This is a genomic window from Stenotrophomonas sp. GD04024 (assembly GCF_029837545.1).
Taxonomy (GTDB): Bacteria; Pseudomonadota; Gammaproteobacteria; order Xanthomonadales; family Xanthomonadaceae; genus Stenotrophomonas; species Stenotrophomonas forensis.
Genome location: NZ_JAOEDV010000022.1, coordinates 1 through 56,669 on the forward strand (window position 1 = coordinate 1; position 56,669 = coordinate 56,669).

At 67.1% G+C, this 56,669-nt stretch carries 48 protein-coding genes, 1 tRNA gene and 2 pseudogenes (1 of these 51 running past the window's edge); 31 read left to right on the plus strand and 20 right to left on the minus strand.

All coding sequences use genetic code 11. The features are described from left to right. The 6 genes and pseudogenes from N7590_RS09565 to N7590_RS09590 form a co-directional block, all read left to right on the plus strand. Positions 1-553: pseudogene (locus N7590_RS09565) on the plus strand (alkane 1-monooxygenase); the annotation flags it as partial. Positions 554-571: 18 nt separating this feature from the next. After that, complete coding sequence (locus tag N7590_RS09570) at positions 572-1,915, plus strand: LLM class flavin-dependent oxidoreductase (RefSeq protein ID WP_164241075.1); 1,344 nt, start codon at positions 572-574, stop codon at positions 1,913-1,915. 4 nt (positions 1,916-1,919) lie between these two features. Beyond that, on the plus strand, positions 1,920-3,140 hold the full coding sequence (locus N7590_RS09575; protein ID WP_164241076.1) for a M20 aminoacylase family protein: 1,221 nt from the start codon (positions 1,920-1,922) through the stop codon (positions 3,138-3,140). After that, positions 3,137-3,688, plus strand: a complete 552-nt coding sequence (locus tag N7590_RS09580) for a GNAT family N-acetyltransferase (protein WP_053508896.1) — start codon at positions 3,137-3,139, stop codon at positions 3,686-3,688. The genes N7590_RS09575 and N7590_RS09580 overlap by 4 nt, the downstream gene beginning before the upstream one ends. Next, on the plus strand, positions 3,685-5,436 hold the full coding sequence (locus N7590_RS09585) for an amino acid ABC transporter permease/ATP-binding protein (RefSeq protein WP_164241077.1): 1,752 nt from the start codon (positions 3,685-3,687) through the stop codon (positions 5,434-5,436). The genes N7590_RS09580 and N7590_RS09585 overlap by 4 nt, the downstream gene beginning before the upstream one ends. Before the next feature lie 16 nt (positions 5,437-5,452). Continuing rightward, on the plus strand, positions 5,453-6,427 hold the full coding sequence (locus tag N7590_RS09590) for an ABC transporter substrate-binding protein (protein ID WP_164241078.1): 975 nt from the start codon (positions 5,453-5,455) through the stop codon (positions 6,425-6,427). Between the two features lie 88 nt (positions 6,428-6,515). On the opposite strand, the gene N7590_RS09595 is transcribed toward N7590_RS09590, so the two are convergent. Next, complete coding sequence (locus tag N7590_RS09595; protein ID WP_279935383.1) at positions 6,516-9,632, minus strand: discoidin domain-containing protein; 3,117 nt, start codon at positions 9,630-9,632, stop codon at positions 6,516-6,518. 221 nt (positions 9,633-9,853) lie between these two features. Between N7590_RS09595 and N7590_RS09600 the strand changes: the two genes are divergently transcribed. Both N7590_RS09600 and N7590_RS09605 read left to right on the plus strand, forming a co-directional pair. Beyond that, on the plus strand, positions 9,854-10,096 hold the full coding sequence (locus N7590_RS09600) for a hypothetical protein (protein ID WP_006435629.1): 243 nt from the start codon (positions 9,854-9,856) through the stop codon (positions 10,094-10,096). 33 nt (positions 10,097-10,129) lie between these two features. Then, positions 10,130-10,627, plus strand: a complete 498-nt coding sequence (locus tag N7590_RS09605) for a DNA-binding protein (protein ID WP_164241116.1) — start codon at positions 10,130-10,132, stop codon at positions 10,625-10,627. 94 nt (positions 10,628-10,721) lie between these two features. Here the strand turns inward: N7590_RS09605 and N7590_RS09610 are convergent, their stop codons facing one another. The 4 genes from N7590_RS09610 to N7590_RS09625 all read right to left on the minus strand — a co-directional run bounded on the left by N7590_RS09610 (position 10,722) and on the right by N7590_RS09625 (position 14,196). Next, complete coding sequence (locus N7590_RS09610; protein ID WP_164241080.1) at positions 10,722-11,615, minus strand: SDR family oxidoreductase; 894 nt, start codon at positions 11,613-11,615, stop codon at positions 10,722-10,724. 23 nt (positions 11,616-11,638) lie between these two features. Continuing rightward, complete coding sequence (locus N7590_RS09615; protein ID WP_049457237.1) at positions 11,639-12,136, minus strand: DUF1097 domain-containing protein; 498 nt, start codon at positions 12,134-12,136, stop codon at positions 11,639-11,641. 16 nt (positions 12,137-12,152) lie between these two features. Next, the gene (locus tag N7590_RS09620; protein ID WP_164241081.1) at positions 12,153-12,896 is read right to left on the minus strand and encodes an SDR family oxidoreductase; all 744 of its coding nucleotides are present in this window, start codon (positions 12,894-12,896) and stop codon (positions 12,153-12,155) included. Between the two features lie 223 nt (positions 12,897-13,119). Further along, complete coding sequence (locus tag N7590_RS09625; RefSeq protein WP_164241082.1) at positions 13,120-14,196, minus strand: MBL fold metallo-hydrolase; 1,077 nt, start codon at positions 14,194-14,196, stop codon at positions 13,120-13,122. A 104-nt stretch (positions 14,197-14,300) separates the two neighbouring features. Between N7590_RS09625 and N7590_RS09630 the strand changes: the two genes are divergently transcribed. After that, a complete protein-coding gene (locus tag N7590_RS09630) occupies positions 14,301-14,912 on the plus strand; it encodes a TetR/AcrR family transcriptional regulator (protein ID WP_053449559.1) in 612 nt (203 codons plus the stop codon). On the opposite strand, the gene N7590_RS09635 is transcribed toward N7590_RS09630, so the two are convergent. Both N7590_RS09635 and N7590_RS09640 read right to left on the minus strand, forming a co-directional pair. Further along, positions 14,909-16,855, minus strand: a complete 1,947-nt coding sequence (locus N7590_RS09635) for an EAL domain-containing protein (RefSeq protein WP_164241083.1) — start codon at positions 16,853-16,855, stop codon at positions 14,909-14,911. The genes N7590_RS09630 and N7590_RS09635 overlap by 4 nt on opposite strands. Before the next feature lie 96 nt (positions 16,856-16,951). Beyond that, on the minus strand, positions 16,952-17,668 hold the full coding sequence (locus tag N7590_RS09640; protein ID WP_164241084.1) for an SDR family oxidoreductase: 717 nt from the start codon (positions 17,666-17,668) through the stop codon (positions 16,952-16,954). 184 nt (positions 17,669-17,852) lie between these two features. Between N7590_RS09640 and N7590_RS09645 the strand changes: the two genes are divergently transcribed. The 4 genes from N7590_RS09645 (at position 17,853) to N7590_RS09660 (ending at position 21,463) form a co-directional block, all read left to right on the plus strand. After that, positions 17,853-18,656: an APH(3')-II family aminoglycoside O-phosphotransferase gene (locus N7590_RS09645; protein WP_279935386.1), complete on the plus strand. Its 804-nt coding sequence runs from the start codon at positions 17,853-17,855 to the stop codon at positions 18,654-18,656. 82 nt (positions 18,657-18,738) lie between these two features. Continuing rightward, complete coding sequence (locus N7590_RS09650) at positions 18,739-19,329, plus strand: TetR/AcrR family transcriptional regulator (RefSeq protein WP_164241086.1); 591 nt, start codon at positions 18,739-18,741, stop codon at positions 19,327-19,329. Next, positions 19,326-20,360: a heparan-alpha-glucosaminide N-acetyltransferase domain-containing protein gene (locus tag N7590_RS09655; protein ID WP_164241087.1), complete on the plus strand. Its 1,035-nt coding sequence runs from the start codon at positions 19,326-19,328 to the stop codon at positions 20,358-20,360. Before N7590_RS09650 ends, N7590_RS09655 begins: the two co-directional genes overlap by 4 nt. Positions 20,361-20,458: 98 nt before the next feature. After that, complete coding sequence (locus tag N7590_RS09660; RefSeq protein WP_164241088.1) at positions 20,459-21,463, plus strand: aminoglycoside phosphotransferase family protein; 1,005 nt, start codon at positions 20,459-20,461, stop codon at positions 21,461-21,463. Positions 21,464-21,539: 76 nt separating this feature from the next. On the opposite strand, the gene N7590_RS09665 is transcribed toward N7590_RS09660, so the two are convergent. The 7 genes from N7590_RS09665 to N7590_RS09695 form a co-directional block, all read right to left on the minus strand. After that, positions 21,540-22,427 (minus strand): DMT family transporter, encoded by an 888-nt coding sequence (locus tag N7590_RS09665; protein WP_053449565.1) that lies wholly within the window; start codon positions 22,425-22,427, stop codon positions 21,540-21,542. A 32-nt stretch (positions 22,428-22,459) separates the two neighbouring features. Further along, positions 22,460-23,521 (minus strand): UDP-N-acetylmuramate dehydrogenase, encoded by a 1,062-nt coding sequence (murB, locus tag N7590_RS09670; protein ID WP_164241089.1) that lies wholly within the window; start codon positions 23,519-23,521, stop codon positions 22,460-22,462. An 8-nt stretch (positions 23,522-23,529) separates the two neighbouring features. Then, positions 23,530-24,585, minus strand: coding sequence for a quinone-dependent dihydroorotate dehydrogenase (locus N7590_RS09675; RefSeq protein ID WP_006435836.1), 1,056 nt, complete (start codon positions 24,583-24,585; stop codon positions 23,530-23,532). 8 nt (positions 24,586-24,593) lie between these two features. Then, positions 24,594-25,364: a class I SAM-dependent methyltransferase gene (locus tag N7590_RS09680; RefSeq protein ID WP_164241090.1), complete on the minus strand. Its 771-nt coding sequence runs from the start codon at positions 25,362-25,364 to the stop codon at positions 24,594-24,596. A 5-nt stretch (positions 25,365-25,369) separates the two neighbouring features. Next, positions 25,370-25,654 carry a DUF4190 domain-containing protein gene (locus N7590_RS09685; protein ID WP_006435840.1) on the minus strand — a complete coding sequence of 95 codons (285 nt, stop codon included), beginning with the start codon at positions 25,652-25,654 and terminating at the stop codon, positions 25,370-25,372. A gap of 243 nt (positions 25,655-25,897) precedes the next feature. Then, a complete protein-coding gene (locus N7590_RS09690) occupies positions 25,898-26,701 on the minus strand; it encodes an SDR family oxidoreductase (protein WP_204275096.1) in 804 nt (267 codons plus the stop codon). Next, on the minus strand, positions 26,701-28,233 hold the full coding sequence (locus N7590_RS09695; protein ID WP_049457223.1) for an aldehyde dehydrogenase family protein: 1,533 nt from the start codon (positions 28,231-28,233) through the stop codon (positions 26,701-26,703). The genes N7590_RS09690 and N7590_RS09695 overlap by 1 nt, the downstream gene beginning before the upstream one ends. A gap of 183 nt (positions 28,234-28,416) precedes the next feature. Here N7590_RS09695 and N7590_RS09700 point away from each other — a divergent pair. Further along, positions 28,417-28,493, plus strand: a tRNA-Arg gene (locus N7590_RS09700). A gap of 96 nt (positions 28,494-28,589) precedes the next feature. Beyond that, positions 28,590-29,438 (plus strand): DUF2971 domain-containing protein, encoded by an 849-nt coding sequence (locus N7590_RS09705; RefSeq protein ID WP_053510058.1) that lies wholly within the window; start codon positions 28,590-28,592, stop codon positions 29,436-29,438. Positions 29,439-29,523: 85 nt separating this feature from the next. Here the strand turns inward: N7590_RS09705 and N7590_RS09710 are convergent, their stop codons facing one another. Next, entirely contained in the window at positions 29,524-30,414 is an 891-nt protein-coding gene (locus N7590_RS09710) for a dihydrodipicolinate synthase family protein (protein WP_164241091.1), read from the minus strand. A gap of 169 nt (positions 30,415-30,583) precedes the next feature. Here N7590_RS09710 and N7590_RS09715 point away from each other — a divergent pair, with 169 nt between their 5' ends. Further along, entirely contained in the window at positions 30,584-31,042 is a 459-nt protein-coding gene (locus tag N7590_RS09715) for a GNAT family N-acetyltransferase (RefSeq protein ID WP_164241092.1), read from the plus strand. A gap of 178 nt (positions 31,043-31,220) precedes the next feature. Further along, positions 31,221-31,493, plus strand: a pseudogene (locus N7590_RS09720) (helix-turn-helix domain-containing protein); the annotation flags it as partial. Here the strand turns inward: N7590_RS09720 and N7590_RS09725 are convergent. Continuing rightward, on the minus strand, positions 31,441-32,271 hold the full coding sequence (locus N7590_RS09725; protein ID WP_053510067.1) for a universal stress protein: 831 nt from the start codon (positions 32,269-32,271) through the stop codon (positions 31,441-31,443). The pseudogene N7590_RS09720 and the gene N7590_RS09725 overlap by 53 nt on opposite strands. Before the next feature lie 168 nt (positions 32,272-32,439). On the opposite strand from N7590_RS09725, the gene N7590_RS09730 reads away from it, so the two are divergent. The 3 genes from N7590_RS09730 to N7590_RS09740 all read left to right on the plus strand — a co-directional run bounded on the left by N7590_RS09730 (position 32,440) and on the right by N7590_RS09740 (position 43,202). After that, positions 32,440-33,003, plus strand: coding sequence for a TetR/AcrR family transcriptional regulator (locus tag N7590_RS09730; protein ID WP_164241093.1), 564 nt, complete (start codon positions 32,440-32,442; stop codon positions 33,001-33,003). A 453-nt stretch (positions 33,004-33,456) separates the two neighbouring features. Further along, a complete protein-coding gene (locus tag N7590_RS09735; protein WP_279935397.1) occupies positions 33,457-39,516 on the plus strand; it encodes a CshA/CshB family fibrillar adhesin-related protein in 6,060 nt (2,019 codons plus the stop codon). Next, positions 39,513-43,202, plus strand: a complete 3,690-nt coding sequence (locus tag N7590_RS09740) for a hypothetical protein (protein ID WP_164241094.1) — start codon at positions 39,513-39,515, stop codon at positions 43,200-43,202. Before N7590_RS09735 ends, N7590_RS09740 begins: the two co-directional genes overlap by 4 nt. Positions 43,203-43,268: 66 nt before the next feature. On the opposite strand, the gene N7590_RS09745 is transcribed toward N7590_RS09740, so the two are convergent. Together N7590_RS09745 and N7590_RS09750 are read right to left on the minus strand one after the other, a co-directional pair. Further along, positions 43,269-43,628 (minus strand): response regulator, encoded by a 360-nt coding sequence (locus N7590_RS09745; protein WP_053449578.1) that lies wholly within the window; start codon positions 43,626-43,628, stop codon positions 43,269-43,271. After that, positions 43,618-44,781, minus strand: a complete 1,164-nt coding sequence (locus N7590_RS09750) for a PAS domain-containing sensor histidine kinase (RefSeq protein WP_271260393.1) — start codon at positions 44,779-44,781, stop codon at positions 43,618-43,620. The genes N7590_RS09745 and N7590_RS09750 overlap by 11 nt, the downstream gene beginning before the upstream one ends. A gap of 151 nt (positions 44,782-44,932) precedes the next feature. Between N7590_RS09750 and N7590_RS09755 the strand changes: the two genes are divergently transcribed. From N7590_RS09755 to N7590_RS09775, 5 genes are all read left to right on the plus strand, one after another. Next, positions 44,933-48,046, plus strand: coding sequence for a response regulator (locus N7590_RS09755; RefSeq protein ID WP_164241096.1), 3,114 nt, complete (start codon positions 44,933-44,935; stop codon positions 48,044-48,046). After that, a complete protein-coding gene (locus N7590_RS09760) occupies positions 48,043-48,867 on the plus strand; it encodes a CheR family methyltransferase (protein WP_164241097.1) in 825 nt (274 codons plus the stop codon). The genes N7590_RS09755 and N7590_RS09760 overlap by 4 nt, the downstream gene beginning before the upstream one ends. Next, on the plus strand, positions 48,867-49,442 hold the full coding sequence (locus N7590_RS09765) for a chemotaxis protein CheB (protein ID WP_164241098.1): 576 nt from the start codon (positions 48,867-48,869) through the stop codon (positions 49,440-49,442). The genes N7590_RS09760 and N7590_RS09765 overlap by 1 nt, the downstream gene beginning before the upstream one ends. Further along, positions 49,439-50,572 carry a hybrid sensor histidine kinase/response regulator gene (locus N7590_RS09770; RefSeq protein ID WP_053510080.1) on the plus strand — a complete coding sequence of 378 codons (1,134 nt, stop codon included), beginning with the start codon at positions 49,439-49,441 and terminating at the stop codon, positions 50,570-50,572. The genes N7590_RS09765 and N7590_RS09770 overlap by 4 nt, the downstream gene beginning before the upstream one ends. Before the next feature lie 83 nt (positions 50,573-50,655). Further along, positions 50,656-51,084, plus strand: a complete 429-nt coding sequence (locus N7590_RS09775; protein ID WP_053510081.1) for a BLUF domain-containing protein — start codon at positions 50,656-50,658, stop codon at positions 51,082-51,084. Between the two features lie 3 nt (positions 51,085-51,087). On the opposite strand, the gene N7590_RS09780 is transcribed toward N7590_RS09775, so the two are convergent. After that, positions 51,088-51,408: a metalloregulator ArsR/SmtB family transcription factor gene (locus N7590_RS09780; protein ID WP_053449584.1), complete on the minus strand. Its 321-nt coding sequence runs from the start codon at positions 51,406-51,408 to the stop codon at positions 51,088-51,090. An 85-nt stretch (positions 51,409-51,493) separates the two neighbouring features. On the opposite strand from N7590_RS09780, the gene N7590_RS09785 reads away from it, so the two are divergent. The 3 genes from N7590_RS09785 (at position 51,494) to N7590_RS09795 (ending at position 53,461) form a co-directional block, all read left to right on the plus strand. Further along, on the plus strand, positions 51,494-51,931 hold the full coding sequence (locus tag N7590_RS09785) for a hypothetical protein (protein ID WP_006436205.1): 438 nt from the start codon (positions 51,494-51,496) through the stop codon (positions 51,929-51,931). After that, complete coding sequence (locus N7590_RS09790) at positions 51,928-52,341, plus strand: DUF6691 family protein (RefSeq protein WP_164241099.1); 414 nt, start codon at positions 51,928-51,930, stop codon at positions 52,339-52,341. The genes N7590_RS09785 and N7590_RS09790 overlap by 4 nt, the downstream gene beginning before the upstream one ends. Before the next feature lie 67 nt (positions 52,342-52,408). Next, complete coding sequence (locus tag N7590_RS09795; protein WP_053449587.1) at positions 52,409-53,461, plus strand: linear amide C-N hydrolase; 1,053 nt, start codon at positions 52,409-52,411, stop codon at positions 53,459-53,461. Here N7590_RS09795 and N7590_RS09800 read toward each other — a convergent pair. Next, complete coding sequence (locus N7590_RS09800; protein WP_164241100.1) at positions 53,458-54,240, minus strand: DUF6491 family protein; 783 nt, start codon at positions 54,238-54,240, stop codon at positions 53,458-53,460. The two genes, N7590_RS09795 and N7590_RS09800, sit on opposite strands and share 4 nt — an antisense overlap. An 81-nt stretch (positions 54,241-54,321) precedes the next feature. On the opposite strand from N7590_RS09800, the gene N7590_RS09805 reads away from it, so the two are divergent. The 3 genes from N7590_RS09805 to thrA all read left to right on the plus strand — a co-directional run. Next, positions 54,322-55,020 (plus strand): AraC family transcriptional regulator, encoded by a 699-nt coding sequence (locus tag N7590_RS09805; protein ID WP_164241101.1) that lies wholly within the window; start codon positions 54,322-54,324, stop codon positions 55,018-55,020. A 158-nt stretch (positions 55,021-55,178) separates the two neighbouring features. Further along, positions 55,179-56,129, plus strand: coding sequence for a DMT family transporter (locus N7590_RS09810; RefSeq protein WP_053510093.1), 951 nt, complete (start codon positions 55,179-55,181; stop codon positions 56,127-56,129). 357 nt (positions 56,130-56,486) lie between these two features. Further along, positions 56,487-56,669, plus strand: the 5' portion of a protein-coding gene (thrA, locus tag N7590_RS09815; protein WP_164241102.1) for a bifunctional aspartate kinase/homoserine dehydrogenase I. The gene runs 2,322 nt beyond the window's last position; only the first 183 of its 2,505 coding nucleotides appear in the window; it begins with the start codon at positions 56,487-56,489; its stop codon lies off the right edge, out of view.

Here is a 56,669-nt window from a genome sequence, read left to right on the forward strand (position 1 = left end):
GTCTGGCGCCGAGGGCGAAGCACTGGCCCGGCCCCTTCCGCAGCAGGCACCGGAACGCTTCCTGCTGGGGGCCAGCCCGCAGAGTGCGAAGCAGGCGGCCGAACTCGGGTGGCGTTTTGTCTACGCCGCGCACTTCGACGGTGATCCAAAGCATATCGAGGCGGCCTTTGAGGCTTACCGAAGTGCGTCGACGCAACCACCGCTGCTGGCCACGGTGGCTTTCGCTGCGCCGACCACCGAGGCTGCCGCGCGCCATATCGGTGCGCTACGGGTCTACAAGCTGCACCTCGGTCCCCGGCAGACGGTGAATCTGCCCAGTCCGGAAGCCGCAGCTGAGTACGCGCGCCAGGTAGGCGTGGCCGACTTCCGCATCGAAGAAACACGCCCGAGCGTGCTGTCCGGCGATGCGCAGCATGTGCGAGACGAACTGGACGCGCTGCATCGGCGTTTCGGCGTGGGCGAGTTCATCCTCGACGCGCCGGTGGCCGACCTCGACGCACGCCTGACATCCCTTGAGCTGCTGTCGCCCGCGCCACGCGCGGCGGTAGCCTGACCTGCAGGAGCGATTCCCATGAGCACGACCCCGCGCCACATTCCGTTCGGCATCATGCTGCAGGGCCCCGGCAGCCACATGCATGCCTGGAAGCATCCGTCCAATCCGGCCGACGCCAGCGTCAACCTGCAGTTCTACATCGACATCGCACGTACTGCCGAGGACAACGGCATCGCCTTCGGCTTCGTGGCTGATGGCCTGTACATCAACGAGAAGTCGATCCCGCACTTCCTCAACCGCTTCGAGCCGATCTCGCTGCTGTCGGCGCTGGCGACGGCAACGAAGAAGATCGGCTTGGCGGGCACGCTGTCGACCTCGTACAGCGACCCGTTCACGGTGGCGCGCCAGTTCGCTTCGCTGGACCTGCTCAGCGGCGGTCGCGCCGGCTGGAACGTGGTGACCTCGCCGCTGGAAGGTTCGGGGCGCAACTACGGGCGGCCACACCCCGAACATGCGCTGCGCTACCAGATTGCCGACGAGTACCTGGAGGTGGTGCAGGGGCTGTGGGATTCGTGGGATGACGGTGCCTTCGTGCGCGAGCGCGACACTGGCACGTTCTTCGCGCCGGACACGTTCCGTCGGCTCGACCACAAGGGCCGCTTTTTCCAGGTGGAAGGGCCGCTCAACATCCAGCGCTCGCCACAGGGCCAGCCGGTGATTTTCCAGGCCGGTTCGTCCGATGATGGCATCGCGCTGGCCGGCAAATATGCCGATGCGGTGTTCACCCATTCGCCGTCGCTGGAAGAAACCCGTGCATTCACCCAGAAGGTGAAGAACTCGGCGATCGCGCACGGCCGCAGCGGCAATGACGTGAAGATCTTCCCGGGCATCGGCCCGATCGTCGGCCGTACTGCCGAAGAGGCCGAAGCCAAGTACCAGGCGATTGCCGCGCTGGCCACGCTTGAGGACGCGCTGGCCTATCTCGGCCGCTTCTTCGACCACCATGACTTCAGCCAGTACGACCCGGATGCGGCGTTCCCGGAACTGGGCGGTATCGGCAGCAACTCGTTCCGCTCCACCACCGACCGCATCAAGCAGGACGCGCGCGAAAAGGGCCTGAGCCTGCGCCAGGTGGCATTGGAAGCGGTGAGCCCGCGGCCAAACTTCATCGGTACGCCGGAGCATGTGGCCGAAGAACTGATCCGCTGGTTCGATGCCGGTGCCAGTGACGGTTTCATACTCGGTTTCGCTGCACAGCGCGAAGGCCTGGACGATTTCGTGACCCAGGTGCTGCCGATCCTGCAGGCGCGCGGCTATCACCAGCGCGAGCTGGAGGGGCAGACCCTGCGTGAACATCTGGGCCTGCCATACAAGGCCAGCCGGTATGCAACCGACGCCGAACCGGCGCGGAAGGCGGGGTAGGGCGATGAGCGGAGAAACCGCGGTAGCGCCGGGGCATACCCGGCGGAGTTCCCCAACGACTGGCGTACTGCCTGAAATCGCGGCACGCGCCGACGCAGCCATCGCCATCCGCCATGACCTGCACCGCCACCCGGAGCTGGCCTTCGAGGAACACCGCACCAGTGCCCGCGTGGCCGAGCTGCTGCAGCAGTGGGGTTACGAGGTCACCACTGGTCTCGGCGGCACCGGCGTGGTCGGCACGCTGCAGCGCGGGCAGGGCAGCCGCCGCCTCGGCCTGCGCGCCGACATCGATGCACTGCCGATCCACGAGGATTCCGGACTGGCCTATGCCAGCCAGACCGACGGCCTGATGCACGCCTGCGGCCACGATGGCCATACCGCCATCCTGCTGTCGGCCGCGCATTACCTGGCTCACCATGGCAGTATCGATGGCACGCTGCAGCTGGTGTTCCAGCCGGCCGAGGAAACCGGCTCGGGCGCGACGAAGATGATTGACGATGGCCTGTTCGAGCGTTTCCCGGTGGATGCGATCTATGGGCTGCACAACTGGCCGGGCGTACCCGTGGGCCACTTCGGCTTCGTCGACGGTCCTGCGATGGCGTCGGTGGACTGGGCACGGCTGAAGGTGATCGGCAAGGGCGGTCATGGTGCCGAGCCGCAAGGCAGTGTCGATCCGGTCCTGGTGGCGGCGCACATCATCACCGCGCTGCAGAGCGTGGTATCGCGCAATGTCGATCCGCGGCAGATGGGCGTGGTCACGGTGGGATCGATCCATGGCGGGCAGGCCGCCAATGTGATTCCGGACGTGGTCGAACTGACCTTGACCGTGCGCGCCTATCTGCCCGAGGTGCGCGACACCCTGCGCCGTCGGACCATCGAGATTGCCGAGCAGACCGCCGCCGCCTTCGGTGCGCGGGCCGAGATTGCGTTCCCGCGTGGCTTCCCCAGCGTGATCAACCATCCGCAGCAGACCGCCTATATCCGTGGCGTGGCGGAAGCGGGCTTCGGCGCCGAACAGGTGGTGCCCGGCTTCGCGCCGCGCACGGCCAGCGAGGATTTCGCCTTCCTGCTGCAGGCGCGCCCGGGAAGTTTCGTGTTCGTCGGCAACGGCGACAGCGCACCGCTGCACAGCCCGCGCTATGTGTTCAACGACGCCGCCATCGCGCCGGCCGCCAGCCTGTGGGCGCGGCTGGCCGAAGACTATCTGGTGAAGGACGTGGCATGAGCAGCAACGAACGCTTCTTCTATACCTCGGTGGATGATCCGCTGGCGCGGCCCCTGTTCGATGGCCTGGAACAGGAGTACGACAGCCGCTATGCGGATGTGCGCCGACGCATCGGTGGCAGTGCCCGCGAGGAGCTGCTCCGCTACCCCGCGCAGGCATTCGCCTCACCGGTAGGCGCGTTCGTACTGTTGCTGCGCGACGGCGTTGCGATCTCCGGGGGTGCCTTCATGCCGCACCGTGATCCGGAGACCGCCGAGTTCAAGCGGATCTGGACGCTGCCCGGGCTGCGTCGGCAGGGGATCGCGCGGCGCGTGCTGCAGGAACTTGAAGACCAGGCCGCGCGCCAGGGCTATCGGCGGGTGTTCCTGACCACCGGCTTCCGCCAGCCCGAAGCGGTCGGCCTGTACCTCAGCCATGGGTACACCGCGCTGTTCGATCTGCAGGCGGATCCGGAGACCATCGCCCACCTGCCGTTCGAGAAATATCTTCAGGCGCCTGCGTCGCGGGTCGCGCAGACGCAGGCTGTGCTGCACGGAGCCCACGCATGAGTACGCCGTCGACTGCACTGGATGGAATCGCCGCACGCCCTGCACAGGCGCCGGCACCCGCGTTGAAGATCGTGCCGGCCCGGCATCCGTTGCAGGTGTTCGGCACCGTGCTGGCGTTGGCGCTGATCCTGATCGCGCTGCAATCGGTGCTGGGCAATCCGCGCTGGGGCTGGGGTACGTTCGCCGAGTGGTTCTTCGCGCGCCCGGTGCTGGAAGGCCTGGGCCGCACGCTGCTGCTGACTGCACTGGGTACCGGCCTGGGCTTCGCGCTGGGCACCCTGCTTGCGCTGGCGCGCGTCTCCGGCTCGGCACTGCTGTCGGCGGTGTCGTGGGGCTACGTCTGGTTGTTCCGTTCGATTCCGCTGCTGGTGCTGTTGTTGCTGCTGAACAACCTGGGCTACCTGTACAGCACCATCGAACTGGGTGTGCCGTTCACCGGCATCAGCCTGTTCTCGTACCCGACCACCCAGCTGATCGGTGTGTTCACCGCGGCGGTGCTGGGCCTTACGTTGAACCAGGCTGCGTTCTCGGCGGAAGTGATCCGTGGTGGCATTCTCTCGGTCGATCACGGCCAGTACGAGGCCGCAGCCGCGCTCGGCCTGCCACGTGGCCGCCAGGTGCGCCGCATCATCCTGCCACAGGCAATGCGCTCGATCCTGCCGGCGGCGTTCAACGATGTGATCGGCCTGGCCAAGAGCACGTCGGTGGTCTACGTGCTGGCGCTGCCGGAGCTGTTCTACACCGTGCAGGTGATCTACCGCCGCAACCTGGAGGTGGTGCCGCTGCTGATGGTGGCCACGGTCTGGTACCTGGTGATCCTGACCGTGCTTTCGCTGTTGCAGCGACGGGTGGAGCAGCGCTTTGCGCGCGGCCAGCTGCAGCGCGAGCGCTCGGTATCGCGTGTCTCGTCGCCGACGCGTGCACAGCACGATGCCACGCCGCGTGCCACCAACCGCCCGCGCATCGCCGCGCAGGTCGAGGCGGGCGAGGGTGCATCGGTGTCGCTGCATGGCGTCGGCAAGTTATTCGGCGACCAGCCGGTGCTGGAGGACGTGAACCTGGACCTGCGCGCCGGCAGCGTGACCGTGCTGATTGGGCCGTCCGGTGCCGGCAAGTCCACGCTGCTGCGGCTGATCAACCACCTGGAACGCGCCGACAGCGGCTACGTGACCGTCGGCGGCCAGCTGATCGGCTACCGCCGTGACGGTGACACCCTGTACGAGCTGCCGGAGCGCGAGATCCGCCGTCGCCGCGCCGAGGTGGGCATGGTGTTCCAGGGCTTCAACCTGTTCCCGCACCTGACCGCGCTGGAGAACATCATCGAGGCGCCCATCGCCGTGCGCGGCGTATCGCGTGCCGAGGCCGAGCAGCAGGCACGCACGCTGCTGGAGCGGGTGGGCCTGGCCGACAAGGCCGATGCCTTCCCGCGCCAACTGTCGGGCGGCCAGCAGCAGCGCGTGGCGATTGCCCGCGCGCTGGCCCTGCAACCGAAAGTGCTGTTGTTCGACGAGCCGACCTCGGCGCTGGACCCGGAACTGGTGGCCGAGGTGCTCAGCGTGATCGAGGAACTGGCCCGCTCCGGCACCACGCTGGTGATCGTGACCCATGAGTTGAGCTTCGCCCGTCGCGTGGCCGACCACGTGGTGATGATGGACCAGGGGCGGGTGATCGAGCAGGGCACGCCCGAGGCTCTGTTCCAGCGCCCGCGCCAGCAACGCACCGCCGATTTCCTGGCCAAGACTCCGTAACCCTGAAAGGAACGCCATGAGCCCTGCAGCACCGCGTCGGCCTTCGCGCAGCACCCTGTTGATCGTGGGCGTGCTGGTCATCGGCATCGCTGGCATCGTCTATTCGCGCGTGCGCCAGGCACCAGATGCTGGCAACGTGGCCGCGGCCAGCCTGGCCGGCGCGAACACCGCCGTGCTGAAAGGCACGCTCGATCCGAAGGCGCAGGCGTTGATTCCCGCTGGCTACCGCTTCGTCACGCCCGGCACGTTCACCGTGGCCACCCACCCGGGGCAGCTGCCACTGGCCGACTATGGTGCCGACAGCAAGGAGGTGGTCGGCATCGAGCCGGACATCGCGCGGCTGATTGCCGATGCATTGGGCCTGAAGCTGGTGATCGTGCCGGTGGCCTGGGCCGACTGGCCGCTGGGGCTGGAATCAGGCAAGTACGATGCGGTGCTGTCGAACGTTACGGTCACCGAGGAGCGCAAGAAGAAGTTCGATTTCTCCAGTTACCGCTACGACCTGCTGGGCATCTATACGCGCAGCGATGGGCCGATCCGGAAGATCGACAAACCGGCCGATGTGGCCGGGCTGAAGGTGGTGGTCGGTGCGGCCACCAATCAGGACCAGATCCTGCGGCAGTGGGACCAGCAGAACATTGCGGCCGGGCTGAAGCCGGTGGAATACCAGTATTTCGATGATGCGGTGGTGGGGCGGCTTGCGGTGATCACCGGCCGTGCCGACGTCTCGTTCGAACCCAATGCCACCGGCGCCTATTCGGCGCGCGACGGCAAGGTTCGGCGCGTGGGCCTGTTCCCGGGTGGGTGGCCAAACGCTGCGGCGATCTCGGTGACGACCCGCAAGGGCAGCGGCCTGGCCGACGCGGTGACACAGGCGCTGAACACCCAGATCGGCAGCGGCACGTATGCGCAGGCGCTGGCGCGCTGGAACGTGGCCGAGGAAGCGGTGCCGCAGTCGCAGACGAACCCGCCGGGGTTGCCTGCACTCTGACGCCGGGCGTGGCCCGGCGCGGCCCTGTAGCGTCGAGCCTGCTCTACTGGGGTAGGGGGCGGCGAAGTGCAGTCGAGCAAGCTCGACTCTACCAACGCGCTTCCAGCGTCCGGAACGGTTTCGCCAGGCGCACGCTCTCGGCGTCGAAGTCGGCAACTGGCCGCCCATCCACACGCACCGATTTCGGTATCGTGCGCTGGGGCCACCAGACCTTCACCGCCGTGCCTCTGCGCAGCCCATCGCCCAGCGTGAGCGTCAGCGCGCCGTCGCGCTGCCGCGCCTGCATCTGCAAAGTGCCATACGCAGTGGGCAGCCGTTCCACCGCCAGCCCATCGCCGGCCACCCAGGACGGCGGAGTGCCCGGCAGCAATGACAGCGCGTCATCGTCTTCGCGCATCAGCATGCCGAACAGCGTGCGGCCATACTCGGCGCCAATCCAGGTGTGTGGCATGTCACCCAGATAGCGCGGGAAACGCAGCCGCGAATGCACGACCTCGGCCAGCACCTGCCACTCCAGTGGGCGCCGGTCATGCAGCAGGCCCTGCAGCAGTTCATCGGCGGCCTCGGGCTGGCCCAGGTGCACGTAGCTCAGTACATTGCGGATCTCATACGGCGTGTAGGCATACAGCGCACCGGGCTGGTTGCGCTTGCGCACGTCCTCCAGATAGCGGGCGAAGGTGGTCCGCAATGCATCGGCAGGCAACACGCTCTGCGCGCCGGTCGGGTCCAGGGCGATCGATACGCCCGTGGGATCGCCATCGCCCAGATCCGCCGAGGACGGGATGAAGTCGATGCCCTTCCACGCCATCGTCGCCCGGATCGAGGCGTGCAGCGCGTCGTACAGGGCCTTGTACTGCTGGCGCGCCCACACCGCGGTTTGGTGATCGCCCAGTGCGTCGGCCAGCCACGCGCCATCGTGCCAGCCCTTCAGGCCCCAGTAGTCATCCCAGTAGCTGTGGGTGGGCGAGGGGTAGCCCTCATGACTGATCGATGGCGCAAGGATGCCCGCGAAGCGTTCCGGCGCCGGCTGGCCGGCCATGTAACCCGCTACCAGCGTGCGCTCGCGTAGTTCCTGCAGGAAGCGCAGCGCCGCCTTCACTTTCGGCAGGTACGCGCGCACCGACTCTGGCCCGCCATCGAGCCGGGCGACATCGGCAACCAGCGCCACGTATTGACCCTGGCTGTCGTACTCGATGTCCGAACCGAAACCGGTGTTGACGCTGCCATCGTCGTTGAGGATCGGCGAAACCAGCCCGTTGGCGTGCACGCCGTGCTCGCTGTACCACGCCAGGTAGTCGCGCGCGACCTTGGCTTCGCCCATGCGCAGCAGCACCGCCGACGTGGCCATGCCGTCGCGGATGAAGGAACGGTTGTAGTTGCGTGGCCCCGGCTGCATGGCCGGCCCGGTCTGGTTGATCAGCATGTACGCCGCCTGCGCGCGCAGCATGTCGACCAGCGAGGGATCGGGCAGGCGCAGCCCCACCTGGCCCAGCCGTGCCTGCCAATCCGCCGAGGCCTGCGCGGCCAGCGTGTCGAACGCGGCATCGGCGTCGTGCGGCAGCGAGGACAGATCGAGCGGTGGCGCTTCTGGCAGCGCACCGTTGGCATCGGCGGCGGCGGTACCCAACGGGAAGGCGGCCACGATGGCCTCGCTGGCGCCGGGCGCCAGCGAAACGCGATAGCTCAGGGCCGCTGCGGCAAGGCCCTGGTCGTCCTGCGCCAGTTGCGTGTCGGGCAGCGTGCCGGCGGCGATTGCAGCAGTGATTTCCGTTGTGCCTTCCGCACCGAAAGGCGCGGTGCCCGACGCCGTGACCGGGGTGAGTGAATGCAGCAGGGTACGGCCATTGATGCGCACCGCCTGACCTTCGACGGACACATCGCGGATGGGTGACAGGCCACCGTTCTGCCACGGCGGGTTCATCTGCATCGGGCGTACAACCAGGGTCAGCGTGCCGTTGATCGTGGTCGTGCCGCTGTTGTGCAGCCGGTGGCGAAGCAGGGTGACCGGCTGCCCGTCGCGCTCGATGGCGAAGACCTCGCTGCGCAGCTCCAGTCCGGGCTGCGGCGCCCAGGTGGCCGACGGCATCGGCTTCCAGCCATCGCGCAGTGCATGCTGCACCGTCTGCCCGGCGGCACCTGCAGCGTGCCCGTCGGCATTGCGCCAGATCGGCTGCACCAGCGGTGCGCCCTTGAAGGCTTCGAGGTTGCCGTACTCGTCGAAGATCGATTTCTGCCGGCCCGCGTGCACACCCACGGCAGTCCAGTAGGTCTGCTGCATCTGCAGCGAGGCGGGGAACAAGGCTCGTTGCGCACCGCTGGCGGCAATCTGGTAACGCTTCATCGGCGTCATCACCGCCTTCGGGCCCAGCAGGCGGATGCGGGCGATCTGCGCAGCGTCGCCGTGCACCGTCAGCCGCAGAGCCTGGATGTCGAGCGGCGCGCTGGCGGCCAGCCAGCTCTGCTGCCGGGTCGCGGCCTGCGCATCCTTTGCCAGCTCGTGCCAGCGCCCTTTGCCATCCTGGGCCTGCAAGACTGCGGCATCGTGCACGCTGGCCCAGTCCACCGCCAGCCCGGTGCTCGGCTGTGGGCGTGGCAAGGTGATGTCGAGCGTATGGACACCGCCCTTGCCAGCGGGAATGGCTACCGCACTGCCGCCTTGCCACAGCGCCGCGGACTGCGTGGCATCGAGTCCGAGCACGCGCGCACTGAGCGACGTATCGAGCGGTTCCATTTCGAAGATCGACACGCCCCAGTCGGAGGTGCGCTGCGGACTGGCCAGGCGCAGGTAGCGGGCCTGGCGTGGCGCGAAGTACAGCGTTTCGACGCCGCCGAGTGAATCGCCCATGGTGTAGGCGGTCTGCCACTGCGCCCCGTCCAGCGAGGTCTGCAACGTGTAGCCCTCGGGATTGGAGACATCCCAAGTCAGGCGCACGCCAGCGAGCGTGGCCGGCGCGCCGAGGTCGATCTGGAACCAGTGGCCGGGGCTGAACGCGCCGCCGGTCACCGTGCTCGGATCGTTGTCGATCAGGTGGCTGATGGCCATGGCCGGGACCTGCTGCGATGAAGCACTTGCCCGCCACTGGTCGCGGGCCGGCAGGTTCTGGGCCTGCGCGGAAAATGCCAGCCCGACAAACAGCAGGGCTGCGGTAGGACGGAAAGAGGAGGGCAGCTTCAGGACCGTTGAGCGTTCAACGCGAAATGCCATTACAGACAACCTCGCAGGTTCGGCCGGGATCGGGCGAGCGCTACGCTAGCAAGGGTTGTAACCGTTTACATGACGCGCTGCGGTAGGCGATGCAGCGAGCGCTGACGGATGTGGCTCTGGACGCGTGGCCAGGATCGCCTAGGGTCATTGCTCAAGGTTGAGTGTCCGGGTTGTCATTTGACAACCAGGGCCTGTCATGTGCAGACTGGGGAGAACAAGGAATGTCTCGTGCTCGTCATCCCGACAAGGACATCGAATCGGTGCTGCGGTTCGCGGAAGCTCGAGGCTGGAGTCTCCGTGTAGGTGGGAGCCACGCGTGGGGCCGGATGTATTGCCCTTACAACGACACCGACTGCCGATGCGGAGAATTCTGTGTCGTGAGCATCTGGAGCACGCCGCGCAGTCCTGGCAACCACGCGCGCGCCTTGCGCCGCGTGGTCGAGAACTGCAGTCGTGAGCAATGAAATCAGGTTTCGATGGAAGCGAGGTGGCAGATGATGGAATTCAATTTCACCCTGAAGTACCGCTTGCCCGAACGCTACGATGACGTCGGAATGCTCGAGCGGCGGCTGGCAGAGGCGGGGTGTGACGACGCGCTTCTGGGCAGCGGCTTGCCGGGAAGGATGGCGCTGGCCTTCTGCCGTGACGCCGACAGCGCGGTGGTCGCGCTGTGCTCGGCAGTGGATGATGTGCAGCGGGCCGTGCCAGGTGCCGAGCTGGTGGAGGTGAGCCCCGATCTGGTGGGGCTTACCGATGTGGCCGATCTGCTCGGGATGTCGCGACAGAACATGCGGAAGCTGATGCTGGCCAACCCGCAGTCGTTTCCGTCCCCGGTGCATGACGGCTCAACCTCCATCTGGCACCTGGCCGACATTCTGGGTTGGTTGCGCGCGCGTGGCAGCGAGAAGGTCACCACGGAAATGGCCGAACTGGCCGCGGCCGCATTGCAGTTGAATCTGGCCCGGGAAAGGCGCAGGTTGCAGCCGAAGGCTTAGTGCCAGGCTGCCGGATCAGCGCTGTCACCCGCGCGCTGGGGTCCTGCAGAAAGGGCGCCCGAAGGCGCCCCGCAGGTGCATTGATTTTCCCGGCTCAGCCTCGTGGCGAGAGCAGGTCTGCAAGACCGATGGAGGCGTACATTTCGCGTCGCATGCGATCGGCAACGTCATTGACCACTTCGGCGCCGTCCTGTGAGGGGTCTACATGTACCCGGAACGGCCGATGTCCGTGTGGCAGGCCCACCACCCGCACGATCTGCCGCGCGACCTCCTCGGGATCGGCATCTGCAGGCTCCAACCCTGCCAGGCCCTTCAGTGCCTGGTCGGCGACACCGGCGTAGGGACCGTTCTCATAGTCGGCCACGATGGCGCTATCGGCGGGCGTGCCCGAATGCAGGAAATGGTTGGTGCCCTTGGTGAATGCACCCGGCACCATGATGGTGGTCTCGATGCCCCACCGCGACAGTTCGGTTGAATAGGACACGGCCAGTGCATCCATTGCTGCCTTGGCGGCGAAGTAGGGCGCAAGGAACGGTGGAGTGCCACCGCGTGTGGAGGACGAGCCGATCCAGACGAGCAGGCCGTTGCCACGGCGGCGCAGGTGCGGAAGCGCGGCGCGGTTCACCCGCTGTGTGCCCAGCACATTGACGTCGTACTGCTGCATCAGCTGTTCCGGGGTGAATGCTTCAGCCGGTCCGAACACCATGTGCCCGGCGTTGTGCACGATGACGTCGAGGGCGCCTGCGTCGGCCAGCACCTGTTCGACCGCCGCCTGGCTGGACGCGTCCGACTGTACGTCCAGTTCGACGCTACGAAGGTCGGCGTGATGCGCGTCTGCCCACTGTGCGATGTCGGCCACGCGGGTTGCATTGCGCCCGCGTGTTTCGCGCATCGAGGCGTAGACGACGTGGCCGGCAAGGGCCAGTGCCTTGGCGGTCATCAGGCCGAAGCCGGAGGATGCGCCGGTGATGAGGATAGTGTGTGACATGGGAGCTCCGGAAGAAGAAAGGGTCATGGCCGGGCGCGGGCCAACAGGCGCTGCGGCACGGTGTGCGCGGTCCAGGCGGCCAGTGAACCGAGGGCGCTGGCCGCGGCCAGTTCGGAGAGGTGGGCCAGCGAGGGCTCAAGGTGGGCCGCGAACCAGCTGACCAGTCCGAGGAAGTACCCCAGCAGGTTGTTCAATACCGGCAGGCCACGCAGGGCGACCACGCACAGCGCTACGACCAGTACAACGACGGGCACGGCCAGCGAGGGACCCAGTGAGGGAGAGAGCAGGCCCACTGCAAGTGTTGCCAATGCGCCGATGCCCAGCCCGAACCAGACGCAGGCCAGGTTTTCGATCGTGGAGCGCGTGCCCTGCAGCCGCGTGAAAAAGGCAATCCAACCGATGAACATCGTCCACACCGGCCAGCCGGCATGCAGCGCACCGGCAGCGGCGAAGGCCGCGGTGAGCGCCGCAGTCACCGTGACGAGGGCGTAAGCGCTGCGGGAAACGGGAATCGGATTCATGGCATCTCTCCGTGGTTCAGACCGCGCCGCCGTTGGCACGCAGAACCTGACCGTTGATCCACCCGCCGTCGGCACCGGCCAGGAAGGCCACAGCAGCGGCGATGTCATCCGGGGTGCCCAGGCGTTCAAGCGGGCTCATCTTTGCCAGCCGCTCGATCAGTTCGGCTGATTTGCCTTCCAGGAACAGGCTCGTGGCCGTCGGCCCCGGTGCGACGGCGTTCACGGTGATGCCGCGGCCGCGCAGTTCCTTGCTGAGGATGGCGCTCATGGTTTCCACCGCCGCCTTGCTTGCGGCATAGACGCCGTAGCGCTCGAGCTTGAATCCGACCACGCTGGTGGACAGGGTGACGATGCGGCCGCCGTCGCGGACACGGCGTGCGCTCTCACGCAGCACATTGAACGCGCCCTTCAGGTTGATGGCGATGAGGCGGTCGAACAGGGTGTCTTCGCTTTCGGCCAGCGAAGCGAGTTCCAGTACCCCGGCACTGTTCACGACCACATCGACACCGCCGAAGCGTGCCTCGATCGCATCGAACAGGGACTGCACGGATTGCGGGTTGGCGACATCGGCTTGAAGCGCGAGTGCCTGGCCACCGTCTGCGATCAGTTCGGCGGCCAGTGCTTCGGCTTCTTGGTGGCGACCGGCGTAGTTGATGGCCACCGCAAAGCCATCGGCAGCCAGGCGGCGGGAGATGGCGGCGCCAATGCCGCGCGAGCCGCCGGTGACAAGGGCAACGGGGGTTGAGGAAGCGATGTTCATGTTCAGATCCAGGAAGGCGCACCCACATGGCGCACGGTCATCCTGGACGCGATTGCGGGGCGGATAATCCCCCTTGATCCGGCAATATCATCCGGGCAGCCGAACAATCAGGTCGCCGACCCGCTGCAGGTCCCCGTCCGGGCCGCCAGGGGCGGCTGTGCCTGCTGCAACACCCGCGCGAGGCGGGTGCGGCAGAGGGTTCCAGGCAGGGCGCGATCGCTGGCTACAACTGCACCTGCTCCCACCAGCGCGTGCCGGCGTTCGGCGCCTGCATGTCCAGCGCTTCGCCCATCATCGGCGTGGCGACCGGCACGCTGTTTGCCTTCGCCAGGGCGGTGATGCGTTCGAACGGTTGCTGCCAGGCATGCAGGGCCAGATCGAAGGTTCCGTTGTGGATCGGCAGCAGCCACTTGCCGCGCAGATCCAGGTGCGCCTGCAGGGTCTGTTCCGGCTGCATGTGCACGAATGCCCAGCGTGGGTCATAGGCGCCGGTTTCGATCATGGTGAGGTCGAACGGGCCGTACTTCTCGCCGATGGCCCTGAAGCCATCGAAGTAGCCGGTGTCGCCACTGAAGAAGATGCGGAAGTCACCATCCTGGATCACCCACGACGCCCACAGGCTGCGATCGCTGTCGCCCAGCCCACGGCCGGAAAAGTGCTGGCCCGGGGTGGCGGTCAGGCGCAGGCCGCTGGCTTCGGTCGACTGCCACCAGTCCAGCTGTTCCACCTTGGCGGGATCCACGCCCCAGGCGATGAGCTGGTCGCCCACCCCCAGCGGCGCAATGAAACGCGCGGTCTTGCCGGCCAGCTGCATCACCGCGGCGTGGTCGAGATGGTCGTAGTGGTTGTGCGAGAGGATCACGCCGGCGATCGGTGGCAGTTCGTCGATGCTGATCGGGGGTGCGTGGAAGCGCGCCGGGCCCATCCACTGCACCGGGGAGGCGCGTTCGGAGAACACCGGGTCGGTCAGCCAGTACTGGCCGCGCAGCTTCAGCAGGATCGTCGAGTGACCCAGCCGGAACAGGCTGCGGTCGGGCGCGGCGTCGAGGCGGGCGCGGTCCAGCGGCAGCACCGGAATGGGGTGCGCCGGCACCGTGCCCTTGGGCTTGTTGAACAGGAACGTCCACCAGATCTCCGCGCCGTCGCGCAGGCCCATTGCCGGCCGCGGCAAGGCGTTGCGGAACTTGCCGTCGCGGTACTGCGGCGAATCGGGGAAGTCGGGGAGGGACCAGGACTTGCAGAAGGTGTAGGCGGTCACGGCGAGGATTCCAAGCAAAAGGACAAGGAGCAGGCGCTTCATGGGTGACGTCCGCTGGGTACACTGCACAGTGTAGTTTCGTGTTTTTCAAAAGTACACTGCTCGGTGTAAAATGTACGCATCCGTTCAGCTGACTGGTTCCTGCCATGCCCCGTGCCCCGCAACGCCTGACCGACCGCAAACGCGACGCCATCGTGCGCGCGGCGGTGGAGGAGTTCCGTGCATCGGGGTACGAGGCCACCAGCATGGACCGCATCGCCGAAGCGGCCGGGGTCTCCAAGCGCACCGTCTACAACCACTTCCCCAGCAAGGAAGCGTTGTTCTCGATGATCCTGGAGGAGCTGTGGGAGCGCAGCGTGGCCAGCGACACCCTGCCGTACCGCGCCGACCAGCCGCTGCCGGCACAGCTGCTGCAGCTGGTGGGGCAGAAGCTGGAGCTGCTCAGCGACGCCAACTTTATCGATCTGGCGCGGGTGGCGATGGCCGAGATCATCCACTCGCCGGAACGCGCGCAGGCGATCGTGTGCCGCATGGGCGAGAAGGAAAGCGGCGAGAGTGCGTGGATCCGTGCGGCGATTGCCGATGGACGACTGCGCGCGGTCGATCCGGAATTTGCCGGGCACCAGCTGCACGGCCTGGTGAAGAGCTTTGCGTTCTGGCCGCAGGTGACGATGGGGCAGGCACCGTTGAACGCCGAGGAGCGCGCGCGCGTGGCCGAGTCGGCGGTGGCGATGTTCCTGGGCTACTACGCGATCTAGCTGGCGGCGAAACGACGGAATTCGTCCGCCGGTAGTGCTGCCGAATACAGATAGCCCTGGCCGACATCCACACCCAGTGCGCGCAGTTGCTGTTCCTGCGCCAGGGTCTCGGTGCCCTCTGCCACCACGATCGCGCCGCAGCGATGCGCGACTTCGACGATGAAACGCACGATCGACTGTGACTTGGCATCGGACAGCGTGGCGATCAACGCCTGCTCGATCTTGACCTCGGCGATGGCCAGCTGCGAGAGCAGGATCAGGGTCGAGTAGCCCGCACCGAAATCGTCCAATGACAGGGTCACCCCGGCCGCCAGCAATTGCGCGATATTGGCATCGACCACATCGCGTTCGACGATCTCGGTCCACTCGACGATTTCCAGGCGCAGCATCGTCCCGGGCACATCATGCAGCTGCAGCAGCTCCTGGAGGCGCAGGCCGAAACCGGGCAGGCGCAGCGACTCGGCGGAGACATTGACCGCCACGGTCAGCTGCAGGCCCTCACCCCGGCACTGCTGCAGGAAGTGGATGGCCGACTGCAGCGTGGCCCATTCCAGGTCGGCCAGGCGGCCCTGCCGGCGCAGCAGCGAGATCACCCGCATCGGCGTGATCATCCGGCCCTCGCCGTCGCGCATGCGCAACAACGCTTCGGCACCGACCAGGCGCCGGTCCTGCAGGCGATGCTTGGGCTGGTAGCACAACGGCGCGTCGCCGTGGCGGAGCCAGCGTTCCAGTGCACCTTCGATCAGCACGTCGATCTCGCTGTCACGCTGGACCGGATCGTCGAAGAACACGACGCCCGACTCGATCGCGCTCAACGCCAGGGTGATCGCGCGGAAGGGCAGGTGCCCGTCGTCGGCGTCACCGGGCGGCTTCAGTTCGACCACCGCGCAGCGGACCATCGGCCGGAAGCCTGGCCACTCCTCGCTGATGCGCTCGGCCAGCCCGGACGCCAGTTCGGTGATGCGGGGCTGCGTGCGCAGTTCCGGCAACGACAGGCCCTGGACCAGGATCGCCAGCGCGGCATCACCGAACTGGTAGATCTCCAGCCTGTCCGCAGGCAGTGATGGCAGCAGGCGGTGCACATCGTCGCCGCTGTCGCGCCGCCATGGTCCGTTGTCCTGCAGCGGCCCATAGCGCAGCCGCAGGTCACGCAGGTTGCCCATCTCGGCGACGATCAGGCACGCATGACCGATGCCGTCGTTGTCGCGCCAATAGTGCTGCAGGCGTTCGCCGAGCGCGCGCATGTTGGGCAGGCCGCTGATCGGGTCGATGCGCAGCCAGGCCTGCTCGCGCTGGCGCTGGGCATCGATCTGCGCATCGTTGTAGACCAGTGCGAACACGGCGCCCAGCATCAACAGCGACACGGGCAGTGCCAGCAGGCGTTGGATCGCCAGTTCTGTTACCGGCAGCTGATCGGCGCCGATGATCGCCACGCCGAGGGCCAGGCCCAGCGCGGTCACGCCGATGCGCACGCCCCAGGCCTGCAGGATCATGGGCAGCGAGAGTTCGTTGAGCATGCGCGGGTGCAGGCGCCTGCGCAGCCAGATGCCGGCCAGCATCTGCAGCAGGGATTCAAGGGCCGCGGGCAGGAAGAACTGGGTGCCGGAGAACTGGTAGCGGGCCAGCAGGCTGGCGGCCAGGCAGGCCAGGCCGCCGCGCCAGCCACCGAGCAGGCCGCTGACCAGCAGGATGTCGAAGCCGAGGTGGAGCTTGACCACGCCCTGGGTATAGCGGGCCACGAACCAGGAATTGAACAGATAGATCAGGCCCAGCGCCACGCCCACATACAGACGGCGCCCTTCGATGGCATGGCCGGCGCGGCGGGTGGCGATCAGCAGCACGCCGATCATGCCGATGACGGCGGTGGCCTGCAGCAGGTACAGCGGCAGGCTGGGCAGGGCGCTGTCCAGGACCTGGGCCGTAACCCGTGAAAGCGCATCCATAGCAGGTTCCCGCCTGTGACCGACGGCCAGTGAGGAGCAGGGTAAACCACGGCCGCGCGCGCGGCCACTGACGCCTCCCTGCGCTGGCCGCCGTGGTCAGTAGCGCGGGTCGGCGATGGCCGGCAGCACCAGTTCGCGCACGAAGCCTGAAGGCGACAGCTGCAGCAGTGCACGCACCATGGGCACCACGTCGTGCACGGGCACCAGCCCGCCTTCGCCGCGCGCTGCGGCGTCAGCCACCGGTACCGATAGTGCATCGTCGGTATTGAGATAGCCCAGCTGCAGGCTGGTGACCGCCAGGCGACGCTCGCGGAAGCCTTCGCGCAGCGCATCGGCGATGCCGTTGAGCGCGAACTTCGAAGCGCCGAAGGCCACTTCCGGGCGGCCGCTGCGCGGCAGTGCCGAGGTCGAACCGGTCAGCACCAGCTGTGGCCGTGCTGCATTCAATACACGGGGCAACAGGCGCTGCAGCAGCATCAGGGTGGCGGTGATGTTGACGTCGACCAGCTGCGCGAGCGCGGCATCGCTTTCATCGAGGAAGGCGTATTCGTCGCTGAAGGCCTTGTCTTCCCAGATGCCCAGGTTGTGGATCAGCACATCGATATCGGCCGGTGCCTGCGCTGCGATATGGTCGGCAGCGTCGGTTGGCCGCGACAGGTCCGCTTCGATCCATTGCAGCTCGACGCCTTCGGGACAGGCGAGGTCGCGCGGGCGACCGCGCGAGACGCCGACGACGGTGTCGCCCGGGCCGCACAGGCCTTCGACGAATGCCCGACCGAGGCCCCTGCTGGCGCCGATGACCATCAACTTCATGTTGCTTCCTTGTATGCGGGAGTTGCAGCGACCATCGCGGCGCCGGCCACTGTGGACGGCTGGCAGTGATTCGTCCATCGACCCGCGCGCTGGCGTACGGGCCCGGTTCAGCGCGGCGACGCACCTGCCGGAAGTGCGCGACAATCGCCATCGTCACCGACCGACGCTGGACCTGCGCATGTGCATGGACGAAACCGGATCCACTCCTGCCGAGATGCTGCTGCCGCAGACGTGGCAGGAGGTCCTGGCCGGCGCGCGTTTTGAGCGGCAGTCGATCGGCGTTTCGCGCGCGGATGTTGCCCGCGTACACCGGCCCGGACAGGCCGATGCGTTCCTGAAATCGGAAGTGATCGATGCCTTCAGCGAACTGGGTGATGAGATCGCGCGCCTGCGCTGGTTGCAGGCACAGGGCCAGCCCGCACCGACGGTGATGGCCACTGCCGAAGAAGCGGGCCGGCGCTGGTTGCTGATGAGTGCGCTGCCGGGCCGCGACCTGGCCACGTCTGCGGATCTGCCACCGCAACAGGTGGTGGCCGTGCTGGCCGACGCATTGCGTGGACTGCATGCCTTGCCCGTGGCGACCTGTCCGTTCGACCAGCGGTTGGCGTCGCGCCTCCATGCCGCGCAGGCACGCGTCGAAGCCGGTGTGGTCGACGCCGACGACTTCGACGACGAACGCCTGGGCCAGAGCGCGCAACAGGTCTTTGTCGAGCTTTGCGCGAGCCGGCCGGCGCACGAAGACCGGGTGGTCTGCCATGGTGATGCCTGCCTGCCCAACCTGATGGTGGCTGACGGCCGCATCAGCGGTTTCATCGATTGCGGGCGCTTGGGCGTGGCCGACCGCTACCAGGACCTGGCATTGGCCGCGCGCAGCCTCGCGCACAATTTTGGTGACACGCGCTGGGTGGCGCCGCTGTTCCAGCGTTACGGCGTGATCGCCGATGAGCGGCGCCTGGCGTTCTATCGGTTGCTCGACGAGTTCTTCTGAAGCGAGCGGGGGCTGAACGCCGCCCTGGCGGTGGCTTCGCGCGCACTGTGAAATGGACGAACGTTCGTTCACTATTCGTGCCATGAGCCGATTCGACCGCAATGAGCAGCGCGTGGCCCTGATCCTGCAGGCGGCGCTGCAGTGCTTCCTGGCCAAGGGCTTCCACCAGACCAGCATGCGCGACATCGCGCGGGTGGCCGGCGTCAGCCTGGGCAACCTCTACAACCATTTTCCGGGCAAGGAGGCGATCATCCTTGCGGTTGCGGTGGCCGAGAGCGAAGAACTGGCACCGATGCTTCAGCGGCTGGCGGCCGCCGACGGCGAGCGCGCGCAGGTGATGGCGTTCCTGCTGGATCTGCATGCGCTGTGCCGGCAGCCGCAGTGGGCGACGCTTGCGGTTGAGGTGCTGGCCGAGAGCGCACGCACCCCCGCCGTGGCCGAGGCTTTCGCCGCCAATCGCAGGCAGCTGCAACAGGCTCTGGCCGATGCCCTGCAGCGCGTGGCACAGCGTGAGCGGAGGCGCCCAGCGCTGGCTCCGCCACTGCAGGCGCAGGTGCTGCTGGATGCCATCGAAAGCGATGCATTGCGCCGGGGGCTGGGCGAGGCGGATGAGGCAGATGGTGAGCCGCTGGATATCGGGCTGCTGGCGCTGCTGCTGGGTGCGCGCGCATGAGCGCCGATGACCGGCGCCTGCACGGCCTGGATCTGGCACGCTACCTCGCGCTGGCCGGCATGGTGCTGGTCAACTTCCGCCTGGCGATGGCGGTGCCCGCAGAGGGTACGGCTGGGTTGGCAGGCTTCTTCCACCTGCTGGAAGGCAAGGCCTCGGCCACTTTCGTTACGCTGGCCGGGCTGGGCCTGGTGCTGGCCACGCAGCGGCAGGGATGGTGGTCGGCCAGCGTGCAGACCTGGCGACGCGCACTGTTCCTGCTGGTGCTGGGGCCGCTCAATCTGACACTGTTCCCAGCCGATATCCTGCACTACTACGCGGTGTACTTCGCACTGTCGGTGCTGTGGCTGCGTGCGTCGCCACGGCTGTTGCTGGCCAGCATCGTCGGCCTGGCCGCCGGTTCGTTCTGGGCGCTGCTGCAGTGGGACTACAGCGAAGGCTGGAACTGGCAGACGCTGGAGTATGCCGGCCTGTGGCAGTGGCCCGGCATGGCGCGCAACCTGTTGTTCAACGGCTTCCATCCGTTGCTGCCGTGGCTGTGCTTCTTCCTGCTGGGCATGCTGCTGGCACGCCTGCCGTTGTCGCAGCCTCGGGTGCAGCGCGCACTGCTGGTGCTGGGCCTGCTGCTGATCTGGGCCGGGCATGGCGTGCAGCAACTGGCGCAGGGAACACCCTGGCAGCCGTGGCTGGGAACACAGCCGATGCCGCCGGGGCCGGCCTATGTGCTGACGGGCGCAGGAGCGGCCTGCAGTGTCATCGCAGCCTGCCTGTGGCTGGCGCGCCTACGCCCGGGTGAGTGGTTGGCGCCGTTCACCGCGGCCGGGCAAATGACCCTGACCCTGTACGTTGGGCATATCCTGCTGGGCATGGGCACGCTGGAAAGCATGGGCCTGCTGGATGGCCGTGCCTCGCTCGCCTCGGTGCTGCTGTGGGCGCTGCTGTTCCTGCTGCTGGCAACCGGTGCGGCGTGGCTGTGGTCATGGCAGTTCGCGCGCGGTCCCCTGGAAGCGCTGATGCGGCGCGTCGCTGGCTAGTCCATTGCCCGCGACGCACAAGGGTGTGACGGACATGTCTGTGTCGCAGCCAGCGCATCTGCGATAGTAGCGGCAGGTAATACTTTCCGTTTGCATCCATGTCATTCGCTTCGGCGCAGCATCTCGGCGAAGTCCTGCAGCAATCCTATGGCATCACCGCTACCGCAGTGGTGCCACGCCCGGTGGGCGCCGATGCCAGCGCCAGCGTTTACCGCGTGGATGCGCGGCGCGGGCAATGGTGGTTGAAGTGCCGCACCTACCAGGTCGATCCAGCGGTGTGGGACAGCCTGCACTGGTTGCGCGGCACGTTGGGTATCGATGAAATCGTCGCGCCCTGGCCGGCGTTGACGGGGGGCGCGTCGGTGCAGCGCTGGGGCTTGCAGTTCACCTTGTTCCCCTACATCGAAGGGCAGTCCGGCTTCGAGGCAGCGCTGAGCCGTGCGCAGTGGCAGCGGCTGGGCGACGTGCTGCAGCGCCTGCACGCGGCGCAGCTGCCAGTGGAGCTGCAGCAGGCGTTGCCCACCGTGCGGCTGGAAACCGCCGCACTGGAAACGGTGGGGCAGTGGCTGGTGGGTGAGGGGCTGGCGGTGGCGCAGGACGGTCTGGGCCGCGCATTCGCTTCGGTCTGGGATCAGCAGCATGCGCGCATCGCGGCGCTGCATGCGAGCGCGCTGGAGCTGCACGCTGCATTGAAGGATGCACCGGTCGATCTGCACCTGTGCCACACCGACCTGCATGCCGGCAATCTACTGATGGGGAACGATGGTGGCCTGCATCTGATCGATTGGGATGGCCTGTCGCTGGCGCCACGCGAGCGCGACCTGATGTTCATCGGTGGCGCCGTGGGCGGGCGTTGGGGTCGCGAGAATCCGCTTGATTTCGCAGCGGGCTATGGCAGCGACCTGGGAGATCCGCGCTGGATCGCGTGGTACCGCCACTGGCGCATCCTGCAGGACCTGATCGAGTTCCAGCAGGTCCTGCTGGGCAGCGATGGAGAAGAGCGTTCTCCGCAGTTGCGCCGGCAATCGCTGCATTACCTGGGGGAGCAGTTTGCTCCGGGCAATGTGTTCGATGCGGCGGAGCGGGCGTATCGGGCGCTGTAAACGCACGTCACCTGCCATTGATGAGGCTTCGCGCTGCGCGCGATGCGTCGAGTATGGCTCGACGCTACAGGGAGACCTACTCGGCAGGTTTGGCTGCGGCGGAGGCGGCGGCACTGGCGGCGCGGCGTGACAGCACGGCTTCGCGGTGGGCGATGTAGGCGTTGGCGGCAAGGATGATGCCGGCGCCGGTGATCGTCCAGCGGTCCACGCTTTCGTTGAACAGCAGCCAGCCGAACAGCGTCACCAGCGGAAGTTGCAGGAAGCTGATCGGGGTCAGTGCCGAGACTTCGCCCAGGCGCAACGCGCGTGTCCACAGCAGCTGGCCGATGGTGCCCAGCACGCCGGTGGCCAGCAGCCACAGCCAGGCAGTGCCGGTTGGCCAGACCCAGACGAACAGGGCGGGAACCAGCGACAGCGGCACCCAGAACACGTAGGTGTAGAGCACCACGGTGTCGGCGCTGTCGACGCGGGTCAGCTGCTTGATCTGGATCGCCACCAGCGAACTGAGCAGGGCGGCGGCCACCGCTACCAGGCTGCCGGCGGTGAAGCCAGCGGTACCCGGTCGCACGATCACCAGCACGCCGATGAAGCCGACCACCACCGCTGCCCAGCGACGCACGCGCACGGTTTCGCCCAACCACAGTACCGCCGCAATCGTGACGAACAGCGGGGTGGAGTAGGACAGGGAGACCGCCTGCGCCAGCGGCAGATGGCCCAGCGCCCAGAAGGCGCACAGCATCGAGCCCAGGCCGATCGCGCTGCGCAGGAAATAACGCGGCAACTGCTGGGTTTTCAGCGGCGCGTGGCCCGGGCGCAACAGCATCGGCAACAGTGCGAGCAGGCCGAAGGCGTTGCGGAAAAATGCCACTTCCTGGGTCGGCACGTAGCGGGTGGCATAGCGGATCGCCACCGCCATCAGGCCAAACGCCATCGTGCTGCCGAGCATCAGCAGCGCCGCCCGCATCGGGGTGGCGCCTGGGGAGAGGGTGGGGGTGTTCACCACTGCGCGCCGAGCAGGCGGGGCTCCGGTTCGATCGGCACGCCGAACTTTTCCAGCACCGAGGCCGAGATGCGGCGCGCCAATGCCAGCAGTTCAGCGCCAGTGGCGTTGCCGTGGTTGACCAGTACCAGTGCATGGCTGGGCGCCACCCCGGCATCGCCCTCGCGGAAACCCTTCCAGCCACAGGATTCGATCATCCAGGCGGCCGAGACCTTGCGCTTGCCTTCCTGGTCGGACGGGAACACCGGCAGCTCGGGGAAGTGCTGCAGCAGTACGTCGACCTGTTCCAGCGGCAACACCGGATTCTTGAAGAAGCTGCCAGCGTTGCCGAGCACGTCGGGGTCCGGCAGCTTGCGGCGGCGGATCGCGATCACCGCATTGGCCACGTCCACCGCGCCGGGCAGTTCCACGCCCTGCGCCTGCAGTTCCTCGCGGATGCCGGCGTAGTCCATGCGCAGGTCATGCAGCAGCGGCAGTTTCAGTTCGATGGCGGTGATCAGGTAGCGGTCCATCTGCTGCTTGAACACGCTGTCGCGGTATCCGAAGCCGCACTGTTCGTTGTCCAGCCGCACCCAGGCCTGCTCGTGGCAGTCCCAGGCTTCGACGGCCTGGATGAATTCGCCGATCTGTGCGCCATAGGCACCGATGTTCTGGATCGGCGCGGCACCGGCGGTGCCGGGAATCAGCGCCAGGTTTTCCAGCCCGGACAGGCCCTCCTGCAGCGACCACATCACCAGGCCATGCCAGGGCACGCCCGCACCGGCACGGATCACCGCATGGTCGGCGCGGTGTTCGAGGAAGCTGATGTCACGGTTGCCGAACACCAGCACGGTGCCGGGCAGGTCCTCGGCGATCAGCACGTTGCTGCCGCTGCCCAGCACCAGCAGCGGGCCGTTGCCCACCTCGGGCAGTGCCAGCACGTCCGGCAACAGTGTGGGGTCGTGCAGTTCCAGCAGCTGTGCGGCGCTGGCCTGCACGTGGAAGGTGTTCAGCGCCTGCAGCGGTGCATTGCGGGTGAGTGTCCAGCGCAGCGGTGCGGTGCCGTCGGTGGTGTCCATGGGCGCGCTCACAGCGGCGCCACCGCGCCACGGCTGGGCGCTTCGCGGCGGCGACGGATCGCCTCCACGCACTCGGAGACCAGGGCAGGGCCACGGAAGATCAGGCCGCTGTAGCATTGCACCAGCGCGGCACCGGCGGCCATCTTGGCCACTGCATCGGCGCCGGACAGGATGCCGCCGACACCGACCAGCGGTACCGACTCGGGCAGGCGCGCGCGCAGGCGGCGCAGCACCAGCGTGGACTGCTCCAGCACCGGTGCGCCGGACAGGCCGCCGGCTTCGTTGGCCAACGGGTCGCCGGCCACCTTGCTGTGGTCGACGGTGGTGTTGGTGGCGATCACGCCGTCCACCTTCAGTTCGCCCAGCACGCGCGCAGCGGCATCGATGTCACGCTCGCTCAGGTCCGGCGCCACCTTCACCAGCATCGGCACGCGGCGGCCGTGCCGGGCGGCCAACGCCTCCTGGCGGTCGCGCAGCTGGCTGACCAGCTGGCGCAGCGCGGTTTCTTCCTGCAGTTCACGCAGGCCGGCGGTGTTGGGCGAGGAAATGTTGACGGTGATGTAGTCCGCCAGCGGGTACACCTTGTCCAGGCAGGCGATGTAGTCATCCACGGCCTGTTCGTTGGGGGTGTCCTTGTTCTTGCCGATGTTGATGCCGAGCAGGCCACGGCGGTTGCGCGCGCGCTCGACGTTGCGCACCAGCGCATCCACGCCCGCATTGTTGAAGCCCATGCGGTTGATGATCGCGTTGTGTTCCGGCAGGCGGAACAGGCGCGGCTGTGGATTGCCGGCCTGCGGGCGCGGGGTGATGGTGCCGATCTCGACGAAGCCGAAGCCGAGCGCGAACAGCGCATCGATGTGCTCGCCGTTCTTGTCCAGGCCGGCGGCCAGGCCAACCGGATTGGGGAAGGTCAGCCCGAACACGGTGCTCGGCATCGGCGCGATGCGGGCGGCCAGCAGCGGCGTGGTGCCGGTGCGATAGGCCAGGTCCAGTGCGGACAGGCCGAGGCCGTGGGCGCGCTCGGCGTCGAGCGAGAACAGGAAGGGGCGGGCAAGCGAATACATGCGTCGGTTCAGTCCAGCGTGCCGAGGAAGGCTCGGGTTTGATATTCAAAAGCGACCTGGCCGTCGACCGCGTGGGCGGCGAACAGGTCCTGCAGGGCATCGATCATCGGCGCGTGGCGCGGATGACCAGGTTGCGGTGCGTAGGAAGAAGACAACAGGCGACCGCGCAGGGCGTCCAGGTCCAGGTACTGCACGTTCGGCAGCTGCACCATGCCGCGCAGCCCACTACCGAACCAGGCCTGCATGGTGGCGTCGTCCTGGTAGCGTTCGGCCACCGCGCTGTAGTCGGTGCCGTAGTCCAGCAGCAGCTGCTCGTAGCCGACCAGGAACGGGCTGGCGTCGAGCAGGCGCGAGTTCCAGTAGATCAGTGCCTGGCCGCCCGGGCGCAGGATGCGCTGCCACTCGGCGCGCACTGCCACGGTGTCGAACCAGTGGAAGGCCTGCGCGACGCTCACCAGATCGATGCTGGCATCATCCAGGCCGGTTGCTTCGGCGCGGCCGTCGACCGCACGGAACTGCGGATACTGCGGTGCCAGCCATGCTTCGGCGGCGCCGCGCATGGCCGCATTCGGCTCAACGGCCACCACCGGATGGCCGGTGGCCAGGAACAGGCGGCTGGAAATGCCGGTGCCGGCGCCGATGTCGGCCACCTGCGCCTGATGGCTGACGCCCATCGGGCCGTGCAGCCATTGCAGCAGCGCGGGCGGGTAATCGGGCCGGTAGCGGACGTAGTCGGCGACGCGGCTGCTGAAGCGTTCAGTGCTGTCGGAGGCGGTCATGGCGGTCAGTTCGATACAGCGGCGAGCCAGGCCAGGCCGCCGAAGAACAGGATGAAGACCAGGATCGCGGCGATCACCGCACCGACCATCACCCAACCCAGCACCAGGCCGGTGACGGCCAGGCCGTCACCTTCAAGTTCAAGCGGGCGGCGGCGGATTTCGGCGCGGGCCATGTGGCCGGTGACGATGGCGACGATGCTGGCCACGAAGGGCAGGACGGTCCAGCTGGCGATGCCCATGACCAGGCTGACCACGGCCAGGGCGCTTGTCTGTCGGGGTGCCACGCTCATCGGGGTCCTCCTTGGCAGTGTGCACATGATAGTGCCTCTGCCCGGGCAATCCCATGCCCGGTGAATCCAAGGGTGCCAACCGAGGTTGGCCGCTACGGCAGAAGTCGACCTTGGTCGACGAAAGGCATTCCAGCCAGGTAGGCGTCGACCTTGGTCGACGAAAGGCATTCCAGCCAGGTAGGCGTCGACCTTGGTCGACGAAAGGCATGCCAACCAAGGTTGGCAGCTACCGGGATGCCGGTGTCAGCCCATCAGCACCTGGCCGCCATCCACGTTGAGCACGCTGCCGGTGATCCAGCGCGCCAGCGGCGAGCACAGGAACAGCGCGGCATCGGCGATCTCGCGCGGATGGCCGAAGCGGCCGAACGGAATCTTCGCCAGGGTGCCGTGGTACAGCGCGGGATCTTCGCTGCGGCGGCGGTCCCACAGGCCGTCGTCGAACTCGATCGAGCCGGGCGCGATGGCATTGACCCGGATCCGGTCCTTGGCCAGCGCCAACGCCTGCGAGGTGGTGTAGTGCGAAAGCGCGGCCTTGGCCGCAGCATAGGGCGCGCCACCGGGGCGCGGCTGCTGCGCGGCAATCGAAGACAGATTGAGGATGCAGGCGTCGTCGGACATGCGCAGCCACGGCAAGGCCAGGCGCGAGGCACGAACGGCCGCCATCAGGTCGACCTGCAGGCTGGCCGCCCATCCGTCCTCGTCGTCGGCCATGCCGTAACCGGTGGCATTGTTGACCAGCACGTCGATGCCACCGAGTGCGTCGGCGGCGGCCTGCAGCCAGCCCTGGATCTGACCGGTGTCAGCCAGGTCGGCGGCGAACGCGTGCAGCACGACGCCCTGTGCGGTTGCATCGGCGCGCAGCACGTCCAGGCCGGACTGGCCGCGGGCGCAGACCGAAACCTGCGCACCGGCGCCGGCAAACGCCAGCGCCATTTCACGACCGATGCCCTTGCTGCCGCCGGCGATCAGCACGCGGCGGCCGCTGTAATCAAGGATCGGAGCCCCGCTGGGGATCCGATCCGGTGCCGTGGGTGCGGCGTTGTCCATCACAGGTCGAACTTGATGCCCTGGGCCAGCGGCAGCGAATCCGAATAGTTGATGGTGTTGGTCTGGCGGCGCATGTAGACCTTCCACGCATCCGAGCCGGACTCGCGGCCACCGCCGGTGTCCTTCTCGCCACCGAAGGCGCCACCGATTTCCGCACCGGACGTGCCGATGTTGATGTTGGCGATGCCGCAGTCGCTGCCGGCGGCCGACAGGAACTTCTCGGCGGTCTTCAGGTTGGTGGTGAAGATCGAGGACGACAGGCCCTGCGGCACGCCGTTCTGCATGTCGATGGCTTCGTCGAGGCTGTCGTACGGCATCACGTACAGGATCGGCGCGAAGGTCTCATGCTGGACCACGGCGTCGCTGTTCTTCAGGCCCGAGACAATCGCCGGCAGCACGAAGTTGCCGGCGCGGTCGATGCGGGTGCCACCGGTCTCAATGGTGCCGCCGGCGGCCTTGGCCTGGGCGATGGCATCGAGGAACTGCTGCACGGCACCGTCGCTGTTCAGGGGGCCCATCAGGTTGGCGGCGTCGGTCGGGTCGCCGATCTTGCCTTCCACCTGCTTGTAGGCCTTCACCAGCGTGGCCAGCACGTCGGCGTAGATCGAGCGGTGCACGATCAGGCGGCGGGTGGTGGTGCAGCGCTGGCCGGCGGTACCGACCGCACCGAACACGATGCCCGGCACGGCCAGCTTCAGGTCGGCGGTTTCGTCCAGGATGATGGCGTTGTTGCCGCCCAGCTCCAGCAGGCAGCGGCCAAGGCGGCGCGCCACCTTCTCGTTGACGGTGCGGCCGACCTGAGTCGAGCCGGTGAAGCTGATCAGCGGCACGCGACGGTCATCGACCATCTTTTCCGACAGCGCGGTACCGGCATCGTTGATCAGGAAGAAGATGTCCGGGAAGCCGGCTTCGCGCAGCGCGTCGTTGCAGATCTTCAGCGAGGCGATGGCGGTCAGCGGCGTCTTGTTGGACGGCTTCCAGATGCACACGTCGCCACAGATGGCGGCCAGGAACGAATTCCAGCTCCACACCGCGACCGGGAAGTTGAAGGCCGAAATGATGCCGACCAGGCCCAGCGGGTGGTACTGCTCGTACATGCGGTGGCCGGGGCGCTCGGAATGCATGGTGTAGCCGTACAGCATGCGGCTCTGGCCGACGGCGAAATCGGCAATGTCGATCATCTCCTGCACTTCGCCATCGCCTTCCGGCTTGCTCTTGCCCATTTCCAGGGCCACCAGCGAACCGAGGGCATCCTTGTGCTTGCGCAGCGCTTCGCCGCACAGGCGCACGGCTTCGCCGCGGCGCGGGGCCGGGGTGGTGCGCCAGATCTTGAAGGCTTCCTGGGCACGGGCGACGACGGTGTCGTACTCGGCCTCGGTGGTGGCGCGGACCTGCGCGATCGGCTCGCCGGTGGTCGGGTTGACCGGGGTGATGAGCTCACCGCTGGTCGCGCTCGACCACTCCCCGTTGCCCAGGTACGTGCCAGCGTTGATCGCGTCCAGGCCAAGGGACTTGAGCAGCTCGGAAGACATGCAGACTCCTGTGTTTCGTTACGTTGTTTGGCGCCATCGCGGGCAGGTGGGAGACGCGATGAACTGAATCGCCGATGGTAGCAGAGCGGCCCATGCGGCCATGGTGCAACGCGCCAGCGCAGCCGGGTGGAACATGAATGCTTGGAGGGCAGGGCGTGTTGCCTGTAAACTTCCCGGCTGCATGGCCCCGTAGCTCAGCTGGATAGAGCGTCCCCCTCCTAAGGGGAAGGTCGCCCGTTCGAATCGGGCCGGGGTCACCATAATGGATAGCGTATCGCGGCGGCTCGTTTCCGCCCGCTGCATGCGGGGTCGTTGGCCATCGTCTGGCCCCACCGCCCGAGCTCAGGGAGGAGCTGATGTCGTTGATGCCCGAATTGCGGTACTTCCCGGAGAGCAAAGACGAGCTGCTGTATCACTACTGCTCCGCAGATACCCTCCTGGCGATTCTCAGCCACGGAACCCTTCGTCTTTGTGATCTCACAACGATGAACGACTCAATGGAACTGAGTTGGGGAACGAAGCTGCTGGGAGAGATTCTGGCCAAGGATGAAGTGACCAGGGTGGTCAAGACCAGGACTCCCATTGATGAGTACCTGGCGTCGGGCCGCAACATGTTCAAGGTGCTCGCCTGCTGCTTCTCCACAAGAAGAGACCAGCTCAGCCAGTGGCGTGCCTATGCGAACAACGGGGCAGGGTTCTGCGTTGGTTTTTCCGCGAAATCCATCGCCGCGATGAAAGGCAACAAGATTCGCGTTTGTTATGACGTTGATGCGCAGCGCAGAATGCTGGGGAATGCGTTCAAGCAGATTCTGATCAGTTCCACAACGCCGGCAGGACTTGATTCAGAAAAAGTGAAGTGGGGCATCATGGAGCTGCTTATAGACACGGCTGGCATGAAGAATCCCGCATTCAGTGAGGAATCCGAGGTTCGGCTGTCCAATCCTATCGTCGTGGACGGTGTGGGGCCCATGCTGAAGCTTGCCTACCCCTCGCAACTGAAGGCGGCTTCAGAGCTGAAATTCCTCATGCGCGGTACCAATCCTACCCCGTACTCGGACCTGCGGTTGCCCGACAGGGTCGAGGCAATCCGCGAAGTCTGGATCGGGCCGCGAGCCGAGGCCAGCGAGATGCAGATGCAGATCATGCTGGGGACGATGGGTTATACGTCGACGCGCGTTTTGAAATCTGCAGCGTCGTACAGATAGCATGAGAAAAGGGGACGGAGGGAATTAAGTCGTTTGTGCCTCAAATGACCTAATTCCCTCCGTCCCCTTTTTCACGTTCCCCGGTCTAGCGCAGCCCCAGGCCTTCCAGCACTTCGGCCACCTGCGCCCGGTCATTGCCCTGCAGCCCAAGCAGCGGTCGCGGCAGGCAGTCGTCACTACACAGGCCCATCAGCGCGGCAGCGCATGCCATCACGCGGATGCCGCCGAAGTGGTCGTACAGCGCCCAGAGCGGTGCCAACCGCGCGGACACAGCCTCTGCGGTGGCCATGTCACCGCCGCGCGCTGCGTGGGTGATGCGCAGCGCCACCTCGGGGAACAGGCCAGCGATCACCGAGTACCAGCCATCACAGCCCGCGGCCAGTCCGCGCACGGCGGCGGCGTCACCACTGATGCCCAGCGTGACGTGCGCCGGAATATGGGTGCGCAGCGCGGCGACGCGTGCCAGGGCTGCGGCCGGGTCGTCGGACAGGCGGGGAATCTTGATGGAGCCGATGTTGGGCAGCGCGGCGATCCGCCCATGCAGTTCATCGGAGAACTGGAAGCGGGTGGTGCCGGGATTGTCGTAGACGCAGATAGGGGTGCGCACTGCCATGCACACCGATTCGAAGAGCGTGTAGACCTCGTGCTCCTTCAATGGCTGGTAGGACACCGGCGCCAGCAGCAGGCCGGCAGCGCCGGCATCTTCGGCATCCCTGGCCAGTTCCAGTACGTCGCGGGTGCGCAGGGCGCCGACGCCGACGATCACCGGTACGCCGCCGGCATGGGCGAGGGCCTGGCGCAGCACGCGCTTGCGCTCGGCTTTCTCCAGATAGGCATAGCTGCCGGTGGAGCCGAGAATGCCCATCGAGTCCACGCCGGATGCGGCCAGGCGCTCGACCAGTGCGGCAAAAGCGCGTGTGTCGATGTCATCTCCACTGAGCGGAGTAAGCGGAAACGCGCTGAGGCCTCTGAACATGGGATACCCGGGAGTGAGAATGAGACAGGCTGCCGTTGGGCGGCAGGCGTGTGGACGCCCGGAATTGTTTATTGTCCTAGGACAAAATTCAAGCGCTGCGGCGTGGCGTGACTGCGCGTTCCAGGACGCCCACAATGGATGCCCACGTCACGTCCGCATCGTCCTGCCCATGCAACTGCAGCCGGTCCAGCCTTCGCACTACGCGCGCATCGCCCATTGGCTCGATTCGGCCGCAGCCACGCAGCGCTGGGCCGGCCCGGGTGTCGCATTCCCTGTGCCGGCCGGAGCGTTCGCGCAGGTGCTTGGGCTGGGCACTCGCCCGGGGCGGGTGCTGCTGGACGGGCAGGGCGACTGCGTAGGCTTCGGCCAGTACTGGTTGAGCGAGCCTGGCACGGCTCATCTGGGCCGGATCATCGTTTCGCCCCAGGCGCGGGGGCGCGGGCTGGGGCGCGTGCTGATGCAGCTGATGATCGCCGAGGCCCTGCAATCACCGGGCGTACAGCGCCTGACCCTGCGGGTCTATCGGGACAATGCCGCGGCGGTAGCCCTGTATCGCGACTTCGGCTTCCAACCCGTGGACGATGCCTCGACGCCCGACTTGCTGTTCATGCAGCGCGGTGGCGGATGACGGCTGCCGCTTGCCGGGCCTTGATGCCTTCGGTACTTTTCACAACAGGCGGGCTGACGCGGCTACGCTGGGATCCGGAATCCGGCCGGATCGGCTCATGGACCGCATACCCCAGCTTCTGGATCAGGACGAATCCATGCGCCTGGAGGTCAGTACGCTGGCCGAGGGGCAGGGTGTCCTGTCACAGCTGACCCGCGAGTGCTTCGGCCAATCGCCGAAGGCGTTGATCGACCGCCAGGTGGTGCTGGAGATCAAGGCATGGCTGAGCTACAGCGAGCTGCCGATCGGACGCATCGCCGAGCGCCTGTGCTTCGAGGATGTGTCCTACCTGTGCCGCTATTTCCGTCGGCATACCGGGCAATCGTTGACCGCCTACCGCCGCGCGGGACAGGGCCTCGCTAGTGGGATACGAACAGCGGTGCCGGAACTTCGGCCAGCAGGTTCTCGGTGACTCCGCCGAGCACGCGTTCCACCACCCGGCTGCGGCTGTAGGGGCCCAGCACCAGCAGGTCCGCTTCGGCATCGAGGACATGCTGTCGGATGGTTGCGGCAACGCCGCCCTGTGTGGAATTGACCGCCTGGATCTCGACCTCGACACCATGCCGGGCCAGGTGCTGGGCCATTTCCGCGCCCGGTGCGGCCTCTGCCTTGGGGGTGTCGACCATCAGCAGGTGCACGGCCTGCGCGCGGGCGAGCAGGGGAAGCGCATCGGCCACCGCGCGGCGTGCCTGCTTGCTGGCATTCCAGGCGACCACGATGCGCTGGCCGACCTGTTCGCCGCGCCAGTGCGGCGGCACCAGCAGCATCGGCACACCGGTCTGGCGTAGCGTGCCGAGCGGGTGCCAGCCGCTGGGCGCCCCCGGCGTGTGTGGATAGCCGGCGATGATCAGGTCGCAGTACAGAGATTGCAGGGAGAGATCAGCGCCGCCCAGATAGTCTGAAACGATGCGCAGCTCGGTGCTGATCCGCAGCGGCTCGGCGGCGGCGCGCAGGTTCTGCATCAGCTGCGCGGTGCAGGCGGCATCGGCACGTGCTTCATGGTCGAGTGCAGCGGCAATGCCGGCACCACGGGCGAAGCCGCTGGCGATGTCGCTGGGATGCTGGGCGGTGGAGACCGCGATCAGATGGGACTGCTGGACCTGCGCCAGTCGGGCGGCGATGTTCAGGACCTGGTGCCCGGTGTCGCTGGCATCGAACAGCACGGCAATGTCGCGTAGCGGATGCAGCATGGCGTTGTCTCCTTCGATGCCTGTGACGCGATCCCTGCGTGCACCGACCCGGGTGCACCGGACGCACGCCATTTTTAGCGCACTCCTGATTCTGATGAATCATCTGTGATTCAGTTCATTAATTGATGATTCATGCTAGCGTGAGGGCATCCCGAATCCGGTGCCTCCATGCGTCCTGCCGCACGTTCCCGCCGCGACCTGCACCATGCCCTCGCAGCCACGCTGGTCAGCCACCCGCGCTGCACGCTCAGCGAACTGGCCAGCGGTGCCGGTATCAGCCGGGCGACGCTGTACCGGTTCGCGCCCACCCGCGAAGCGATCGACGAGGCGTTGTTTGCGGCGGGGTTTGAACGGCTGGAGGCGGCGGCCACCTGGTTCGACGCGGATGCCGACGCGATGCAGGTGCTGGAACGCGTGACCGAGGTGTTGCTGGCCGATTGGGAGCTGGTGACGCTGCTGTTCGCGCGCATGATGGAAGAGCAGCAGCGCCGGGGCGATCTGCATCTGCTGCCCGGGCGCTGGGCGCCGATTGGCGAGCGTTTCGAGGCTTTTTTCCTGCGCGGCCAGAAAGCCGGCGTGTTCAATCTCGGATTCACCGCCGTGTGGCTGGGCGACTTCTACTGGACCTGCTTCTACGGCATCACCTGGTCGCTGGCACGGGGCCGGTTGGCGCCGGCGATGGCGTCGTCGACGCTGCTGGCGTCCTTCCTGCAGGGCGCGAAGCAGCCCTGACGCCCCACACCGCTGCCGAATCTGCGTGCTGTTTTGCCGGAAAGTAGGCGGCGGCTGCCGGAATCGTGCCCGGCCCGAACCTGTGTGCCCGCTATAACTGGACGCGTGGAGCTGACGCCAGACTCTGCAAATGTGAATGTGATTTGCATCACATAATTGTTTGCAATATGTTATGGTCGTCACAGTTATATGTGCCTGACCAACCGGGGACAAGGGACGAAGCAGATCGCCACGGACCCGGCGGAACACGCAGTCAAGTGTGCCGCCGCACCGGGGAATTCGTTGCTGGTCACCCACTGACCTTCGGCCCGGCAAGGGTCGACGACGGGGAAATCAACCATGTGGCAGTCGACGACGTCGCGCGAAAGCGCGGGCGGTGGATGCGTTCATCCCAGAAAACGTGCCCGGACAGGGCTATCCAGCGGATGGCTGAGGGCCGGCCTGCTGGCCCTGTTGTCGCTGACGATGCCGTCGCTGGCCTGGGCCGCCGCCTACGCCACCGGTGGCAGCAGCCCGTACCGCAACACCGTGCTGTGGCTGACCTGGGGCGGCGGTGCCAATGGCGTGAACAACGTCGCACTCAATGATGGCGCGATGTCGTCCATCGACATGCCGGTCGCGGCCGGGGTGAACCTGCGCGTTGATTGCCGTTTGAACACGGCCGAGACCAATGTGCTGCGCAGCTATCGCCCCGGCAACTTCGGTGGCGACAGCCTTGACGACCTGTACAACATCGGCGGTACCGGCAGCGCCAACCAGCTGATCGCCGGCATCGCGCGTGCCAGCGGCACCTCCACCTTCAGCATCACCTGCACCTCGACCCTGGGCGGCGCCCCTTACCGCCTGCGCGGCGTGGTGATGGCCGACGCCGAGTCGATCAACAACAGCGGCGAATTCGTCGAAGCCAGCGCGCAGGGCACCTGGAACGTGGTCGAGGTCCGCAAGAACCTGGCCAACGCCACGCCGTACCTGGTCAACAAGTCGACCAGCGGCGCCAACCAGGTCATCCGCTTCGGCCCCGGCAACGACGACAACACCGCGGCGGTCACCTTCCTCAGTTTCGACAATGCCGCACACGCGCCGGGCAACCTGGCGGTGAACATGGGCTTCTCGATGCGCGGCGGCGGCACCACGGCGATCGCGATCGGTCTGCTGGTGCCTTACGCCGACTTCGGCGATGCGCCGCAGAGCTATGGCGACGCCATGCATGTGGTGGACGATCTGCAGTTCCGTTCCGACGGCATCCCGCAGGGCGCCAGCAACTTCAACATCAACACCGCGGGCTACACGCCGGGTGGCCTGGCGCCGCCGTTGACCGACTTCCTCGGCAGCCTCGGCCCGGATACCGAGCAGCGCAGCAGCTACAGCCTGGATGCGCTGGGCGATGACAACTTCCCGCAGGTGGGAAGCCGCGAAGAGGATGCCTGGCCGACCAGCTACCGCCTGACGGTGATGCAGGCCGGTACCCAGATCAACCAACCGGTCGCCTGCGTGGGCAATGGCAGCGTGGCCGGCTGGATCGACTTCAACCGCAATGGCGTGTTCGATGCCAACGAGCGCAGCGGTATTGCGGCCTGTAGTGGTGGCCAGGCGAACCTGACCTGGACCGTGCCCGCCCAGGTACTGGCGGGTACCAGTTACGTGCGCCTGCGCTACTCCACCAACGCGGTCCAGATCCAGAACCCGACCGGCGTGGCCGACGACGGCGAGGTTGAGGACCACCGGATCACCATCACCGCGCCGTCGCTGAAGGTGGTGAAGAGCAACAATGCCACCGGCGGCATCTGGAATTATGGCCAGGCCGGCACTGAGTACACGCTGACGGTGAGCAACACCAGCGATGTGCCGACCGGCAATCCGCCGAATGTGGCGGCGAGCACGATCACCGTGCGTGACCAGCTGCCGGCCGGCATCGCGCCGAACTGGAGCGGCACGCATGTCAGTGGCAACTGGAGCTGCACCGCCAGCGGCCAGGACGTCACCTGCACCAGCACGCAGGTCCTTGCAGCGGCAGGCAGCGCTGGGTCCAGTTCGGTGTTCACCCTGCCGGTGACCGTCACTGCAGCGGCGACCGGCGTGTTGACCAATCACGCCAGTGTCGGCGGTGGCTACGACCCCTTCAACAGCGGCAATGCGCCCGCACCGGGCGCCAGCTGCACCGATGCCGACCACTGCACGCGCAGCGACGTGACCGTGCCGGTGACCCGCGTGGGCTATGCCAAGCGCTCCAACACGGCCGGCCCGGTCGCGGTGGGCACGACGGTGAGCTACACCGTCGATGTCACCGTGGCCGATGGCAACACCCGCGACCTGTTGACGCTGACCGATACCCTGGGCACCGGCCTGGATTTCGCCAGTGTCAGCAACGCCGGTGCATTTACCTGCAACGCCGCCAATCCTCTGGTGTGCACGCTGCCGGCCGGCACCGTGCCCGGCACCTACAGCCTGAGCTACACGGCCACCGTCAATGCGCAGGCCAGCGGCCAGGTGGTCAACACCGTGGTCGGCACTGGCACCGATAACCCCACCTGCAGCAGCAACTGCACCACCACTACGCCCGTGGCCGCGCCGAGGATCTCGGTGTCCAAGGCCAGTAGCACCGCCGGCCCGGTCGCGATCGGTGATGCGGTGGCCTATACCGTGACGGTCGTGGTGGCCGACGCGCGCACCCGCGCGGTGACCACGCTGACCGACACGCTGGGTGCTGGCCTGGATTTCGGTAGCATCACCAGCGCAGGCGCTTTCAGCTGCGCACCGGGCAATCCCCTGGTCTGCACGCTGCCGGCGGGCACCGTTCCGGGCAGCTATGCGTTCTCCTATACCGGCATCGTCAATGCACAGGCCAGCGGCCAGGTGCGCAACGCGGTGGTGCCCAGCGGCACCGACAATCCGTCCTGCGTGGGCAGCTGCGATACCACCACGCCGATGGCCAGCGCGCTGGTGGTGTATGCCAAGCAGGCGTCCACCGGTGGTCCGGTGCGGATCGGCGACGTCATCGACTACACGCTGAGTGCGACCGTCACGCGTGCGCGCACCACCGGCGTGGTCACCCTGACCGATACCCTGGGCAGTGGCCTGGACTTCGGCGGCGTCAGCAGCGCCGGCATCTTCACCTGCAATGGAACCCAGCCACTGGTGTGCACGTTGCCGGCCGGCACCGTGCCGGGCACTTACAGCCTGACCTACCGCGCCACCGTCAACGCGCAGGCCAGCGTCAGTGTCCGCAATGCCGTGCTTGGCAGCGGCACCGACAATCCGTCGTGCAGTGCCAACTGTGACACCACCACCCCGGTGGCGGCACCCGGCGTGAGCTATGCCAAGTCGGTGAGCGGCACCGGCCCGGTCTCGGTGGGCGATCGCCTGACCTATACGCTGACCACGGTGGTGACCAACTCGCGCACCACCGATGTGGTGACCCTGACCGACACCCTGGGTACGGGCCTGGACTTTGGCGCTGTGACCAGTGCGGGCGCCTACAGCTGCAACGCGGCCAATCCGCTGGTCTGCACCCTGCCTGCGGGGACCGTGCCGGGCAGCTACAGCCTGTCCTACACCGCGGTGGTGAACGCGCAGGCCAGCGGCCAGGTCACCAATGCCGTGCTGGGCAGCGGCGGCGACAATCCCTCGTGTACTGCCAACTGCGATACCACCACGCCGGTCACCGGCAGCCAGATCGACTATCGCAAGACTTCGGCAGCGGCGGGTCCGGTCAAGGTCGGTGACAGCATCGCCTACACGTTGACCGCCGTCGTCAGCCACTCGCGCACCACGGCGGTGTTCACCCTGACCGATACGATGGGCCCCGGCCTGGACTTCGGTGCGGTGGCCGGCAGCCAGGGCTTCAGCTGCAATGCCGCCAACCCGCTGGTGTGCACGCTGCCGGCCGGGACTGCGCCGGGTACGTACACGGTGGACTACACCGCGAAGGTGAACGCGCAGGCCAAGGGCAGCGTGAGCAACGCGGTGCTGGGTGGTGGTCCCGGTACCACCACCTGCACCAGCAACTGCAGCACCACCACACCGGTGCTGGCAGCGGTGGTGACCTACCGCAAGCAGTCCTCCACTGTCGCACCGGTTGGCGTCGGCGATGCGGTGGACTACAGCGTTGAAGTGACCGTCGCCAACTCGCAGACCACCGATACGCTGGTGCTGACCGATACGCTGGGCGTGGGCCTGGACCTGCAGTCGGTCACCCAGCCGGGACCGTTCACCTGCAACGCCAGCAATCCGCTGGTCTGCTCGCTGCCGGCCGGCACCGCGCCGGGCACCTACACGCTGGGCTATCGCGCGCTGGTCAATGCACAGGCCAGTGGCAGTGTGCGCAATGCAGTACTGGGCAGCGGCGGTGACACGCCCACCTGCAGCGGCGACTGCAGCACCGAGCACGCGCTTGCAGAACCGCGCGTCGTGCTGGAGAAGCAGGCCGGCCCGGCCAGTGGCACCGAGGTGCGTCCTGGCGACAGGCTGCGCTATACCCTGGTCGCCACGGTCGAGCGCGCGTCCCTGCGCAAGCCGCTGCAGCTGGTGGACACGCCCGATGCCGGACTGAGCATCGAGAGCCTGCCGGCCGGATGCGTGCAGCAGGGAACGGACATCGTGTGCACGCTGCCGGCGGGAACCGCGGTTGGCCGCCACGAATGGGTCTACCAGGCGATCGTCAATCAGGAAGCGCGCGCCGAAGTACTGAACCGCCTGCGCGGGCAGTACCCGGATGGCTCGCCGCCGCCCGAGTGCACGACCTGCGAGACGCGCCACAAGGTGGTGTCCGACTTCGCGCTGCGCATTACCAAGACCGCAAGTCCGCGCCGGGTGAAGGTGGGCGATCTTGTGCGCTACCAGCTGGTGGTCGAGAACGTGGGCAGCAGCCACTGGCGCGATGGCGTGGTGGTCGATACGCCGCCGCCGGGCTTCAGCTACGTGGACGGTTCGATGCGCGTGGCCGACGATGACGGCGCGTTCTCGCTGGCCAGCAGCCAGTCGCCGCTGCGCATCGGCGCGGTGGATATCGCGGTCGGCCGCAGTGCGACCATCACCTACCTGCTGCGCGTCGGCGCTGGCGTACGCAGTGGCAATCACGTGAACCAGGCCGTGGCGACGGCCGATGATGGCAGCCCGCTGTCGAACATCGCCACCGCCGAAGTGGCGATGGATGCCGACCCGCTGCTGGAAGACAGCCTGGTGTTCGGTACCGTGTTCGATGACCGCGATGGTGACGGCTGGCAGGACAGTGCCGAACTGACTGGTGTGCGCGTGCAGGGTGGCTTCGCGCCCTCGGCCTATGTGGCCGGCTCGACCACGCTGGATCGCGGCGATGGCCCGCAACCGCTGGCCGATGCCAGCGCACCGCTGCTGCACGGCGTGCAGATCGGCACGGTGCACGGCCGCGCGTCGACGTCCGACAGCGCCGAGGCACATCAGGTGGTGGTGCGGCAGCGCTTGCGCGAACTGGCTTTCACCGATGACTTCGTGCTGGAAAGCGCGCAGGGTCACCGTCTGCGAATGGACGCACAGGGCGGCACGGACGTGCAGCGCGGTGGGGAGGCCGGCAAGGGCCTGACCGCCGCCGAGCCGACCGTGCGCCGCGAGATCGCGCGCGTTTCCGAGGGCTATGAAGTGGCCTATGTGATCGGCAACGAGGGCATCCAGGAGCAGGGCATCCCGGGCGTGCGCCTGGCCACCGTAGAGGGTCTGCTGGTGGAGACCGATCCGTTCGGCCGCTATCACCTGGCCGACGTCCACGGCGGTGATGCGCGCCTGGGCCGCAACTTCATCATCAAGCTGGACCCGGCCACGGTGCCGGCCGGTGCGGAGCTGACGACCGAAAATCCGCTGCTGCGACGGGTGACCCAGGGCGTGCCGACGCGCTTCAGCTTCGGCGTGCGCCTGCCGCCGTCGCCACAGGCGCCGGCCGAGCGCATGGAGCTGGCCCTGGGCGAAGTGCTGTTTGCCCCGGGCAGCAGTGTGCTTCGTGCCGACTACCGCCCGGTGCTGGTGAAGATGGCCGAGGTGGTGAACCGCTACCAGGGCGGTGACGTGGTGATCGCGGCCAATGGCGAAAGCCAGGCGTTGGCCTTCGCCCGTGCCGGGGTGGTGCGCGATGCGCTGCAGGCCGAAGTGGCCGAAGGCGCGCGCGCTGGCCTGACCGTGCAGCTGCGCACCGATGTGCAGGACCCGCATTCGCTGCTGGCCGGTGTCGATGCGAATGGCGCGTTGCTGGGCAACGTCCTGTTCGACACTGACAAGGCCACCGTGCGTGAGGCGTTCAAGCCGTTGCTGGCGGCGATCGCCGCGCGCCTGGAGAAGATGGGCGGTGGCCAGGTCAGCCTGGTCGGGCACACCGATGTGCGCGGCAGCCATGCCTACAACCAGGCACTGGGCCTGCGCCGTGCCAGCGCCGTGTTCGAGGCGCTGCGCAGCCAGCTCAGCCCCGCCGTGCAGCAGCGCCTGCGCGTCCGCAACGAGGAGAGCGCCGCTACCCGTGCGGCCGCCCGCCAACAGGAGGCCCGCCGATGAGCGCGCATCACTCTGCCGCCCGTCGTGCGGCCCGCCTGCCACGTGCCGCGCTGTACCAGGCGCTGCTGCTGGGCCTGGCCGCTACCGCCCAGGCCGCCCCGCCCGCCGCCGATCCGGCGCCGATCCGGTGTGACGGCACCCAGTGCAATGCCGAGGGAGAACTGTTGTTCAGCCTGCGCTCGCGCAGCTACGACGATCCGGTGACCGAGGGAACGTCCACGCGTTCCAGCTCGCAGGCGTTGCAGCCGGATCGCCGGGTCAGCGTGGCCATCGATGAGCCGGGCAAGGCCACCGTGCGTGGCGAGTTCATGATCCGCCTGCCGGAAGGTGGCGCGATCTGGGCCACCGAAGACCCCGCGATGGGCCAGCCGGAACTGTCGGTGTCAGCGCCGGGCATGGTGGCCTTCGACGAGGGGCGCATCGTGCGTCCGGTCGAGTTCTACGTGCGCGGCAACTACACCGCTTTCATCCAGCGCCTGGAAGTCAGTGTCTACCGCGGCAGCGACTCCGACCGGGTCGCGCCGCTGGCGACGTTTGAACTGCCGGTGGCCGCCGTTGCACAGGGCACCTGGGATGGCACCCTGCCGGCATCGACACCGCTGCGTCGCGGCGACCGCCTGGTCTACGTGCTGCGTGCCTTCGACGCCGAGGGCAATATCGATGAAACCACCGCGCAGTCGATGCAGCTGGTCACTCCGGCGGAGTTCGAGCGGGGCAACCAGCAGCTGCGCGATGCGCTGGAAGACCGCCGCGGCACCGCTGTCGATGCCAATCAGGCGGCATCACTGTCGCTGCTGCAGCAGGTGTTCGACAGCAACGGCCTGCGCCAGCAGAACATTCCGGTGTATGGCTCGCGGGTGCGCCTGCGTGGCCGCGACCTACCGCTGGGGGCCTCGCTGAAGATCAACGGCGACAGCTACCCACTGGACCAGGATCGCAAGTTCGCCGCCGAATACCTGATGCCGATCGGCCACCACGCCTTCGATGTGCGTGTCGAGCGGCCGGATGCACCGGCCATCGCGCGCACGCTGCAGGTCGATGTCAGTGGCCAGTACCTGTTCGGTGTCGGCCTGGCCGACATCACCGTGTACCAGAACAAGGCCAGCGGGGCAGGGCAGGACCTGGCCCGAGGCGAGCGCAACGATGATGTGCTCAGCGATGGCCGCCTGGCCTTCTACCTGAAGGCCAAGACCCGTGGCCGCTACCTGCTGACCGCGCAGGCCGATACCCAGAATCGCCCGCTGGACGAGCTGTTCACCGGCTTTACCACCGCCGATCCGCGCGATCTGTTCCGCAGCCTGGATCCGGACCTGTATTACCCGACTTACGGCGATGATTCGCTGACCCAGCGCGATGTCGACAGCATGGGGCGCTTCTACCTGCGCATGGACTGGGACAAGAACCAGGCGTTGTGGGGCAACTACAACACCGGGCTGACCGGCACCGAATATGCGCAGTACGTGCGTTCGCTGTACGGTGCGGCGTTGTCGTGGCGCTCGCGTGGTGCCAACGCCTGGGGCGACGCGCGCAGCGAGCTGCGCCTGTTCGGCTCGCAGGCCGAGACCGCGCCCGGCCACAGCGAGTTCATCGGTACCGGTGGCAGCCTGTACTACCTGCGTCACGCCAGCATCCTCAGTGGTTCGGACCAGGTCGTGCTGGAAATCCGTGACCGCACCACCGGGCGCGTGGAGCAGCGTGTACCGATGGTGCGCGGTGCCGACTACGAGATCGACGCCCTGCAGGGCCGCATCCTGCTGACCCGCCCATTGGCGCAGGTCAGCCGCGAGAACCTGCGCCGGATCAGCCGTGATGTGCCGCTGGATGGTTACGAACAGCGCCTGATCGTGGATTACGAGTGGGTGCCGACCGGCTTCGACAGCGATGACATCACCGCGGGCGTGCGTGGCAAGCACTGGTTTGGCGATCATGTCGCGGTGGGTGCCACCTATGTGGACGAGCAGCGCGCCGGCCAGGACTATTCGCTGAAGGGCGCGGACCTGACGTTGCAGGCCGGCCGTGGCACCTATCTGAAGGTCGAACACAGCCGCAGCGAGGCGACCAGTGCACCGGTGTTCTTCTCCGACAATGGCGGCCTCAGCTTCAGCCGCCTGAATCCGGAAGGGCCGCGCGAAGGCGAGGCGACCGCCGTCGAGGCACGCGTCAACCTGCGTGAGCTGGGCTGGACCCAGCGCGACTGGAGCGCGGGTGCCTGGTGGCGGCAGGTGGACGGTGGCTATTCGGTCGGGCGCTTCGATACCGGCCAGCGGGTGCGCGAACAGGGCGCCGAGCTGCTCGGTTATGTGACCGACGACTTCAGCCTGTACGCACGCTACAGCGAGGCACGTCGTGGTGCGCAGTCGCTGATCCAGGCACAGGCCACTGCCGAATGGCGGATCGGCGAGAACGATCGCCTGTCGGCCGAGCTGCGCCGGGTGCAGGAAGACCGCGGCAGTGGTAGCAACGTGGCCGGCGTGCTGGCTGCAGCACGCTACACCCACCGCATCGGCACGTCGCTGGATGTGTACGGTGGCGGCCAGCTGACCGTGGACGACGACCATGGCCGCTACGCCGACAACGATGCGGTGGTGGCCGGCGGCACCTGGACCTTCGCCAACCTGTCGACCGTCGGCGCCGAGGTCAGTGATGGTGATCGCGGCACGGCCGCGCAGGTCAATGCCGAGTACCGGTTGACCCCGCAGCACAGCTTCTATGGTGCGTTCACCCAGTCGACCGACCGCAGCGAGTACGACCCGTTGTTCAGCCCCAACGCGCAGGATGGCTGGACGCTGGGCCAGCGCTGGCGGTTGTCCGACCAGGTCAACGTGTTCAACGAAAGCCAGTTCCTCAAATCCGGGCAGGAATCCGGGCTGGCGCACACCTTCGGCATGGATTTCTATCCTGCCGTAGGCTGGAACGCCGGCTTCACGCTGAGCAACGGCAAGCTCGACGCCAGCACCGGGCAGGTCGACCGCAAGGCGGTGAGCCTGTCCGGCGGGCGGACCTCGCCGGGTACCGAATGGCAGAGCAAGCTGGAATGGCGCCGCGACACCGGCGCGGAGCGACGCACGCAGTGGGTCAGCACCAACCGCTTGAGTCATCGCCTCAACGACAGCTGGCGGATCGCGGCGCGCTTCAACTACGCCGACACCGATGATGCGATCAATCCGGTGGCGGGCGCGCGTTTCATCGAGGGCAACCTCGGCTTCGCCTATCGCCCGTGGGACAACGATCGCTGGGCGCTGTTCGGCCGTTACAGCTACCTGTATGACCTGTCGACGATGGGGCAGGTCAACGGTGTCGACTACGACCAGCGCACCCAGGTGCTGTCACTTGAGGGCGTGTATCGCATCGACCAGCGCTGGGAAGTGGCGGCGAAGGCGGCCCGCCGCGAAGGCGAAGTGCGCTATGGGCGCGGTACCGGTCCGTGGTTCGACTCGGCCACCAACTTCGCCTCCGGCCAGCTGCGTTACGACCTGTACTACCAGTGGCATGGGCTGCTGGAGTACCGCCTGCTGGACGTGCGCGACGGCGGCAGCCGGCAGGGTTGGCTGGCCGGTGTCGACCGCGATATCGGGCGTAATTTCCGCGTCGGCGTGGGCTACAACTTCACCGATTTCAGCGATGACCTGACCAGGTTCGACTACACCCATCGCGGGTGGTACCTGAACCTGGTGGGGCGTTACTGAGCACCGCTGCCGAGCATGGACTCGGCGCTACAGGAACGGATACGCCGGGCCAAGCCCGGCGGATTCTCAATCCTGCTTCAGCAGCTGCACCAGCTGGCGCAGGCGGTAGGGCTTGGGCAGGAACTCGACCTTCTCCGGCAGCGGCGGAAGCTGCGAGCGCGCGTAGCCGGATGAGAGGATCATCCGTGCCTGCGGCTGTTCGCGCGCCACGTGCTCGCTCAGCTCGATACCGGACATGCCGTTGGGCATGCTGACGTCGCTGAACACCACATCGAAGCGCGCTTCGCCCTTGAGCAGCTCCGCGGCCTCGTGGCCATCGGCGGTGGTGGCCACCTCGATGCCGAAGTCGCGCAGGGCCAGGCCGATCATCTCGCGAAGATCGGTCTGGTCCTCCACCATCAGTACGCGGATCGGGTCATCGGTCATCGGGTGCTTCCTCTGTTGCGGGGAGCAGCAGGCTGACCGTGGTGCCAACACCGGGGGTGGTGGACACGTCGACGAAGCCGCCGCTCTGGGTAGTGAATCCGAACACCTGGCTGAGGCCCAGGCCGCTGCCCTTGCCGATGTCCTTGGTGGTGAAGAACGGCTCGGTCGCCCGCTCGGCGATGTCGGCGGCCATGCCGTGGCCTTCATCGCAGACGCTGAGGGTGACATATCCGCGTTGCAGCGTGGTGTCCGCATCCGGGTCGAGGCGGTGTTCCAGTGCCGTGCCGATCAGGATGCGGCCGCCATCGACGGTGGCCTCCACGGCATTGGCCACCAGGTTGGCCAGCGCGGTCTGCAGCTGCAGCGCATCGGTGCTTACCGGCGGCAGGCCCGGAGTGAGGCGCGCGTCCAGGGTCACCGTGGGCGGGCAGGCACGCTGCAGATCCGGCAACCACTGCCGGACCAGCGCGTTCATGTCCAAGGGCTCGCGGATCAGGGTCTGGCCGGTGCTGAAGGCCAGCAGCTGGCGGGTCAGCAGGGCGCCGCGGTCGGTCGCGGCCTGGGCGGCATCGAGCAGTTCGGCGGCACGCACGTCGTCACCGCTCACGCGCAGTGACAGCAGGTCCAGCGCGTTGCCGATGGTGGTCAGCAGGTTGTTGAACTCGTGCGACAGGCCACGGCTGAGCCGGCCGACCGTCTCGAACTGCTGGGTGTTGCGCAGTGCACGCTGGGCATCGCGCAGCAGGCGCTGTGCCTGCCATTGCTCGGTGATGTCGCGGGTGATCTTGACGAACCCGAGTAGTTCGCCACCCTCGATGACCGGTTCGATGACCACGCTGGCGCGGAACGAGGAGCCGTCATGGCGCACCCGCCAGCCCTCGCTGGCGACATGGCCGTGCTGCGCCGCCAGGCGAAGCAGGCGTTGCGGCTCACCGGCATCGCGCTCGGCCGGCAGGTAGAAACGACCGAAATGCGTTCCCACCACTTCGTTGGCTGAATAGCCCTTGATGCGTTCGGCGCCCGGGTTCCAGCTGCAGACGATGCCTTCGGGATCAAGCAGGTACAGCGCATGATCGCGCACGCTGTCAATCAGCAGTCGCAGTTGTCGGGAAGGGTCCGTCAGTACGGACGTCGTAGAGGCTGCAGCGTCCACGTGGAAATAAGTGTTACCCCTGTGAGGGACGTGAAGCTAGGCATTGAAGTGTGAAGGATACGTGCAGGTACGGCACGTGCCAAAGGTCCTGTGCGGCTGAATGCGACACGGAGTACCATCACCCACCCTTTGCTCTCTGGAACCGACCTGCATGCGTCCTGGTGCGACCACGCGTGACCGCTGGATCTGGCTGACCTCCGCCGTACTGCTGGCGGCTACCATCGCCCTGGAGCTGGTGGTGCCACTGGGCTATGCGGTGTGGCTGGCCTATTTCCTCGCGGTAGGCGTGACGGTATTCCAGCGCAGCGCACGCGCGCCGTTCATCGTTGCCGCGATCGCCTGCGTGCTGCTGGTGATCGGCTTCAACGTGGCGCCGGCCAGCAACAATTCGTCGTTCTCGTTCGTCAATCGCAGCATCGGCGGTTGCGCGTTCCTGATGATCGCGTTGATCGTCTCCCGTGCCATCGAAGCGCGGCGGCAGGCCATGCGCGCGCTGTGGCTGCAGGAAGCAGAGAACGCGGTGGCAATGAGCCTGCGTGGCGACCTGGGGCCTGAGCAGATTGCCGAGGCGGCGGCTACCCAGCTGGGCGGCCAGCTGCAGGCAGACATTGGCGCGGTGTACCGGCTCGAAGGTGGGCGCCTGCAGCTGACCGGTGGCATGGCGTTGCCGTCGGGCATGCCGGCATCGCTGGCATTGCAGGAAGGCGTGGCCGGGCAGGTGGCCCGTGACGAACGCATCCGGCACCTGCACGGCGGTGACGCCGCCGTGCTTGAACTGCAGACGAGCCTGGGGCGGTTGCCGGTGAGCGAGCGCATCCTGGCGCCGATCAGCAGCGACGGCGCCGTAGTCGGGGTCATCGAACTGGGCCGCGCCCAGGCAGGCGGGCAGCGCGACCTGGATCGGGAGCTGCTGGAACGTTGCGGCGAGACCATCGGCATGGCCTTGCGGGCCTCGCTGCTGCGTGCACAGCTGGTGGTGCTGCTGGAGGAATCGCAGCGCCAGGGTGAGGAACTGCAGGCGCAGCAGGAAGAACTGCGGGTGGCCAACGAGGAACTGGAAGAGCAGAGCCGCAGCCTGCTGCAGTCGCAGAGCCACCTGGAAGAACAACAGGCCGAGCTGGAACAGAGCAACGTCCAGCTGGAAGAGCGCACCCACGAGCTGGAGGCGCAGAAGCAGGCGCTGCTGGTGGCGCAGGGCCAGCTGGTGCGTAACAGCAACGAACTGGCGGCCACCTCGCGCTACAAGTCCGAGTTCCTGGCCAACATGTCGCACGAACTGCGTACGCCGCTGAACAGCTCGCTGATCCTGGCCAAGCTGTTGGCCGACAACAAGGACGGCACCCTGACCGACGAGCAGGTGAAGTATGCGCGCGCCATCCTGTCGTCCAACAACGACCTGCTGGCGCTGATCAACGACATCCTGGATCTGTCACGCATCGAGGCCGGCCATGTCGAGCTGGCCGACGAAGTGGTGGTGGTGGACAGCGTCGTGCAGCGCCTGCGCGAGACCTTCGAGCCGATGGCCCGACAGAAGGGCCTGGCGTTGCAGATCGAGGCCGATGCGCTGGCGCCGAGCCAGCTGGTGGCCGACAGCCAGCGCCTGCAGCAGATCCTGAAGAACCTGCTGGCCAATGCGCTGAAGTTCACCGAGCACGGCAAGGTCAGCCTGCACGTTCGTGCTGCTGGCAGCGGCCGCATCCGCTTCGAAGTCGCCGATACCGGCATCGGCATTGCCCGCGAGCAGCTGCAGGTCATCTTCGAAGCATTCCGCCAGGCCGATGGCAGCACCCGCCGCCGTTACGGCGGCACCGGCCTGGGCCTGTCGATCTCGCGCGACCTTGCCGAGCGCATGGGCGGCAGCATCCACGTCGACAGCGAGCCGGGCCGCGGCAGCTGCTTCATCCTGGAACTGCCGCTGCAGGGCGCGCCGGTCGCGGCATCGGGTGAAGCGCCGGCGCCGGTATCCATCCCGGCTTCGCCGCAGCCTGCGGCAGCGGTCGCCGCACGCACGGTTGCCGCGCCTGCGGTCACCCCGGCGGCATCGCCGGCCATCGCCAATGTGGCCGATGACCGCGGTCGTCGCCAACGCGCCGGGCGCTTGATCCTGGCGGTCGAGGACGACGCCACCTTCGCCGAAGCGCTGGTGGTGCTGGCCCATGAGCTGGATTTCGACTGCGTGGTCGCGACCACGGCCGAGGAAGCCCTGTCGCTGGCCGCGGAGTTGCGCCCCAACGGCATCCTGCTCGATATCGGGCTGCCTGATGTGTCCGGCCTGAGTGTTCTGGAACGCTTGAAGCGCAATCCCGACACACGCCATATTCCGGTGCATGTGGTCTCGGCGATGGACCGCGGCCAGGTGGCGCGTGAGCTGGGTGCGATTGGTTTTGCGATCAAGCCGACCACGCGCGAGCGGCTGGTGGCGGCCATCGAGCAGCTGGAGCAGACCAGCCAGCGCGATGTGCGGCGCCTGCTGATCGTCGAAGACGACAGCGAGCTGCGCCACAACCTGGAACTGCTGCTCGGCCGCGAGCAGCTGCAGATCATCGCGGTGGGCACCCTGGCCGGCGCGCTGGAGCAGCTCAGCACCGTCACCTTCGATTGCATGGTGATGGATCTGTCGCTGCCCGACGGCAGTGGTTACGACCTGCTGGAGCACATGGCCGGCAACGACGATGTCGGTTTCCCGCCGGTGATCGTCTACACCGGCCGCGCGCTCAACCGCGAGGAAGAGCAGCGCCTGCGCCGCTATTCGAAGAGCATCATCATCAAGGGTGCACGTTCGCCGGAACGCCTGCTGGACGAAGTGACCCTGTTCCTGCACAGCGTCGAGGCCAGCCTGCCGAGCGACCAGCAGCGCCTGCTGCGCGAAGCACGGCGCCGCGATACCGTGCTTGATGGCCGCACCGTACTGCTGGCCGAGGACGATGTGCGCAACATCTTTGCCCTGTCCAGCGTGCTTGAGCCGCTGGGCGTGACCCTGGAGATCGCGCGCAACGGCCAGGAGGCGGTGGATCGCCTGGCCGAGCGCGAGGTTGATCTGGTACTGATGGACATCATGATGCCGGAGAAGGACGGCTTGGCGGCGATGCGCGAGATCCGTGCGCAGCGCCACCTGCAGGACCTGCCGATCATCGCGCTGACCGCCAAGGCGATGCCGGACGACCGCGAGCGCTGCCTGCAGGCCGGTGCCAACGATTACATCGCCAAGCCCATCGACGTCGACAAGCTGGTCTCGCTGTGCCGTGTCTGGTGCTCGCGGCAATGAACGAGCAGGCGCTGTTCGACTTGGAGCTGAAGATCCTGCTGGAGGCGCTGTACCAGCGCTACCACTACGATTTCCGCAGCTACGCGGTGTCGTCGCTGCGCCGTCGCATGCGCCAGGCCATGCAGCGTTACGAGTGTGATCGGCTGGTCGATCTGCAGCACCGCCTGTTGCACGAGCCGGAGCTGTTCGCCCAGGCCATGCAGTTCTTCACCGTGCAGGTCTCGGAGATGTTCCGTGACCCGGCCTATTTCCGCGAGCTGCGCGAACAGGTGGTGCCGGTGCTGCGCACCTATCCCTCGGTGAAGCTGTGGGTGGCCGGGTGCAGTACCGGCGAGGAAGTGTGGTCGCTGGCGATCCTGCTGCATGAGGAAGGCCTGCTCGAGCGCAGCATCGTCTATGCCACCGACATCAATCCGGCGGCACTGGCCACCGCCGAAGCCGGTGCGTATGGCATCAACCGCATGGCGCAGTTCAGCCGCAATTACCTGGCGGCGGGCGGCACGGCATCGCTGTCGGACTATTACGCCACCGCCTACGATGGCGCGGTGTTCGACCGCCAGCTGCGCCGCAACGTGGTGTTCGCCGACCACAGCCTGGCCACCGACACCGTGTTTTCCGAAGTGCACCTGGTGTCGTGCCGGAACGTGCTGATCTACTTCAACCGCGACCTGCAGGACCGCGCGGTCGGGTTGTTCCGCGAGGCGCTGGTGCACCGTGGTTTCCTCGGCCTGGGCAGCAAGGAGTCGCTGCAGTTCGGGCATCACCACGATGCTTTCGACGTCTGCTCGCGCGAACACCGCCTGTACCGGAAGGTGGCCTGATGATGGTGCAGGCTCGCCCTGCGGTAGTGGTGGTGGGAGCGTCGGCGGGAGGCGTTGCCGCGTTGCAGGCCGTGCTTGGCGCACTGCCGCCCAGGCTGCCCGCGCCGGTGCTGGCCGTGCTGCACCTGCCGCGCGATCGCTCCAGCCGTATTGCCGAGGTGCTGGCGCCGTACTGCGCGCTGCCGGTGCGTGAAGCGGAGGACAAGCAGCCGCTGCAGCCGGGTACCGTGACCTTCGCACCGCCGGACTACCACCTGCTGGTGGAAGACCCCGGTACGGTGGCGCTGTCGGTCGATGCGCCGGTGCTGTTCTCGCGTCCGGCCATCGATCCCCTGTTTGAATCAGCGGCTGCCGTGTTCGGTGCGCAGGTACTGGCACTGTTGCTGACCGGTGCCAGCAGCGACGGCAGCGAAGGTGTTGCCGCGGTGCGCGCTGCGGGCGGCCGTGCCTGGCTGCAATGCCCCGAGGAGGCCGAAGCATCGATGATGCCGGCCTCCGCCCTGCAGCACGCCGGCGCCGACGCCGTGCTGCCCCTTGAATTGATGTGTCGTCGCCTGAAGGAGTTGTTTGCATGAACCTGCTGCCACCGGACCCTGCGCAGTCGCAGACCCCGGTCAACCTGCTGATCGTCGATGACGTGCCGCAGAACCTGGTAGCCATGCAGGCCCTGCTGCAGCGCGAGGGTGTGAACCTGCTGCTGGCGGGCTCGGGTGCGCAGGCCCTGGAGCTGCTGCTCGAGCATGAGGTCGCGCTGGCCCTGCTGGACGTGCACATGCCGGAGATCGATGGCTTTACCCTGGCCGAGCTGATGCGCGGCTCGCACCGCAGCCGCACGGTGCCGATCATCTTCCTGACCGCCTCGCCGGACGATCCGGTGCGTGCGTTCAAGGGCTACGAAACCGGTGCGGTGGACTTCCTGCACAAGCCGGTGGCGCCGCAGGTGATCCTGAGCAAGGTCAATGTTTTCATCGAACTGTACCAGCAGCGGCAGTTGCTGAAGGCGCGCAATGAAGCGCTGGAGCGAGCGCTCAAGCTCAATGAGACGATGGCCGCGGTGCTGACCCACGACCTGCGTACGCCGCTGTCGGCCATCCTGCTGTGTGCCGACAAGCTGGCACTGGAGCTTCCCGAGGACAACGCCGGTGCACAGCAGACGCTGCAGTACCTGGAGGCCAGCACGTTGCGCATGGCGCGGATGGTCGAGCAGCTGCTGGATTTCTCGCGGATCCGCAGTGGCGGCCTGCGGCTGCAGGCCAGCGCCTGCGACCTGGCCGAAGTCACCCATGCGGTGATTGCAGAAGCGGGCAGCGCGCACGGTCATGAGCGCATCCGTTTCGACGCCATCGGCGATACCCGCCTGCAGGGTGACATGGATCGGCTGGGGCAGATCGCCGCCAACCTGGTGGGCAACGCGTTGACCCATGGCAGCGAGGCCCTCGTGCAGCTGGATGGACGCGATGCGCGCACGGTGGTGATGCGGGTCAGCAACACCGGCCACATCGATGACGCGCTGTTGCCGCGCCTGTTCGAGCCGTTCAAGGCCAGCTTCCACCAGAGCAAGGGCCTGGGCCTGGGCCTGTACATCGTCGATCAGTTCGTCCGGGCCCATGGCGGCCATATCGGTGCGCGCAACGAGGCGGGGCAGGTGGTGTTCGAAGCGAGGCTCCCGCGCCGGTGGGACGGTACCGGCGTCGTCGCAAGCTGAATTCTTCAGGCAACGCGCGCCCGCAATGAGACGGACTCGTCCGCAACTGCTACCGTGCGTTCACACCCTGCCAAGGAAGCACCATGCCACTTCGTGCCATCGCCTACGTCAGCCGGGCGCTGCCGGAGCTCTCCGTTGAGCGGCTGCAGGCGCTGGTCGAGGATGCCGCGCGCTTCAACAAGATGGCGGGCGTGACCGGCGTGCTGCTGCATGACGGTGATCGCTTCCTGCAGTACATCGAAGGTCCGCCAGACGGAATCGATTCGGTGTATGAGCGCATCCTGCAGGCGGGCAGCCACATCGACATCATCGAGCTGGCGCGCGGCCGCCTGGGCCAGCGCCAGTTTCCGTACTGGTCGATGCGTGCCTTGCCGGTGGAGGCAAGCTTGCTGCGCCAGCTTTCGAGCAGCGACTGGTCCGGTTTCAGCCGGACCCTGGAAGGAGATCGTTCGGCACCGACCCCGGTCGACCTGCTGGATGCGGTGGTGCAGCCGGCACTGCACGCCGGTTGAGATTCAGCGCACGCCGCCTCCGCAATAGGCGGTGTACAGCGCCTGCAGCACCCCCAGCGCCGGGCCTTCCTGCATGCGGTAGTGGATTGCCTGCGCCTCGCGCCGGGTCGCCACGATCTGCATTCCGCGCAGCACCGCCAGGTGCTGGGACAGCGCCGAAGCGCTGAGGCCGGTCAGCGCCTGCAGTTCCGGCACCGGCGCCTCACCCTCGACCAGCCGGCACAGCACCTGCAGCCGGGCAGGGTGGGCCAGGCTCTTGAGCAGCGCAGCCGCCTGCGTGGCGTGCTCGGCCATCGTGGCAGTGTCGAGCGGCGGGTGGGTCATGGTTGACCTTTTTGTTTAGAGACGTCTAATTTAGGGAAATCTAAATTTGAGGGCAACCGATGCATGGCATCAAGGAAGGCGGGGCATGAACCTGCCATGGAGCGCGCTGGCGGGTGGTGCGTTGATCGGTATGGCTGCCGTGTGGTTGCTGGCTGCCACCGGGCGCGTTGCGGGCATCAGCGGGATCGCTGCGGGCAGCCTGCGCGCAGGTAGAGGCGAGCGTGGCTGGCGCTGGGCCTTCCTCATGGGGCTGCTGGCAGCGGCAGGGCTGGTGCTGTGGTGGCAGTCGGTGCCCGGCAGCGCTCCACGTGTACTGCTGCGCGATGCCTTGCCCGCCTGGCAGCTGATCGGCGCGGGCCTGCTGGTCGGCTTCGGTACCCGCCTGGGCAGCGGCTGCACCAGTGGCCACGGCGTTTGTGGCATGGCCCGTGGTTCGAAACGGTCGCTGCTGGCGGTGCTGGTGTTCATGGCCTGCGCGATGCTGACCACGTTCGTGGTTCGCCACGGCGGAGCCCTGCTGTGAGCCGCGCCATCAGGGCTGCCGCTGTGGCGGGCGCATTGTTCGGCGCCGGGCTGGCGCTTTCCGGAATGACCGATGCACGGCGCGTTCTCGGCTTCCTCGACATCAGTGGCGCGTTCGATCCCACGTTGATGTGGGTGCTGGGCTCGGCGCTGCTGGTCAGTGCCATCGGCCAGCGTTGGGTGCTGCGTCGCGCGCAGCCCTGGTTTGCCCTTCGCTTCCAGCTGCCGACGGCACATGATGTGGATGCTCGCCTGCTGCTGGGCGCGGCACTGTTCGGCATCGGCTGGGGATGGGCCGGCTATTGCCCCGGGCCGGCCATCGCCGGGTTGGCCGTGGCATCGCGTGAAGCGCTGTGGTTCGTGCCGGCGATGGTGCTGGGCTTCTGGCTGCACGATCGCCTCGTGCGTTGAGGCTTCACCCCTGTGTCACGATCGATCGGGTCAGATCCATGGACCACGGGGAACGGAGCGCAGTGACATGGCACGGATGAAGTGGAAGGGAAGGGCGATGCTGGCAATGGCGCTGGCGTCCGCGATCGCACCGGCGCTGGCCTGCACGCGCGCGGTGTACCTGGGCGACAACGGTGATGTGATCACCGCGCGTTCGATGGACTGGAAGGTGGATGTCGCCACCAATCTCTACGTACTGCCGCGTGGCATCGCACGCACCGGGCAGGCTGGCCCGAAGTCGCTGGCCTGGACCGCCCGCTACGGCAGCGTGGTGGCCACCGGCTACGACGTGTCGACCACCGACGGCATGAACGAAAAGGGCCTGGTCGCCAACCTGCTGTGGCTGGTCGAGTCGGAGTACCCGCAACAGCGCGGCAACAAGCCGGGCCTGGCGATCTCGCTGTGGGCGCAGTATGTGCTCGACAATTTTGCCACGGTGGACGAGGCAGTGGCCGCCCTGAAGCGTGAGCCGTACTCGATCGTCACCGACAAGGTGCCCGGCGAGGACCGGCAGGCGACGCTGCATCTGTCGCTGTCCGATGCTACGGGTGACAGTGCCATCGTCGAGTACATCGGTGGGCGCCAGGTCATCCATCATGACCGGCGCTACCAGGTGATGACCAACTCGCCGATCTTCGACCAGCAGCTGGCGCTCAACACCTACTGGCAGCAGATCGGTGGCACGGTGATGCTGCCGGGCACCAACCGTTCTTCCGATCGCTTCGCCCGCGCCTCGTTCTACATCAACGCCATTCCCAAGGCGGAAGATCCGGTGGAGGCACTGGCCAGTGTGTTCAGTGTGATCCGCAACGCCTCGGTGCCGTACGGCATCACCACGCCGGGCGAGCCGAACATCTCCTCCACGCGCTGGCGTACCGTGGCCGACCACAAGCGGCGGCTGTACTTCTTCGAGTCGGCGTTGACCCCGAACACGTTCTGGGTCGATCTGAACAAGGTCGATTTCGGTGGCCCGGTGCTCAAGCTCGACCTTGGCAAGGACCAGCGCAACACCTTCGCCGGCGATGCGCTGGGCCACTTCGTGCCCAGCGCGCCGTTCACCTTCCTCGGCGTCGACGGTTAGTTCGACGCCTGGCTGGAGGCCGGGTACACCGCCTGGATGGTGCAGGCACCGCGGCGGCTGAAGCGGGGCAGTGGCGCCAGTTCGTCGCTGCGCTCGTCGTAGCTGGCGAAATCAGCGGTGACCACCCGATCGCCCGGGTTGCCGCAGATCAGACCATTCTGCATGCCCGACTGGAAGCTCAATTCGGGCGACCGGTCGAGCTGGAGGCAGTGGCTGCCCAGTTCGACCCGGTAGAAGCGATGGCCGCCGCTGCGCCGTGGATTGGTTTCCACCAGCATGCCCTGCGTGTCGGACGACCAGCCACGTACATTGCGGGTGGCGAAGCAGTACGAGGGCGAGCCGCCGAAACCGCGGCGGACTTCCTTTCGCTCGCGGATGGTCAGGGCTGGCAGCGTGGCGGTGCGCAGGCGATCGCTGTCGCGCGCAACGCTGGCGTAATCGCGGTTCTGCACTGGCGTAACCGCACTGACGGCGCAGCTGTGGCCGTCCACCACCACCCGCTCGCTGGGACGACCGCAGGCCCAGCCGGCAGGTGCCTCCAGTTTCAGCGTGGTGGCACCGCGAACGCCGGGGCAGTCTTCGTTGAAGTCGATCCGATAGGCCTGGCCGGAGGCGGAGCGCAGCGCGATCGAGCGCGGTGAGGCCTGCTCGACCTCCTGTACGCCGACCGCGTCCATGCAGTGTGGGGCCGGCGGCGTGCGCTCCTGGGCGGAAGCGGTAGCGGCGAGAGCCAGGCCGAGGCTGGCGGCGAGCAGCAAAGACGCATGCTGATGGGTCATGACCTGCACTCCCTGCGTGGGTTGACCGCCCGACTATAGCAGCGGTTTGCACGGCCTGTGTTACACGCGCACACTGCCCGGATGGGCGCGATCTTCCACCTGCGGCACTACGGCCAGGCCACCGGCCTGGACCGCCATGACTACGCGCAGTGGGTGCTACCGCTGCAGGGCGAACTGCAGTTCGAGATGGAAGGGCGTGGTGGCCGCCTGGACCTGCTGCAGGGCGCTTTCGTGGCTGCCGGCGAGGCCCATGACCAGATGGCCGATGGCCCGAACGGTTTCGTGATCGTCGACTGCGCGCCGGGCGTGCTCGATGACGTAACCCAGGAGCATCTGTGCCGCCAGCGCTGGTTGCACCTGCCGCTGGCGCTGCGCCGGTGCCTGGCCGATGTGCAGGCCGGCCGGCCGATGCCAGCCCTGCTTCCGCAGTTGCTGCAGGCGTTCGCACCGGCCGGCAGTGGCGCTCGCATGCAGGGGCTGTGTGCGGCAGTGCAGGCCGACCCGGGCCAGGCGTGGCCGGTGGCCCGCATGGCGGCGTTCGTTGGGGTCAGCGAGAGCCGCCTGCACGCACTGTTCCAGCGTGAATTCGGGCTCAGCCCGCAGGCCTGGCTCAGCGCCAGCCGGTTGCGCTGGGCCAAGCACCAGCTGCGCACCAGCACCGCGCCGATCAGCGACATCGCGCTGTCTGCAGGCTATTCCGAACAGAGCGCACTGACCCGTGCGCTGCGCCGCGAGTGTGGGCAGACCCCGGCCGCGTGGCGCAGGAGCGCAGGGCTGTAGCGTCGAGCCATGCCCGGCTGCCGTTCGCGCGATAGCCGGTGCAAAAGCAGCCGAGCATGGCCCGACGCTACAAGGGCAGCGGGGCAGTAGCCTGGGTCAAGAGGGCTCCGCCGCCCACCGACTACACTGCGCGGCCTCTTCCCCCACGAAGAATTCCAATGCGCAACAACCCGATGGCCCGGGGCATCGCCAATGGCGTTGCCGCTGGCGCGCTATGGGGCGTGGTCTTCCTCGCCCCCGCCGTGCTGCAGTCGTTCAATGCCCTGCAACTGTCCGCCGGCCGCTACCTGGTCTATGGCCTGATCGCGGTTGCGCTGTTGCTACCGCGCTGGAAGCGGCTGGCGCCACAGTTGGGGCGCGCCGAATGGTTGGGCCTGCTGTGGCTCAGCCTGGCCGGCAACCTGGTCTACTTCCTGCTGCTGGCGACCGCCGTACAGTGGGCCGGTGGTGCGGCGGCCTCGCTCATCGTCGGCCTGATCCCGGTGGTGGTGACCCTGGTGGGCGTGCGCGAGAAGGGCGCGGTGCCGCTGAAGCAGCTGTTGCCGGCACTGGGCCTGTGCGTGCTCGGTGTAGCCCTGGTCGGCTGGGAAGCGCTGATGTCCGAACACCTGGCGACACCCTGGCGTCAGCGCCTGATCGGCCTGTTGTGTGCGTTCGGTGCGCTGTTCTCGTGGGCGCTGTACTCGATCGGCAACAGCCGCTGGCTGGCGCGGCGGCCCGATCTGTCCAGCCACGACTGGTCGCTGCTGACGGGCGTTACCACCGGTGGCCTGGCCCTGCTGCTGGTGCCGATGGCCTTCATCGGCCACACCGGCAGCCACGCGCCAGCGCAGTGGGGCGGCTTCTGGGCGATCAGTGCCGGCGTGGCGGTGATTGCCTCGATCCTTGGCAACGCGTTCTGGAACCGCGCCAGCCGCCTGCTGCCATTGACCCTCACCGGCCAGATGATCGTGTTCGAGACGCTGTTCGCGCTGCTCTATGCCTTTGCCTGGCAACAGCGCTGGCCCTCACTGCTGGAGGCGCTGGCGATCGTGTTCCTGGTGGCCGGGGTGATGTTGTGCGCGCACGCCCATCGCGCACCGCGGGCGATCGCCGAACATGCGGGCTGAATGCGACCGTCAAGCGTGCTGATGGCTGCTTTGTCTCAGATGCAACCAAATGCCGGCACGTTGGCCGATGATCGCGGCAGCGCATTTTTGCATCGCAGCACTTGACAGCGGCAGGGCGCGCGGTGTTTTCTGTGCGCCATGGTCCTTGATGCCGCCCACGCCAGCCTGAACGCCCCCGCCACTGCGGGCCGTTCGACTGCGCCGGTCGCCACCACCACCATTACCACCACCACCGTCACCACTGCCCTGGTGCGGCCCGTCGTCTTCGTGTAACTCCCGAAAACCACGGCCCCGCACCATACAGGTGGCGGGGAAACTCGACACCTGCATGCGACGGGGCCTCCTACCGAGGTCTGCATGTCTTCCCACGCCCCCGCCCATTCCGTTGCCCCGGCCGACCTGGCTGCACCGTCCACTGTCGTGCACAAGTTCGGCGGCACCTCGGTGGCCGATGCCGAACGCTATCGCCATGTTGCCGGCCTGCTGCTGGCCCGTCCCGAATCGCTGCAGGTCACCGTCGTCTCGGCGATGAAGGGCGTC

What these genes read in the sequence shown, in the direction of transcription:
- N7590_RS09570 (WP_164241075.1), top strand. Translation starts at nt 572, where the DNA reads ATGAGCACGACCCCGCGCCACATTCCGTTCGGCATCATGCTGCAGGGC.
- N7590_RS09575 (WP_164241076.1), top strand. Translation starts at nt 1,920, where the DNA reads ATGAGCGGAGAAACCGCGGTAGCGCCGGGGCATACCCGGCGGAGTTCC.
- N7590_RS09580 (WP_053508896.1), top strand. Translation starts at nt 3,137, where the DNA reads ATGAGCAGCAACGAACGCTTCTTCTATACCTCGGTGGATGATCCGCTG.
- N7590_RS09585 (WP_164241077.1), top strand. Translation starts at nt 3,685, where the DNA reads ATGAGTACGCCGTCGACTGCACTGGATGGAATCGCCGCACGCCCTGCA.
- N7590_RS09590 (WP_164241078.1), top strand. Translation starts at nt 5,453, where the DNA reads ATGAGCCCTGCAGCACCGCGTCGGCCTTCGCGCAGCACCCTGTTGATC.
- N7590_RS09595 (WP_279935383.1), bottom strand. Translation starts at nt 9,632, where the DNA reads ATGGCATTTCGCGTTGAACGCTCAACGGTCCTGAAGCTGCCCTCCTCT.
- N7590_RS09600 (WP_006435629.1), top strand. Translation starts at nt 9,854, where the DNA reads ATGTCTCGTGCTCGTCATCCCGACAAGGACATCGAATCGGTGCTGCGG.
- N7590_RS09605 (WP_164241116.1), top strand. Translation starts at nt 10,130, where the DNA reads ATGGAATTCAATTTCACCCTGAAGTACCGCTTGCCCGAACGCTACGAT.
- N7590_RS09610 (WP_164241080.1), bottom strand. Translation starts at nt 11,615, where the DNA reads ATGTCACACACTATCCTCATCACCGGCGCATCCTCCGGCTTCGGCCTG.
- N7590_RS09615 (WP_049457237.1), bottom strand. Translation starts at nt 12,136, where the DNA reads ATGAATCCGATTCCCGTTTCCCGCAGCGCTTACGCCCTCGTCACGGTG.
- N7590_RS09620 (WP_164241081.1), bottom strand. Translation starts at nt 12,896, where the DNA reads ATGAACATCGCTTCCTCAACCCCCGTTGCCCTTGTCACCGGCGGCTCG.
- N7590_RS09625 (WP_164241082.1), bottom strand. Translation starts at nt 14,196, where the DNA reads ATGAAGCGCCTGCTCCTTGTCCTTTTGCTTGGAATCCTCGCCGTGACC.
- N7590_RS09630 (WP_053449559.1), top strand. Translation starts at nt 14,301, where the DNA reads ATGCCCCGTGCCCCGCAACGCCTGACCGACCGCAAACGCGACGCCATC.
- N7590_RS09635 (WP_164241083.1), bottom strand. Translation starts at nt 16,855, where the DNA reads ATGGATGCGCTTTCACGGGTTACGGCCCAGGTCCTGGACAGCGCCCTG.
- N7590_RS09640 (WP_164241084.1), bottom strand. Translation starts at nt 17,668, where the DNA reads ATGAAGTTGATGGTCATCGGCGCCAGCAGGGGCCTCGGTCGGGCATTC.
- N7590_RS09645 (WP_279935386.1), top strand. Translation starts at nt 17,853, where the DNA reads ATGGACGAAACCGGATCCACTCCTGCCGAGATGCTGCTGCCGCAGACG.
- N7590_RS09650 (WP_164241086.1), top strand. Translation starts at nt 18,739, where the DNA reads ATGAGCCGATTCGACCGCAATGAGCAGCGCGTGGCCCTGATCCTGCAG.
- N7590_RS09655 (WP_164241087.1), top strand. Translation starts at nt 19,326, where the DNA reads ATGAGCGCCGATGACCGGCGCCTGCACGGCCTGGATCTGGCACGCTAC.
- N7590_RS09660 (WP_164241088.1), top strand. Translation starts at nt 20,459, where the DNA reads ATGTCATTCGCTTCGGCGCAGCATCTCGGCGAAGTCCTGCAGCAATCC.
- N7590_RS09665 (WP_053449565.1), bottom strand. Translation starts at nt 22,427, where the DNA reads ATGCGGGCGGCGCTGCTGATGCTCGGCAGCACGATGGCGTTTGGCCTG.
- murB (WP_164241089.1), bottom strand. Translation starts at nt 23,521, where the DNA reads ATGGACACCACCGACGGCACCGCACCGCTGCGCTGGACACTCACCCGC.
- N7590_RS09675 (WP_006435836.1), bottom strand. Translation starts at nt 24,585, where the DNA reads ATGTATTCGCTTGCCCGCCCCTTCCTGTTCTCGCTCGACGCCGAGCGC.
- N7590_RS09680 (WP_164241090.1), bottom strand. Translation starts at nt 25,364, where the DNA reads ATGACCGCCTCCGACAGCACTGAACGCTTCAGCAGCCGCGTCGCCGAC.
- N7590_RS09685 (WP_006435840.1), bottom strand. Translation starts at nt 25,654, where the DNA reads ATGAGCGTGGCACCCCGACAGACAAGCGCCCTGGCCGTGGTCAGCCTG.
- N7590_RS09690 (WP_204275096.1), bottom strand. Translation starts at nt 26,701, where the DNA reads ATGGACAACGCCGCACCCACGGCACCGGATCGGATCCCCAGCGGGGCT.
- N7590_RS09695 (WP_049457223.1), bottom strand. Translation starts at nt 28,233, where the DNA reads ATGTCTTCCGAGCTGCTCAAGTCCCTTGGCCTGGACGCGATCAACGCT.
- N7590_RS09705 (WP_053510058.1), top strand. Translation starts at nt 28,590, where the DNA reads ATGTCGTTGATGCCCGAATTGCGGTACTTCCCGGAGAGCAAAGACGAG.
- N7590_RS09710 (WP_164241091.1), bottom strand. Translation starts at nt 30,414, where the DNA reads ATGTTCAGAGGCCTCAGCGCGTTTCCGCTTACTCCGCTCAGTGGAGAT.
- N7590_RS09715 (WP_164241092.1), top strand. Translation starts at nt 30,584, where the DNA reads ATGCAACTGCAGCCGGTCCAGCCTTCGCACTACGCGCGCATCGCCCAT.
- N7590_RS09725 (WP_053510067.1), bottom strand. Translation starts at nt 32,271, where the DNA reads ATGCTGCATCCGCTACGCGACATTGCCGTGCTGTTCGATGCCAGCGAC.
- N7590_RS09730 (WP_164241093.1), top strand. Translation starts at nt 32,440, where the DNA reads ATGCGTCCTGCCGCACGTTCCCGCCGCGACCTGCACCATGCCCTCGCA.
- N7590_RS09740 (WP_164241094.1), top strand. Translation starts at nt 39,513, where the DNA reads ATGAGCGCGCATCACTCTGCCGCCCGTCGTGCGGCCCGCCTGCCACGT.
- N7590_RS09745 (WP_053449578.1), bottom strand. Translation starts at nt 43,628, where the DNA reads ATGACCGATGACCCGATCCGCGTACTGATGGTGGAGGACCAGACCGAT.
- N7590_RS09755 (WP_164241096.1), top strand. Translation starts at nt 44,933, where the DNA reads ATGCGTCCTGGTGCGACCACGCGTGACCGCTGGATCTGGCTGACCTCC.
- N7590_RS09760 (WP_164241097.1), top strand. Translation starts at nt 48,043, where the DNA reads ATGAACGAGCAGGCGCTGTTCGACTTGGAGCTGAAGATCCTGCTGGAG.
- N7590_RS09765 (WP_164241098.1), top strand. Translation starts at nt 48,867, where the DNA reads ATGATGGTGCAGGCTCGCCCTGCGGTAGTGGTGGTGGGAGCGTCGGCG.
- N7590_RS09770 (WP_053510080.1), top strand. Translation starts at nt 49,439, where the DNA reads ATGAACCTGCTGCCACCGGACCCTGCGCAGTCGCAGACCCCGGTCAAC.
- N7590_RS09775 (WP_053510081.1), top strand. Translation starts at nt 50,656, where the DNA reads ATGCCACTTCGTGCCATCGCCTACGTCAGCCGGGCGCTGCCGGAGCTC.
- N7590_RS09780 (WP_053449584.1), bottom strand. Translation starts at nt 51,408, where the DNA reads ATGACCCACCCGCCGCTCGACACTGCCACGATGGCCGAGCACGCCACG.
- N7590_RS09785 (WP_006436205.1), top strand. Translation starts at nt 51,494, where the DNA reads ATGAACCTGCCATGGAGCGCGCTGGCGGGTGGTGCGTTGATCGGTATG.
- N7590_RS09795 (WP_053449587.1), top strand. Translation starts at nt 52,409, where the DNA reads ATGGCACGGATGAAGTGGAAGGGAAGGGCGATGCTGGCAATGGCGCTG.
- N7590_RS09800 (WP_164241100.1), bottom strand. Translation starts at nt 54,240, where the DNA reads ATGACCCATCAGCATGCGTCTTTGCTGCTCGCCGCCAGCCTCGGCCTG.
- N7590_RS09805 (WP_164241101.1), top strand. Translation starts at nt 54,322, where the DNA reads ATGGGCGCGATCTTCCACCTGCGGCACTACGGCCAGGCCACCGGCCTG.
- N7590_RS09810 (WP_053510093.1), top strand. Translation starts at nt 55,179, where the DNA reads ATGCGCAACAACCCGATGGCCCGGGGCATCGCCAATGGCGTTGCCGCT.